Origin of the sequence: Pseudomonas sp. PDM28 (genome assembly GCF_019219115.1) — a bacterium.
In the GTDB taxonomy this organism is placed as follows: domain Bacteria; phylum Pseudomonadota; class Gammaproteobacteria; order Pseudomonadales; family Pseudomonadaceae; genus Aquipseudomonas; species Aquipseudomonas laurylsulfatiphila.
Genome location: NZ_JAHUWG010000012.1, coordinates 1 through 56,991, shown reverse-complemented (window position 1 = coordinate 56,991; position 56,991 = coordinate 1). Strand labels below are relative to the sequence as shown.

The following is a 56,991-nucleotide window of genomic DNA, read 5'->3' as shown; positions in this document are numbered from 1 at the left end:
GCGTAGTGGTAGGTGCCCCACAGTGGCGCGGCGCAATCGAGTTGCTTGAGCACTGAAATGATCACGCGGGCGGCATCGTCGACCGGTGTCGGATTGCCGCGCCGGTCGTCGGCCATCAGCAGTTCTTCGGGTTGTTCGGCACGGGCGAGGAAGCGGCCAAGGGCGCCATCCGGGCTGTCGTCCAGCAGCCAGCCAAAACGCAGCAGTACGTGTTGCGGGCAGGTGGCGCGAACGCTTTGCTCGATCCGCCACAAGGCCTGACCTCGCAGGCCAAGGGGCACGGGTTCGTCTTTTTCGCTGTAGGCCGTGGCGCGGGAACCGTCGAACACGCGATAGCTGGAAGGTTGCAGCAGAACGATGTTGTGATGCTGGCACAACTCAGCCAGACGCTCGATCGCGCGCTCCTGGCCGGCCAGACGCTGTTCGCTGACCGCTTCTGCCTGAAACCAGTCGAAGTAGTAGGCAAGGTTGATCAATGCATCGGGACGGGTGTCGTCGAGCAGTTGCGTCAGGCTCGCGGCATCCCAGCCGTCTTGCGGCGGGCGGGGGGCGAGGAAACCGATGTCTTCCTCCGCACCGAGGCGAATCAGCGCCTGCCCAAGGGCATTTCCGCCGCCCAGTAACATAAGGCGCATTCGCATAGAGTCAGCAGGCCCAGTCTGATTGGAACGATGGCTATATCGACATCGCCCCCAGGCGATGTCGTTGGTAATTGCCGGAATCGTTGCATTTTGCGGGTTTAGTGCGCAACCGTCATCCGTAAAGTGTAGATGTCCGGGATTTGTGGTGCTGCCACTGGCCTCATCGCGAGCAAGCTCGCTCCCACAATGGTTTTGTGAACACCGCCCCCCCCTGTGGGAGCGAGCTTGCTCGCGATGGGGCCCTGTCAGTCAACAGAGATCCCCGAGCGGTACTTGCATCTTGCGCCCCCCACCCGCATAACTTGCCGCATGAACCTGCCCATCCCCGCAGACAGTGCCCTGAGCGGCTTTCATCCTGCCGTCAGCGCCTGGTTCAGCCACACGTTCGCAGCGGTCACCGCCGCCCAGGCCCGGGCGTGGCCGTTGATCCGCCAGCGCCGCTCGACCCTGGTCGCCGCGCCCACCGGCTCCGGCAAGACCCTCACCGCGTTTCTCGCGGTCATCGACGACCTGGTGCACCGCGGTCTGGAAAGCCCCGAAGGCTTGCCCGACGCAACGCTGGTGGTCTACGTCTCGCCGCTCAAGGCGCTGTCCAACGACATCCGGATCAACCTGCAAAACCCGTTGGCCGGCATTACCGAGCAATTGCGTGTGATGGGCCTGCCCGAACTGCAGATCAGCACCGCCGTGCGCACCGGCGATACACCGCAAAAAGACCGCTCGGCGATGCGCAAGACGGCGCCGCACATTCTGGTGACCACACCGGAATCCCTGTACGTGCTGCTCGGTTCCGACTCCGGTCGGCAGATGCTCGGTACGACACAAACGGTGATCATCGACGAAATCCATGCCATGGCCGCCAGCAAACGTGGCAGTCATCTGGCCCTGAGCCTTGAACGCCTGCAGGCACTCTGCCCCGAGCCGCTGCTGCGCATCGGTCTGTCGGCCACGCAAAAACCCATCGAAGCCGTGTCGCGTTTCCTGGTCGGTCGCGACCGCCCGTGCGAGATCATCGACATCGGCCACGCCCGCCCCCGCGACCTGGACATCGAAGTGCCGCCCGTGCCGCTATCGGCCGTGATGGCCAACGATGTCTGGGAACTGGTCTACGACCGCCTCGCCGCCCTCGCCCGCGAGCACCGGACCACGCTGATTTTCGTCAACACCCGGCGTTTGGCCGAACGCCTGAGCCGTCACCTGAGCGAACGCCTGGGCAAGGACGCCGTAGCGGCCCACCACGGCAGCCTGGCCAAGGAGTTTCGCCTGGACGCCGAACAGCGGCTCAAGCGCGGCGAACTGCAAGTACTGATCGCCACGGCATCGCTGGAACTGGGGATCGACATCGGCGACGTCGACCTGGTGTGCCAGATCGCCTCGCCGCGTTCGATTGCCGGGTTTCTGCAACGGGTCGGCCGCTCCGGGCACCAGGTCGGCGGCACGCCCAAGGGCCGCTTGTTCGCCACCACCCGCGACGACCTGATCGAATGCGCGGCGCTGCTCGACTGCGTGCGCCGGGGCGAACTCGATACCTTGTTGATCCCGCAGGCGCCGCTGGACGTGCTGGCGCAGCAGATCATCGCCGAAGTCAGTTGCCAAGAGTGGCCTGAGCAAGCACTGCTGGAGATGCTGCGCCGCGCCTCGCCCTACGCCGGACTCGACGACAAACACTATCAGGCGCTGCTGCACATGCTCGCCGAGGGCTACAACGGGCGTCAGGGCCTGCGCAGCGCCTACCTGCACCGCGACGCCGTGAGCCGCACCCTGCGCGGTCGCCGTGGCGCAAAACTGACCGCAGTGACCAGTGGCGGGACCATTCCGGACAACGCCGACTACGCCGTGCTGCTGGAGCCTCAAGGGCTGAACATCGGCACCATCAACGAAGACTTCGCGGTGGAAAGCATCGCTGGCGATATCTTCCAGTTGGGCAATACCTCCTATCGAATCCTGCGCGTGGAAACCGGCAAGGTGCGGGTCGAGGATGCCCAGGGTCAGCCGCCGACCATTCCGTTCTGGCTCGGTGAAGCGCCGGGGCGCAGCGCCGAATTGTCCTCGGCGGTGGCGCGCTTGCAGGCACAACTCGACGACCTGCTGGGGACCGCGCCTGGTAACTTGCAGCCAGCGCTCGACTGGCTGACCGGGACCCTGGGCCTGAACCTCGCCAGCGCCGAACAACTGGTGGACTACCTGGCCCGCGCACGACAGACACTGGGTGCCCTGCCCTCGCAAGACACGCTGTTGATGGAGCGTTTTTTCGACGAGTCAGGCGGCACCCAACTGGTCATTCATACGCCGTTCGGCAGCCGCATCAACCGCGCCTGGGGCCTGGCCCTGCGCAAGCGTTTCTGTCGCACCTTCAACTTCGAACTGCAAGCCGCCGCCAGCGAAGACGCCATCGTGCTGTCGCTGTCCACCAGCCACAGTTTTGAACTGGACGATGTCTGGCGCTACCTGCACAGCAACAGCGCCGAACACATCCTGATCCAGGCCGTGCTCGACGCGCCGCTGTTCGGCGTGCGCTGGCGCTGGAATGCCGGCGTGGCCCTGGCGCTGCCGCGCTACAGCGGCGGGCGCAAAGTCCCGCCGCAGATCCAGCGGATGAAAAGCGAAGACCTGATCGCCAGCGTGTTTCCCGATCAGATTGCCTGCGTGGAAAACCTCGCCGGCGAACGGGAGATTCCCGACCATCCGCTGGTGGAACAGACCCTCGACGATTGCCTGCACGAAGCCATGGACACTGAAGGCTGGCTGGCCTTGTTACGGCGCATGGAACGCGGTGACATCCGCCTGATCAGCCGCGACTTGCCGGCGCCCTCGCCGCTGGCGGCGGAGATTCTCAGCGCCCGCCCCTACACCTTTCTCGACGATGCACCGCTGGAAGAACGCCGCACCCAAGCGGTACTTAATCGGCGCTGGAGCGATCCGCAATCCACCGACGACCTCGGTGCACTGGACGCCGAGGCGATTGTCGCCGTGCGCGACGAAGCCTGGCCGGCGCCCTCCAGTATCGATGAAATGCACGAGGCCTTGATGAGCCTGGCGTGCATCACCAATGCCGAGGCCGGCGCCAATCCGCAATGGCTCGACTGGCTCAAGACCCTGGCCGACAGCGGACGCGCGAGTCGTTTGCAGATCAATGCCGGGCAATCGCTGTGGCTGGCGCTGGAGCGCCTGACCTGCCTTCGGGCCATTTATCCACAGGCCGAATTGACGCCACCGCTGCAAGCGCTGCCGGACTTCGATGAAAACTGGGCACCCGACGAAGCCGTCCTCGAACTGATCCGCGCACGGCTCAGCGCCTTCGGCCCACTTGCGCTCGAGCGCATTGCCGAACCACTCGGCTTGCCTGCAGCACAAGTGACCCAGACCCTGGCGCAATTGGAACACGAAGGCTACGTGTTGCGCGGCCGCTTCACCCCGGGCATCGCTGAAGAAGAATGGTGCGAGCGGCATTTGCTGGCGCGGATTCACCGCTATACGGTCAAGCGCCTGCGACGGGAAATCGAACCGGTGGCGTTGCAGGATTTCATGCGATTCCTGTTCGACTGGCAGCATGTGTCGAGCGCCAGCCAAGGCCAGGGCGCGGCGGTGTTGCCAGCCATCGTCGGGCAATTCGAAGGCTACCCCGCCGCCGCTTCCGCCTGGGACAGCGACATCCTGCCCGCACGGATCAAGGACTACTCGGCGACCTGGCTGGATGAGTTGTGCCGCAGCGGCAAACTGGTGTGGACGCGCCTGACTGCGCACAACAAAAACGCCGGCACCGCGCTGCGCAGCACACCGATTGTGTTGCTGCCGCGCAACCGGGTCAGCCTCTGGAACGGCTTGACCGAACAGACACCGGTGAGCGAACTGTCGCCGAAAACGCAAAAGGTCCACGCCGCCCTCAGCCAACATGGCGCGCTGTTTCTCGACGAGCTGATCCATGAGGCCCACTTGCTGCGTTCCGAGCTGGAAATTGCCCTGCAGGAACTGGTGGGTGCGGGGCTGGTGAACGCCGACAGCTTTGCCGGTTTGCGCGCGCTGATCACACCGGCCAGCAAGCGCCAGCCGCGCAACAGTCGGCGTGGACGCGGCGCATTTATCGGCGGCATGGACGACGCCGGGCGCTGGGCCTTGTTGCGACGCGCGCCAACGGCCCCTGTGGTGGAAAACCAGCGTCCTATGCCGACGCCGGCCGATACCCTGGAACACATCGCCATGACCTTGCTGCGTCGTTACGGCGTGGTGTTCTGGCGCTTGCTGGAACGCGAGGCGGACTGGCTGCCGAGCTGGCGCGAACTGCTGCGCACCTTCCATCGCCTGGAGGCACGCGGCGAGATTCGTGGGGGCCGGTTTGTCAGCGGCCTGGCGGGCGAGCAATTCGCCCTGCCCGAGGCGATTCCATTGCTGCGGGAGGTGCGACGTCGGCCCCATGACGGGAGTTTGGTCGCGGTGTGCGGGGTCGATCCGCTGAACCTCGCCGGCACACTATTACCGGGTGCGAAAGTCCCGGCGCTGGCGAGCAATCGGCTGGTGTATCGCGATGGTTTGCCAGTTGCTGCCGAGATTGCCGGCAAGCCGCTTTTTTGGTTGGAGCTGGATCAGCAGGCGAGTGCCGAGGTGCGCAGCAAGCTGATCCGGCATTGAGGTTGTCTCTACCGGCCCCTTCGCGGGCAAGCCCGCTCCCACAGGGGGATTTGTGAACGACACAGTTCAACTGTGGGAGCGGGCTTGCTCGCGATGGGGCCAGACCAGCCACTGAAAGCCTCAAGTACAAAGCCGGCTATTGAGACCGCGGCCGATCCGGCATCAACACCGCAGCATGTTCCGGCTCAGCCTCTGGTGGCGCTTCGACCGGATGCCGCGGCACCAGCGCCTGCTGTGGATAAGTCTGCGCGAAGTTCACCCACGGGCAGTTATCCACAAGCTTTTTCAATCGCTGGTTAAAGGCCCGGCTCACCGCATATTGGCCACCGGACACCGTGCGAAATTGTGCGGTCAGCACCACCCCGTTGAGGTCCATCCTGTCGACGCCAAACACATCCAGCGGTCCTTGCAGGTTGTAGCGCAGGAACGGGTCGTTGCTGATGGAGTGCCCGGCCTCGCGGATCAGTTCGATGGCCTTGTCGACGTCGGTGTCGTAGGTGAATTGCACCGAGAAAAACGCATAGGCGAATTGCCGCGACTGGTTGGTCACGGCCTTGATCTGCCCGAACGGTACCGAGTGCACGAAACCCTTGCCGTCGCGCAGCCGCAAGGTGCGGATGGTCAGGCCTTCGACCGTGCCGGCATGTCCGGAATCAAGCACCACCCAATCACCGATGGACAGGGTGTCCTCGATGATGATGAACAGCCCGGTGATCACATCCTGCACCAGTTGCTGGGAGCCGAAACCGATTGCCAGGCCGATGACCCCGGCACCGGCCAGGAATGGCGCGACGTTGATCCCCAGGTTGGCCATGGTGGTGATCGCGCAGATCACCACCAGGATGATTTTGATCGCGTTGCGCAGCAACGGCAGGATGGTTTTCACCCGCGTACTCGGCTGGCGTGCCGAGCGCTTGTTGGTCGGCGGTTTCAGGGCTTCCTGAATCGCCGTGTCGAGCACCACCCAGACCATCCAGGTCACCAGCAGGATCAAACCGATGTGGCTCAGGGAGTCACTGATCGCCCGGCCCACGGCATTGCTCACCGCGAACTCGAACAGCGACACGCCCCAGATCCGCCCGAGGATATCGATGAACACGACGGCCATGCCGATGCGCAGCAAGGCGTGGGACAAGTTGAGAAACCGCTCCTTGTAGGCGCTGCTGCGGCGCAGGTCCGCTTCGCTGCGCGCCTTGAACAGATGGTGCAGCGTGGTGCTGAGAAACACCGTGGCAATCAGCAATACCGTGGTGAACAAAGCGCTGCGCAGCACCCTCTGGTTGTCCGCGCCAACGCCGATCAGGTTGATGATCGAGACCAGCACCATCAACAGGATCGGCCAATACCAGAGCCCGGAAAATATCCGCAGGGTTTCACGCAATGCCGGCTGACTTTGGCGCTGGGCCAGCGGCAGGATACGGATCACGTGAGCGACCGGGCGGCGCGTGCGGATCACCAGCAAGCCGAAGGAAATCGATGCCGCCATCCCGGTGAATACCGCAATGCTGCTGGTTAGATTGCTACCCAATTGATGGGAGATCTGCTGGCTGGTCAGGGCATCGCTCAAGGCCACCAGAAAGCCGATAACGAATAACGGCCGGGGGCTCTTCTCGCGGATGATCTGCACCGCCCGGCGCTTGTGGCCGGCATTGAACACCACCATCAGCGACATCACCAATGACGCGGCAAAGATCCCTGCGCTGGTGGCATAAGCCAGGCACAGCGCCAGCGCCCGGCCCGCCGAAACCGGCAAGAACTGGCTGGCATATATCGTCAGCGGCAGGCTGATCACCGCCGGAAGGGTATAGGGCAACATGTAACCGAGCAGGGCCTGGCCACGCTCGCGGCTGAGCAGCAGGCGATGCGCGCACAGGCGTTTGACCAACAATCGCCCAAGCAGCCAAAGACAGGCAAACACGACGGCCCACACGCCGGTCAGTATCAGGAAATCGACAACGACGCTCCAGGGCGAGCGGGCCGAAGGCTGATTGACCAACTGATCCACTTCATCCGCCGCGCGGTCCGCACGCAGGCGCCAGGCGTCGAGCAGGTTTTGATTGAGATCAAGCTTGGTCTGGACCTCGTCGATGCTTGAACTGATGGCCCCCAGTAAGCCGCCTTGCACCAGCGGTTCGGGGTGCGCCGGCGGCGTCACAGCCATCGCGGTGGCCGGCAGCCCCGGTATCGCGGCGGCTTCCAGTTGCTCGCTGCCCACAAACAGCAACGCCCCCAGCAGTATCGCGGTCTTGAGCCTGATCAAAACACCCGCTCCTTTGGCTGTGTCGGTAAGGAACTGATCGAAAAATGCCGGGCAAGTTCGGGCATTGCTAGTGGATAGCAGGACAGCGACGCCATTTGTGGCGAGGGGGCTCGCCCCCGTTGGGGTGCGAAGCGCCCCCAAAACCTACCGTTCGGATTCATCTGACACACCGCATTCCAGGGATTTACGACTGCTGCGCAGCCGAGCGGGGGCGAGCCCCCTCGCCACAAGTATGCACCCGCCTTCGCGATATTTGATCTGTACGCAAATATCAAATGCTCGTCCCTGTATTTTTCCGCACAACCCGAACCCCGACACTGCGCTCCATCGAATCATCTTCCGGAGTTGCAGCCATGCCCATTGCCTTGCTCGCGCTGACCCTCAGCGCCTTTGCCATCGGGACGACCGAGTTCGTCATCGTTGGCCTGTTACCCACCATTGGCGCCGACCTCGGTGTCAGTCTGCCATCCGCCGGCCTGCTGGTCAGCCTGTATGCCCTTGGCGTTGCCGTCGGCGCCCCGGTGCTGACCGCCCTCACCGGCAAGGTTCCGCGCAAGTTGCTGCTGTTGTCGCTGATGGTGCTGTTCACCCTCGGCAACCTGCTGGCGTGGCAAGCACCGGGCTACGAGTCGCTGATCCTCGCACGGATCGTCACCGGCCTGGCCCACGGGGTGTTTTTCTCGATCGGTTCGACCATCGCCACCAGTCTAGTGCCGAAGGAAAAAGCCGCCAGCGCGATTGCCATCATGTTCACCGGCCTCACCGTGGCGCTGGTTACCGGTGTGCCGCTGGGGACATTCATCGGCCAGCATTTCGGCTGGCGTGAAACCTTCCTCGCCGTTTCGGCACTGGGCGTCATCGCCTTCATCGGCAGCCTGATCTACGTGCCGAAACATATCGCCCACAGCAAACCCGCGTCGTTCTTGCAGCAATTGCAGGTGCTCAAGCAACCGCGCCTGTTGCTGGTGTATGCGATGACGGCCATCGGCTACGGCGGCACGTTCACCGCCTTTACTTTCCTCGCGCCAATACTTCAGGACCTCTCCGGCTTCAGCGCCAGCGCCGTCAGCCTGGTGTTGCTGGTCTACGGTATCTCCGTGGCCGTGGGCAACATCTGGGGCGGCAAACTGGCGGACAAACGCGGCCCGATCAGCGCCCTGAAAATCATTTTTGCCCTGCTCGCCGCCGTGTTGTTCGCGCTGACCTTCACGGCCGGCAATCCCTGGCTGGCGCTGGCTACCGTACTGGTCTGGGGTGCCGTGGCATTCGGCAATGTGCCGGGGTTGCAGGTGTACGTGGTGCGCCAGGCCGAACATCACACGCCTCATGCCGTGGACGTGGCATCCGGCCTGAACATCGCCGCGTTCAACCTCGGCATTGCCGGTGGCGCCTGGGGCGGTGGCCTGATCGTCGCCCACATGGGGTTGATCCACACCGCGTGGATCGGTGGCCTGGTGGTGCTGGTGGCGCTGGCATTGACGGCGTGGAGTGGACGTCTTGATCGCCTTGGCCCGGCCTATGCCGAGCCGGCCGACGGTTCTGCCCGCATAATCACGGGCCACTGATAAACCCTGTGGGAGCGAGCAGGCTCGCTCCCACATTGAATCTGTTGTGATCTGATAACTGTGTACCGTCCGTAGCCCCATCGAAACTTTCGCCGCCGCCCCAGAGTCATCCCAAAATACGAGCCGTCAGGCGGGAGGCGACATGACAGCGAATCACACCGATGTTCCCGCACACGCAAATGCAAACGACATGCGGGTACAGGGTCCGTCCGTGACTTGTCGCTTCAAGGTGCTGACGGTCAACACCCACAAAGGTTTCACCGCGCTCAACCGGCGTTTCATCCTGCCGGAACTGCGTGAAGCGGTGCGTAGCGTGTCTGCCGATGTGGTGTTTTTGCAGGAAGTCCACGGCACCCACGAGCACCACCCCAAGCGCTACACCAACTGGCCGGCGATGCCGCAATACGAGTTCCTCGCCGACACCCTGTGGCCGCAGTTCGCCTATGGCCGCAATGCGGTGTATCCGGCAGGTGATCACGGCAACGCGCTGTTGTCGAAATTCCAGATCATCCGCCACGCTAACCTCGACGTGTCCATCAGCGGTCACGAGAACCGCGGGATCCTGCATTGTGTGTTGCGCCTACCCGGCGACGTCCAGGAAGTGCATGCCATTTGCGTGCACCTGGGATTGCGCGAAAGTCACCGCACGGCGCAACTGAAGCTGCTCGCCCAGCATCTGGACGCCCTGCCCGCCGATGCCCCGGTGATCGTCGCCGGGGACTTCAACGACTGGCGTCAGCGCGCCGATGCGTTGCTCAAACCCTGCGGTTTGCGCGAAGCCTTCGCCGCGCACCACGGCAAACCGGCGCGCAGTTTTCCCGCGCGCCTGCCGGCACTGCGCCTGGACCGCATCTACCTGCGCAATCTCAAGGCCAGTCATCCGCAAGTGCTGACCACCCGCCCCTGGTCGCACCTTTCCGACCACGTCCCGCTGTCGGTGGAGATCGAGTTATGAGCAGCCAGCCGATGGAAAAAAACACGCTGGATCACATCCCCGCTCCGCCGATCCGGGAGCCGACAGCGGTCGATGTCGAATACGGCTGGCAAGGCAGTAATCGCGTCGAGTTGCTGGAAAACGGCGAAGCGTATTTTCCCCGGGTATTTGACGCCCTGCGCCGGGCGCAAAGTGAAATCCTGCTGGAAACCTTCATTGTGTTCGAGGACAAGGTTGGCAATGAGCTGCAACAGATCCTGATCGAAGCTGCCCAGCGCGGTGTACGCACCACCGTCAGCCTCGACGGCTTTGGCTGCGGCGAATTGAGTACCGGGTTCCTTACCGCACTTACCGCGGCCGGCGTGCACCTGCAAATGTTCGATCCGGCACCCAAACGCCTGGGCATCCGCACCAACTGGTTCCGGCGCCTGCACCGCAAGATAGTGGTGGTGGACGGCAGCATTGCCTTCATCGGCGGGATCAACTTTTCTGCCGATCACCTTGCCGACTTCGGGCCCGAGGCCAAGCAGGACTATTCCGTGGAGGTGCAAGGCCCGGTGGTGGCCGACATTCATCACTTCACTCTGCTGCAATGCGGTCGCCCGGCGCACGCCAAATACTGGTGGCAACGCCGTCGGCAGCGGCGTTCGGAGCTGGCCCTCAGCGATCACGATGGCCAGGTACGTCTGGTGTACCGCGACAACGTTGAACACCCGAGCGACATTGAAGAGGTTTACCGCCAGGTGTTGCGCCAGGCCAAGCGCCGGGTGGTGATCGCCAACGCCTACTTCTTTCCCGGTTTTCGCTTGCTGCGCGAGATCCGCAACGCGGCCCGCCGAGGCGTGGATGTGCGGCTGATCCTGCAGGGCCAGCCAGACATGCGGGTGGCCAAGCTTGCGGCGCGCATGACCTATGACTACCTGCTCAAATCCGGGGTGAAGATCTACGAATATTGCGACCGTCCGCTGCATGGCAAGGTCGCATTGGTGGATGAAGACTGGAGCACCGTCGGCTCCAGTAACCTCGACCCGTTGAGCCTGTCGATGAATCTGGAAGCCAACGTGCTGATCCGCGACCGTGGCTTCAATCGAATTCTGTTCGATCGCCTGGAAGACCTCAGCGACAACCATTGCAAGGCCATGCCTCACGACATCGCGCCGCGCGGGCGTGTCTGGCACATGACCATAGGTTTTCTGGTGTTTCACTTCCTGCGGCATTTCCCGGCTTGGGCCGGTTGGTTGCCGGCGCACAAGCCTCGCCTGAAACCCATCCCCCCTCCGACCGGGAGCGCTGACCATGAACCGCGCTGAACCCCACATGGCAACTGACGCCAAAAGCCCGGGCAAGTCGCACTGGAGCCGTTGGAAACGACCGCTGACGATGCTGTTTTTCCTGATGCTGATCGTGTTGTTCACGATGCTCGCCCAGCGCCTCGAGTGGAGCGAAGTGTTCGACAACCTGGCCGATTTCAAGGTACGCACGCTGATCATTGCGTCGGGGCTGACCCTGGTGAGTTTTCTGGTGTACGCCTGCTTCGACCTGATCGGCCGCACCTACATCCGCCAGAACCTGACCTGGAAGCAGATACTGCCCGTGGGGATCATCAGCTACGCCTTCAACCTGAACCTGAGCGCCTGGGTCGGCGGCATCGCCATGCGCTACCGGTTGTATTCGCGGCTCGGGGTCAGCAAGAGCAACATCGCGAAGATCCTTGGCCTGAGCCTGGCGACCAACTGGTTCGGCTACATGGTCATTGCCGGCGCCGTGTTCAGCAGCGGGCTGGTGCGCATGCCGCCGGGCTGGAAGCTCAGCAGCAGTGCGCTGCAAGGCGTGGGGGTCTTGTTGTTGCTGCTGAGCGCCGGCTACCTGGTGGCGTGCCAGTTTGCCAAACGTCGGGAGTGGGCGATTCGCGGCATCGAAATCGACCTCCCGTCCTTGCGCATGGCAGTGCTGCAACTAACCCTCGGTGCGCTGAACTGGTCGCTGATGGCCGCGGTGATCTTCACCTTGCTGCCGAGCAAACTGGACTATCCACTGGTACTGGGCGTGCTGTTGATCAGCGCCATCGCCGGGGTCATCACCCACATCCCGGCCGGGCTCGGCGTGCTCGAGGCGGTGTTCGTGGCGCTGCTGCAACACGAGGTGTCGCGGGGCAGTCTGGTGGCCGGGCTGCTGGCCTATCGAGCGATTTATTTCATCCTGCCGTTGTTGATTGCCCTGGTGATGTACTTGTTGGTGGAGGCCAAGGCCAAGGCGTTACGAATCTCAAGGAAACCCAAGTGATCTTTGGTGTCTGCTAGTCCGCCATCGCGGGCAAGCCCGCTCCCACAGGGTCTGCTGGTGGATGCAAATTCTATGTACACCCTCGATCCCTGTGGGAGCGGGCTTGCCCGCGATGAGGCCCGCAAGAACACCCCGATATCAGGATGATTGAATAATGCTCAACCGCTCCCCGACCACCATCTCGGTAATCCAGTCGACGAGGATCGAGGTGTAGGCCTGCTGGGAAACCGGATCGCTCAAGGCGTGGTCGGCACCGTCGATGATGCGGTGGGTCATGGAGTGCGTCTGCTGGCAGGCCGCCCGGTAGCTCATGATCGTCGCGTGGGGCACGTAGTCGTCGGTCTCGGACTGCACCAGCAGGACATCCCCGCGAAATTGCGAGCAGGCATGCAAGGCCCGGTTGCTGTCGGCCCGCACCAGGGTGCCTCGGTAATCACGCAGATCCAGCTTGTCCAGGTCGCGTTTCGGCGTGTGCCATTGTTCGTCGCGGTACAGCGCCGGCACCCGCAGCGCCAGCCAGCGCACTGGCCGCAGCGAAGTCAGAATCGAGGCCAGATATCCCCCATAACTGGTGCCGACCACGGCAATCGCCGAAGTATCGAGGGCCGGGTGCGCGAGCAAGCGGTCATAGGCTGCCAGCAGGTCGCGTAGATTGTCTTCGCGAGTCACCCGGGACAATTGAATGCCAGTGCCGCCGGTGTGCCCGCGCAGGTCGAAGGTCAGGCATACACACCCCAAACCGGCGATACCTTTGGCGCGCTCCAGGTCCCGCTCCTGACTGCCACCCCAACCGTGCACAAAAAGTACGCCGGGCACTTTCGATTTGGGGCTCAGAAAAGTCCCGCTCATCTGTTCGTTATCGATGTCGATCTGAATGGATTCGCTTCTAGCCGTCATAGGATTTAACCGTCACGTACTTGAGAAGAAAGTCACTGCTTTGCGCCGGCCCGCGATACACCTCGATGGCATCTGCCGGCAGCGGCTGATCGATGTAGGTTTCCACCGAAGACACACGAATCGCGCGCATCCCCGGATCGTTGACGAAACTCTGCAAAGCCGCCACCTCGGCACTGCTCGCACCGCCCATGCGCCAGGATTGTTCGAGCACGCCGCTGCGCTGTTTGCCGTCGCTATCGATGCCCTGAGCGATGTCGTAGTTGCGCCGTGATGCATAGAAACGCGGATAGGCTTCATCCGCGGCGCTGTCGAACACCTGCGCCTGCTGGATAGCCATGCGCACGTCATCGGCCAGGTCCAGCTTCAGTAAATCGTCATAGCTGCCCTGCACCACCAACAGGTTCGAGCCGCCATAGACTTCCTCGCCCTCGGCGTCTTTGGTCAAGTATTGATCACCGCAGTAACTCAGCACCTTGTCGCCGATGAAACTCTGGCCGACGCTGTGGGTAATCACCTGATCAAGATCCTGCTCCAGCACCACACCTTCGGTGAAGGTCGCGTCAGCCTCGGGCCTGGCCAGGATTTCATCGAACTCGTCGAGGTTCTGGATCACTTCCTGACCACGTCCGGCGCAGGCGTGTATCGGCTTCAGGCGGATCGGCCCGGTGTACAACAGGTGTTCCGCCGCCGGGCGAGCATCCTTCAGGCTGAACACGCTGAGACCGTCGAGTACTACGCTGCGTACCCGCTGGGAAAACAAAGGAGCCCAGCCTGGCGGAGCGTGGGCATGGTGGTTGAGCAGGCCATGACTGATGGCTTTGGTGCAGATGAAATCATGGTCGACATAACCACCCCACAAATCCTCCGGCCCCTTGACCCCCAATTGCCGGGCAGCCTCAGCGCCCACCAGCGTCTGGGTCGGCAACAGGTAGAGGGCGCGACCTTCGTGCAATTGCGGATCGTAACTGCCGCCGTACTTGAGCCCCAATATCCGCGCTAGCCAGCGCGCCAACGCACGGTTGGTCTCGACTTCGTGCAGCGGCGCGTCGGCGCGTAGCGAATGGGCAACCACCAGTTTCTTGCGGTTTGTTGGGGTCATGCATCCCCCTTCAATCGACGCTTGATGAATGTAGTTCAAGGGGTGCAGGGATCAGGCCAAGGCCCGTTACGCAAAGAGGGGTTTTAAATCAGCCCGTTGCGTAGAAAGTGATGGCATGGGGCCTGTTTTATTCTGCACGATGCTCTTTGATATGCCGGCATTTTGCACGACTCCAGCCCACACACCCGACCCTGTGGGAGCGAGCTTGCTCGCGATAGCAGTGTTCCAGACACATCAATGTTGAATGTCATGCCCTCATCGCGAGCAAGCTCGCTCCCACAGGAGATCGGGGGTGATGTGACTACCGTGCAACCGATCCAGGGCTCACCCCAAACCGCATCCGATAATCACTCGGCGCCAGCCCGGTGATTTTCTTGAATGTCGCGCGAAACGCGCCGGGGTCCTGATAACCCACGGTCCAGGCAATATGGTCGATGGTGCCGTTGGTGAATTCGAGCAGTTCCCGGGCCTTGCCGACTCGCAGATGCTGACAGTATTCGGTGGGTTTGAGCCCGGTGGCCGAACGGAAACGTCGCAGGAAGGTGCGCTCTTCCAGCCCTGCCCTTTCGGCCATCGCCGTCAGCGATACCTCGGTCGCCCCGGTGCTTTGCAACCAGTGCTGCACCTTGAGGATCGCCGCATCGCCATGACTGAGGATCGGCGCAAAATTGCTGCCGCACTCGCTGGCGCTGTCGCTGTGTTCCACCACCAGAAAACGCGCGGTACTGGTGGCAATGCTCGGTCCCAGCAACCGGTTGACCAGGCGAAGACCCAGTTCAGACCAGGCCATCAGCCCGGCGGTGGTGATCAGGTCGCCGTCATCGACAATCGGCGTATCGGCCTTGAGCCGTATCGCCGGATAACGTTCGGCAAAGCTCTTGGCCGAGGTCCAGTGGGTGGTGGCGCTGCGGCCGTCGAGCAGACCGCTTTCAGCCAACAGGATCGAGCCCACGCAAACCCCGCCCAGTGTCGCGCCGCTGGCATGTTGCTCGCGCAACCAGCGGATCAAGCCCTGTGGCGCCTGGCCCTCGGAAAAGCCGGCAATCGATGGCGGGATCAACACAGCCACCAGGGCACGCTCGGGGCCAGGACGGCTGTCGAAGACCCGGACTGGCGGCTGATCACCCTCGACCTGCCAATGGCTGACCCGCAGCAGGGGCAATTGCGCAGCCTGATGCTCGGCGGCGATCCGGTTCGCCACCCCGAACAAATCCGTCAAGCCATGCACCGCCGCCATCTGCGCGCCGGGATAGATCAGCACACCGAGCTCGGCGATTGCCCTTTCTGTGTCCATTGTCAGTTTTCCCCCTCTTATTGTCGGTGCGGCCAATCCCCGGACCGCCTGCCAGCGCCAATACTTCATTCCACACCAAACACACTTCGAGGAAACAGTCATGGCCAAGCAAGCGCTCATCGTAGTCGATATCCAGAACGACTACTTCCCCCAAGGCAAGTGGCCACTGGTCGGCGCCGATGCCGCCGCCGACAATGCCGTCCGACTGATCAAGGCATTCCGTGATGCCGGTGATCCGGTGGTACACATCCGCCACGAATTCACCTCCGCAGAGGCGCCGTTCTTCACCCCGAACTCCGAAGGCGCGAAGCTGCACCCCAAAGTGATCAACCGCGCTGACGAACCGGTGGTGCTCAAGCACTTCGTCAACTCGTTCCGCGAAACCGAGCTGAAATCGATCCTCGACGAGCAAGGCATCAAGGAACTGGTGGTTGTGGGCAGCATGAGCCACATGTGCGTCGACGGCATCACCCGTGCGGCGGCGGACTTCGGCTACACGGTGACCGTGATCCACGACGCCTGCGCCACCCGTGACCTGGAATTCAATGGCGTGTCAGTTCCGGCGGCGCAGGTTCATGCCGCGTTCATGGCGGCCCTGGCGTTTGCCTATGCCAGCGTGGTGTCGGCCAACGAGTTCCTCGCGGCCTGAGCCTGCGACCACATTTCACCGCCCATAAAAAACCCGCACTTCAGACCGAAGTGCGGGTTTTGTTTTGTCAGCTTGCTGCTTGTAGCTTGAGGCTTGCAGCTGCCTTAGAACGGAATATCGTCATCAAAGCTGTCGAAATCCGGAGCCGGTTGCGGTGCGGCCTGTTGAGGGGCCGGACGCTGTGGCTGCTGTTGCGGAGCAGGACGTTGAGCCTGCTGGCGCGGAGCGGATTGCTGGTAGTTGTTACCGCCGCCCTGGCCCTGCTGGTCACCCTGTGGACGGCCACCCAGCAGTTGCATGGTGCCTTGCATGTCGACCACGATTTCGGTGGTGTAACGCTTGATACCGTCTTTTTCCCACTCGCGGGTCTGCAGCTTGCCTTCGATGTAGACTTGTGAACCTTTACGCAGGTACTCGCCAGCGATTTCTGCAACCTTGCCGAACATCGACACACGGTGCCATTCGGTCTTTTCGACTTTCTGACCGGTTTGCTTGTCGGTCCACTGTTCGCTGGTCGCCAGACTCAGGTTGGTCACGGCGTTACCGTTAGGCAAGTAGCGAACTTCGGGATCCTGGCCGCAAGTGCCGACCAATATGACTTTGTTAACCCCACGGGCCATAACGTTCTCCTAGGCTACGCACGCTGCCCCGGCCGGGTTGTTCACCAGGCGCTCAAGGGTGGTGCGATCCAATAGTTCGGTGTCCAGTTTGATGTAAATCGCCGCCTCTTCCGCGACGATGACTGCATCTGTTACCCCTACGACCGCCTTCAGGCGCTCGACCAGACCCGCTTCGCGGATCGCCTCGGGCGACAACGGCAAGCGCAGGCTTGTGACGTAGGGAGGTTCGCGCATGGTAACAGCAAAGGCCAGCCAGAGGGCAGCGAGAGCGGCGCATCCGAGGAACACAACCGACAGACCGCCATGCTGGAACAGCCAGCCACCGAGGATTCCCCCCAGTGCCGAGCCGAGGAACTGGCTGGTGGAATAAACCCCCATCGCCGTGCCCTTGCCGCCTGCCGGTGAAACCTTGCTGATCAGCGACGGCAGTGAAGCCTCCAGAAGATTGAACGCAGTGAAGAACACCACCGTACCGATCACCAGAGACCGCAAGCTGTCGCCGAACTGCCAGAAGAATAGCTCAGTGAGCATCAACGTCACGACGGCGCCGAGTAAAACTCGTTTCATTTTGCGTTTCTTCTCGCCGTAGATAATGAACGGGATCATGGCGAAGAAAGAAATCAGCAGCGCGGTCAGGTACACCCACCAGTGCTGCTCTTTGGGCAGCCCGGCTTTCTCGACCAGCGCCAGGGGCAAGGCGACGAAGCTGGACATCAACATCGCGTGCAAGACAAAAATGCCCAGGTCCAGGCGCAGCAGGTCCGGATGCTTGAGGGTCGGGATCAACGCCTGGCGCGCGACACCGGACTCACGGTGCTGCAACGGGCCGGTGGAGCGCGGCACCATGAACATCACGATCACTATGCCAAACAGCGCCATGCCGCCGGTAGCAAGGAACAATCCGGACAACCCGAAGGCGCGGGTCAACAGCGGGCCGACGACCATGGCCACCGCAAACGACAGGCCGATGGTCATGCCGATCATGGCCATGGCCTTGGTCCGGTGCTGCTCGCGGGTCAGGTCGGACAGCAAGGCCATGACCGCAGCGGAAATCGCCCCGGCACCCTGCAGGATTCGCCCGGCGATCACGCCCCAGATCGAATCGGCATTGGCGGCCAGCAGACTGCCGAGGGCAAAGACGATCAAGCCCAGGTAAATCACCGGGCGACGGCCGATGCGGTCGGAAATGAAACCGAACGGAATCTGGAAGACCGCCTGGGTCAGGCCATAAGCGCCAATCGCCAGGCCGATCAGGGCCGGTGTGGCGCCGGCCAGATCCATCCCATAGGTCGCCAGCACCGGCAACACCATGAACATGCCAAGCATACGGAAGGCGAACACCAGGGCCAGACCGCTTGCCGCGCGGGTCTCGCTACCACTCATGCGCTCGCTGTGGGGATCGTGCATGGAAAAACCTCATGTGAACCGGCGGCGATTCTACCAGTCCGATCGATTGGCGGGGTATATCGCGACGCTTTGACGCGCATTGCTGACGCACTCTTCATGTATGACAGTAGCCCACCCGTTTGATAGTGTGCATCCATCCAGTATTTGGCCGTATACTCTTACGTTTTCGACGCCCGCCGAGCGAGGCCACCTTGGACAAGATCCTGATTCGTGGGGCTCGAACCCACAACCTGAAGAACATCGACCTGACCCTGCCACGGGACAAGCTGATCGTCATCACCGGCCTGTCCGGCTCCGGCAAGTCATCCCTGGCTTTCGACACCTTGTACGCCGAAGGCCAGCGCCGCTACGTCGAATCGCTGTCGGCTTATGCCCGGCAGTTCCTGTCGATGATGGAAAAGCCTGACGTCGACACCATCGAAGGCCTGTCGCCGGCGATCTCCATCGAACAGAAGTCGACCTCGCACAACCCGCGTTCGACGGTCGGCACCATTACCGAAATCTACGATTACCTGCGCCTGCTGTATGCACGCGTGGGTATTCCCCGTTGCCCGGACCACGACATTCCGCTGGAGGCGCAGACCGTCAGCCAGATGGTCGACCTGGTCCTCGCCGAACCGGAGGGCAGCAAACTGATGCTGTTGGCCCCGGTCATCCGCGAGCGCAAAGGCGAGCACCTGTCGGTTTTCGAAGAACTGCGCGCACAGGGTTTTGTCCGCGCCCGAATCAACGGCAAGCTTTACGAGCTGGACGAAGCCCCCAAGCTCGACAAGCAGAAAAAACACACCATCGATGTCGTGGTCGACCGTTTCAAGGTTCGCGCCGACCTGCAACAACGCCTGGCCGAATCCTTCGAAACCGCGCTGAAACTGGCGGACGGCATCGCCCTTGTAGCGCCGATGGACGACGAGCCGGGCGAGGAGATGATCTTCTCCGCACGCTTCGCCTGCCCGATCTGCGGCCATGCGATCAGTGAGCTGGAACCCAAGCTGTTCTCCTTCAACAACCCGGCCGGCGCCTGCCCGACCTGTGACGGTCTGGGGGTAAAGCAGTTCTTCGACATCAAGCGCCTGGTCAACGGCGAACTGACCCTGGCCGAAGGGGCGATTCGTGGCTGGGATCGGCGTAACGTCTATTACTTCCAGATGCTCGGCTCGCTGGCCGCGCACTACAAGTTCAGCCTGGAAGTGCCGTTCAACGAACTGCCCGCCGACCAGCAGAAATTCATCCTGCACGGCAGCGGTTCGCAAAACGTTGACTTCAAATACCTGAACGACCGTGGCGACATCGTCAAACGCTCGCACCCGTTCGAAGGCATCGTGCCGAACCTGGAGCGCCGTTACCGCGAAACCGAATCGGCATCGGTGCGCGAAGAACTGGCCAAGTTCCTCAGTACCCAGTCATGCCCGGATTGCCGTGGCACCCGTCTGCGCCGTGAAGCGCGGCACGTGTGGGTCGGCGAGAAAACCCTGCCGGCGGTGACCAACCTGCCGATCGGCGATGCGTCCGACTATTTTGGCGGGCTCAAGCTCACCGGTCGTCGTGGCGAAATTGCCGACAAGATCCTCAAGGAAATCCGCGAACGCCTGCAATTTCTGGTCAACGTCGGCCTCGACTATCTGTCGCTGGACCGCAGTGCCGACACCTTGTCCGGCGGCGAGGCCCAGCGCATTCGGCTGGCCAGCCAGATTGGCGCCGGCCTGGTGGGTGTCCTGTACATCCTTGACGAACCTTCCATCGGCTTGCATCAGCGCGATAACGACCGGCTGTTGGGCACCCTCAAGCACCTGCGCGATATCGGCAACACGGTGATCGTTGTCGAGCACGACGAAGACGCGATCCGCCTGGCCGACTACGTGGTGGACATCGGCCCGGGCGCCGGCGTGCACGGCGGACATATCGTCGCCGAAGGCACACCGGCCGAGGTCATGGCGCATCCGGACTCGCTGACGGGCAAATACCTGTCGGGCCGGGTGAAAATCGAAGTCCCGGCCAAACGTACGCCGCGCAACAAGAAGCTGACTCTGTCGCTCAAGGGCGCGCGTGGCAACAACCTGCGCAATGTCGACCTGGAGATTCCGATCGGCCTGCTGACCTGTGTCACCGGCGTATCCGGTTCGGGTAAATCGACGCTGATCAACAACACGCTGTTCCCGTTGAGCGCCACCGCGCTGAACGGTGCAACGACGCTTGAGGCGGCCGCCCACGACAGCATCAAGGGCCTGGAACACCTGGACAAGGTCGTGGACATCGACCAGAGCCCGATCGGCCGTACGCCACGCTCCAACCCGGCGACCTATACCGGCCTGTTCACGCCGATCCGCGAGTTGTTCGCCGGCGTGCCGGAATCCCGCTCCCGTGGCTACGGCCCGGGGCGCTTCTCCTTCAACGTCAAGGGCGGGCGTTGCGAAGCCTGCCAGGGCGACGGTCTGATCAAGGTGGAGATGCATTTCCTGCCGGACATCTACGTGCCGTGCGACGTGTGCAAGAGCAAGCGCTACAACCGTGAAACCCTGGAGATCAAATACAAGGGCAAGAGCATCCACGAAACCCTAGAGATGACCATTGAGGAAGCGCGAGAGTTCTTCGATGCCGTACCGGCCCTGGCGCGCAAGCTGCAAACGTTGATGGACGTCGGCCTGTCGTACATCAAGCTTGGACAATCGGCGACCACGCTCTCCGGAGGTGAAGCGCAGCGGGTGAAACTGTCCCGCGAATTGTCCAAGCGTGATACCGGCAAGACCTTGTACATCCTCGATGAACCGACCACCGGGCTGCACTTCGCGGATATCCAGCAACTGCTCGACGTGCTGCATCGCCTGCGCGACCACGGCAACACCGTGGTGGTGATCGAACACAACCTGGACGTGATCAAGACCGCCGACTGGCTGGTGGACCTTGGTCCGGAAGGTGGTTCCAAGGGCGGCCAGATCATCGCCGTCGGTACGCCGGAGGAAGTGTCAGAGATGAAGCAGTCTCACACCGGCTACTACCTCAAACCGCTGCTGGAGCGTGACCGGGCTTAACCGGGCGCCATGAAAAAGCCCCTGTCACTTCATCGGTGACAGGGGCTTTTTTGTATTCGCTGAATCAGGCGTGGGATTGCAGGTAGTTCTCAAGCCCGATCAACTTGATCAGACCCAGCTGCTTCTCAAGCCAGTAGGTATGATCTTCTTCGGTGTCATGCAGTTGAACCCGCAGCATTTCGCGGCTGACGTAGTCCTTGTGCTGCTCACAGAGCTTGATGCCCTTGCACAGCGCAGCCCGCACCTTGTATTCCAGGCGCAAATCCGCTTCGAGCATCTCGGTCACCGTGGTGCCGACATCGAGATCGTCCGGACGCATGCGCGGAGTGCCCTCGAGCATCAGAATCCGGCGCATCAAGGCATCAGCGTGCCCTGCTTCTTCTTCCATCTCGTGGTTGATTCGTTCGTAGAGCTTGGTGAAACCCCAGTCCTCATACATCCGCGAGTGGACGAAATATTGATCACGCGCGGCCAGTTCGCCGGTCAGCAACGTGTTGAGGTAATCGATCACATCTGGGTGGCCTTGCATTGCCCTACATCTCCCTGCTTGAAAGTTGTAGTTTGAACCAACATGCCCGTATCGTCACTCGCAAGACGCAATAAAAGCGAAGATATTCTGAGAAAACCAGCTGAAATAACGCAAAAACCGCCCAAACAAGGGCGGTTCTGCTTCTCATTTAGACTTCGTTAAGCTGTACGTTGAGCAGCTTTGCGATTGCTTCTCCATACGCCGGGTCAGCCTTGTAGAAATGTTGCAGCTGGCGATCAACCACATCACTCGACACCCCCGCCATCGCACCGGCGATGTTGCTGACCAGCAGCGATTTCTGCTGTTCAGACATCAAGCGGAACAACGCGCCGGCGTGACTGTAGTAATCAGTGTCTTCGCGGTGGTCGTAACGATCGGCCGCACCGCTGAGGGCCAACGCGGGCTCTGCGTAACGAGGTGCCTGCTTCGGCGACTCGACATAGCTGTTCGGCTCGTAGTTCGGCGCCGCACCGCCATTGCTGCCAAAGGCCATCGAGCCATCGCGCTGATAGGTGTTGACCGGACTGCGCGGAGCGTTGACTGGCAACTGTTGGTGGTTGGTGCCGACACGGTAACGGTGAGCGTCCGCGTAGGCGAACACCCGCCCTTGCAGCATGCGATCCGGCGACAGACCAACGCCTGGCACCATATTGCTGGGACCGAACGCCGCCTGTTCGACTTCCGCGAAGTAGTTCTGCGGATTGCGATTGAGCTCCAGCTCTCCGACCTCAATCAGTGGAAACTCTTTTTGCGACCAGGTTTTGGTCACATCAAACGGATTCTCGTAATGCGCCGCCGCCTGAGCCTCGCTCATGATCTGAATGCACACCCGCCATTTCGGGAAATCACCCTGCTCGATGGCGTTGAACAAATCGCGCTGGGCGTAATCCGGATCAGTACCCGCCAGACGCGCAGCCTCCGCTGGAGCAAGGTTCTTGATCCCCTGCTGGGTCTTGTAGTGCCACTTCACCCAGTGGCGCTCGCCTTGAGCATTGATGAGGCTGTAAGTGTGGCTGCCGAACCCGTGCATGTGACGGTATCCGTCAGGGATACCCCGGTCGGAAAACAGGATGGTGACCTGGTGCAACGCCTCGGGCGAATGCGACCAGAAGTCCCACATCGCCTGGGCACTTTTCAGGTTGCTTTGCGGCAAACGCTTCTGGGTGTGGATAAAGTCCGGAAACTTCAATGGATCACGAATGAAGAACACTGGCGTGTTATTGCCGACAATGTCCCAGTTGCCTTCCTCGGTGTAGAACTTCAAGGCAAACCCGCGTGGATCACGCTCGGTATCGGCCGAACCGCGCTCACCACCCACGGTGGAAAACCGCAGGAACGTCGGGGTCTGCTTGCCGACTGCCTCAAACAGCTTCGCACTGGTGTATTGAGTGATATCGCGCGTCACGGTGAACGTACCGTAGGCACCCGAGCCTTTGGCGTGCACACGGCGCTCAGGGATGTTTTCACGGTTGAAGTGGGCAAGCTTCTCGATCAGATGAAAGTCGTCGAGCAGCAGCGGGCCGCGAGGGCCGGCGGAACGGGAATTCTGGTTATCAGCAACAGGAGCGCCACTGGCGGTGGTAAGCGTTTTGTTTTGGCTCATGCGATCTTCCTTCTTCTGTCGGTCTTGAACTGCCGGCTATCGGCTGAGAAGGAGTATTGATCATCAATATGACAGCTACAAATTCATTAACTTGCAGACATCGATAGTTAAAAACTAATGATCATCCCCATCACATAATGACGATGTGGACGAAGGGGACGCTTGTACAAACGGCGCGTTTCTTACAGGCACAAAAAACCGGGCACTAGGCCCGGTTCCTTGTTTCAGACTGACGTCTTACTCGGCGGATACAGCTTCGCCAGCAGTAGCACGATCAACCAACTCGACGTACGCCATAGGCGCGTTGTCGCCAGCGCGGAAACCGCACTTGAGGATGCGCAGGTAGCCACCCTCACGGGTAGCGTAACGCTTGCCCAGGTCGTTGAAGAGCTTACCAACGATAGCTTTCGAACGAGTACGGTCGAAAGCCAGACGACGGTTAGCAACGCTGTCTGTCTTGGCCAGAGTGATCAGCGGCTCGGCAACGCGGCGCAGTTCTTTGGCTTTTGGCAGAGTCGTTTTGATCAGCTCGTGCTCGAACAGCGACACCGCCATGTTTTGGAACATGGCCTTGCGGTGCGAGCTGGTGCGGCTCAGGTGACGACCACTTTTACGATGACGCATGGTTCATTCCTTACCAAACACTACGTTCGGTGATTACGACGATCAGGCAGTCGCCTTGTCGTCCTTCTTAAGACTTGCAGGCGGCCAGTTGTCGAGGCGCATGCCGAGGGACAGACCGCGGGAGGCCAGAACGTCCTTGATTTCAGTCAAGGATTTCTTGCCCAGGTTCGGAGTCTTCAACAGTTCCACTTCGGTACGCTGAATCAGGTCACCGATGTAGTAAATGTTTTCCGCCTTAAGGCAGTTAGCCGAACGTACAGTCAGTTCCAGATCGTCAACCGGGCGAAGCAGGATCGGATCGATCTCGTCTTCCTGCTCGACAACCACTGGCTCACTGTCACCCTTGAGGTCGACGAACGCAGCCAACTGCTGTTGCAGGATGGTTGCAGCGCGGCGAATAGCCTCTTCAGGATCCAGAGTACCGTTGGTTTCCAGATCAATAACCAGCTTGTCCAGGTTAGTACGCTGCTCGACACGGGCGTTTTCCACCACGTATGCGATACGGCGAACCGGGCTGAACGAAGAGTCAAGCTGCAAGCGACCGATGCTGCGGCTTTCGTCTTCATCGCTCTGACGCGAGTCTGCCGGTTCATAACCACGACCACGAGCTACTACGAGCTTCATGTTCAGGGCGCCGTTAGACGCCAGGTTAGCGATTACGTGATCGGGATTAACGATCTCGACATCATGATCCAGCTGAATATCGGCAGCGGTAACCACCCCCGAACCCTTCTTCGACAAGGTCAGCGTAACTTCGTCACGACCGTGCAGCTTGATAGCCAGACCTTTAAGGTTCAACAGGATTTCAATTACGTCTTCCTGTACACCTTCGATGGCGCTGTACTCGTGGAGCACACCGTCAATCTCGGCCTCGACTACTGCACAGCCGGGCATTGAGGACAACAGGATGCGGCGCAGCGCGTTGCCCAGGGTATGGCCGAAACCACGCTCGAGAGGCTCGAGAGTGATCTTGGCGCGGGTTGGACTGACAACCTGCACATCAATGTGGCGGGGTGTCAGGAACTCATTTACCGAAATCTGCATGGATGCACCTATTTTCTAGCCCTTACTTGGAGTAGAGCTCGACAATCAGGCTTTCGTTGATGTCGGCGGACAGATCACTGCGAGCTGGAACGTTCTTGAAAACGCCCGACTTCTTCTCAGTGTCTACTTCTACCCATTCTACGCGGCCACGTTGGGCACACAGATCGAGAGCTTGGACAATGCGAAGTTGATTTTTTGCTTTCTCGCGAACAGCGACCACGTCACCAGCACGAACCTGGTAGGACGGAACGTTAACGGTCTGACCGTTTACGCTGATCGACTTGTGCGATACCAGCTGACGGGATTCGGCACGAGTCGAACCAAAGCCCATACGGTATACAACGTTGTCCAGACGGCATTCGAGCAGTTGCAGCAGGTTCTCACCGGTTGCACCTTTCTTGCCAGCAGCTTCTTTGTAGTAGCCGCTGAATTGACGCTCGAGAACGCCGTAGATACGACGGACCTTCTGCTTTTCACGCAGTTGGGTGCCGTAGTCGGACTGGCGACCGCGGCGTTGGCCGTGGATACCAGGTGCTGCTTCAATGTTGCACTTCGATTCGATCGCGCGCACGCCGCTCTTCAGGAAGAGATCGGTGCCTTCACGACGAGCGAGTTTGCATTTTGGACCAATGTAACGAGCCATTCTTTACAATCTCCTGGATTACACGCGGCGCTTCTTCGGCGGACGGCACCCGTTGTGCGGGATTGGCGTCACGTCGGTGATGCTGGCGATCTTGTAGCCACAGCCGTTCAAAGCGCGGACTGCGGATTCACGACCTGGACCTGGACCTTTGACGTTGACGTCGAGGTTTTTCAGGCCGTATTCCAGCGCAGCTTGACCAGCACGTTCAGCAGCTACCTGAGCAGCAAACGGGGTGGACTTGCGGGAACCGCGGAAACCCGAACCACCGGAGGTAGCCCAGGAAAGAGCGTTACCTTGACGGTCGGTGATGGTCACGATGGTGTTGTTAAAAGATGCATGGATGTGGGCGATGCCATCAACCACTGTCTTTTTAACTTTTTTACGAGGACGAGCAGCAGGTTTTGCCATGATTAAATTCCTGTCGATTCGCTGGGGCGATTACTTGCGGATCGGCTTACGCGGACCTTTACGGGTACGCGCGTTGGTCTTGGTACGCTGACCGCGCACTGGAAGACCGCGACGATGACGCAGACCGCGATAGCAACCGAGGTCCATCAAGCGCTTGATTTTCATGTTGATTTCGCGACGCAGGTCACCTTCAGTGGTGAACTTCGCCACTTCGCCACGCAGCTGTTCAATCTGCTCGTCGCTCAGATCTTTGATCTTTGCTGCTGGGTTTACCCCAGTCTCTGCACAAATTTTCTGTGCAGTAGTGCGACCAACACCATAGATGTAGGTCAGCGAGATAACAGTATGCTTGTTATCTGGAATGTTAACGCCTGCAATACGGGCCATTCAGTGGGACTCCAATTGACAGCTACCTACGCCCCGGAAGCCAAGAAATAGGGCGCGAGATAATATCGCTGTAATAACAAATAATCAACCCGGCAGCGCACTAGCTGCCGGGCTTGAAGCACAATCACACTCAGCCTTGGCGCTGTTTGTGACGCGGTTCCGCGCTGCAAATTACTCGAACAACACCTTCGCGGCGAATAATCTTGCAGTTACGGCACAGCTTTTTCACCGATGCACGAACTTTCATCACCAACTCCTCGAACCTTATGGGTCAGCGCAGCATGCCGCTGCCGTAACCCTTCAGGTTGGCTTTCTTCATCAGGGATTCGTACTGGTGCGAAACGAGGTGCGATTGTACTTGGGACATGAAGTCCATCACAACCACGACGACGATCAGCAACGAGGTCCCGCCAAGGTAGAACGGTACGTTGGCTGCAACCACCAGGAACTGGGGCAACAGGCAGACGGCCGTCATGTAAAGAGCACCGAACATGGTCAAGCGAGTCAGAACGCCATCAATGTAGCGCGCAGACTGCTCACCTGGACGGATGCCCGGAATAAAGGCACCGGACTTCTTCAGGTTTTCCGCTACGTCTTTCGGATTGAACATCAACGCCGTATAGAAGAAGCAGAAGAAAATAATCCCTGCACTAAACAGCAGAATATTCAACGGCTGACCAGGAGCGATCGACTGCGAGATGTCCTGCAACCAGCCCATACCTTCAGACTGACCGAACCAGGCACCCAACGAAGCCGGGAACAGCAAAATGCTGCTCGCGAAAATAGCCGGAATAACACCGGCCATGTTCACCTTCAGCGGCAAGTGGCTGGTCTGCGCAGCGAAGACCTTGCGGCCCTGCTGACGCTTGGCGTAGTGAACAGCAATACGACGCTGACCACGCTCAATGAACACCACGAAACCGATAATCGCTACTGCCAGCAAACCGATGGCAACCAGGGCGAAGATGTTGATATCACCCTGACGTGCAGACTCGAAAGACTGCCCGATCGCTCTCGGAAGACCGGCGACGATACCCGAAAAAATCAACATCGAGATACCGTTGCCAACACCACGCTCAGTAATCTGCTCACCCAGCCACATCATGAACATCGCACCAGCCACAAACGTGGATACCGCGACGAAATGGAAGCCAAAGTCACCAGTGAACGCAACGCCCTGCCCCGCCAGACCAATGGACATGCCAATGGCCTGGACGAGAGCGAGGACGACAGTGCCGTAGCGGGTGTACTGGCTGATCTTGCGACGGCCAGCTTCACCTTCCTTCTTCAACTGCTCCAGCTGCGGGCTGACGGCGGTCATCAGTTGCATGATGATCGATGCCGAGATGTACGGCATGATCCCCAGTGCAAAGATGCTCATCCGTTCCAGCGCGCCGCCGGAAAACATGTTGAACAAGCTAAGAATGGTCCCCTCATTCTGTCGAAACAGGTCCGCGAGTCGGTCCGGGTTGATACCTGGAACCGGGATGTGTGCGCCTATTCGGTAGACGATAATCGCCAGGAACAGAAAACGCAGACGAGCCCAGAGTTCAGACATACCGCCTTTGCCGAGCGCAGAGAGAGCACCTTGCTTAGCCATTTATTCCTCGAACTTGCCGCCAGCTGCTTCGATAGCCGCACGCGCACCTTTGGTGGCGCCGATTCCCTTGCCGATAGTGACAGCGCGAGTCACTTCACCGGACAGCATGATTTTCACACGCTGTACGTTGACGTTGATCACGTTGGCATCTTTCAGGGACTGCACGGTGACGATGTCGCCTTCCACTTTAGCCAGCTCGGACAGACGCACTTCTGCGCGGTCCATGGCTTTCAGGGAAACGAAACCGAACTTCGGCAGGCGACGATGCAGCGGCTGTTGACCGCCTTCAAAGCCTGGAGCAATGGTGCCACCGGAGCGAGAGGTCTGACCTTTGTGACCACGGCCACCAGTCTTACCCAAACCGCTACCGATACCACGGCCCGGACGATGCTTTTCGCGACGGGAACCCGGCGCTGGACTCAGATCATTGAGTTTCATCGATTAACCCTCGACACGCAGCATGTAGTAAGCCTTGTTGATCATCCCGCGATTCTCGGGAGTATCCTGGACTTCTACAGTGTGACCGATGCGACGCAGACCCAGACCCTTAACGCACAGTTTGTGGTTAGGGATGCGGCCGGTCATGCTTTTGATCAGCGTAACTTTAACGGTAGCCATGATCAGAAGATCTCCTTGACGCTTTTGCCACGCTTGGCGGCAATGGATTCAGGAGACTGCATTGCTTTCAAACCCTTGAAAGTGGCGTGAACCACGTTTACCGGGTTAGTCGAGCCGTAGCACTTGGCCAGAACGTTCTGAACGCCAGCAACTTCGAGGACAGCACGCATAGCGCCGCCAGCGATGATACCGGTACCTTCAGAAGCAGGCTGCATGTACACCTTCGAAGCGCCGTGAGCGGACTTCATGGCGTACTGCAGGGTGGTGCCGTTCAGATCAACCTGGATCATGTTGCGGCGAGCAGCTTCCATTGCCTTCTGGATCGCAGCAGGCACTTCACGCGACTTGCCACGGCCGAAGCCAACACGGCCCTTACCATCACCAACCACGGTCAACGCGGTGAAAGTGAAGATACGGCCGCCTTTAACGGTTTTGGCTACGCGGTTAACTTGAACCAGCTTCTCGATGTAGCCTTCGTCGCGCTTTTGGTCGTTATTTGACATAACTTAGAACTCCAGCCCAGCTTCACGAGCAGCATCAGCCAGCGCTTTAACGCGGCCGTGGTACTTGAAGCCAGAGCGGTCGAAAGCCACCTGCGAGACGCCAGCGGCCTTAGCACGCGTAGCGACCAGCTGGCCAACCTTAGTGGCCGCGTCGATGTTGCCGGTGGCACCATCACGCAGTTCTTTATCCAAAGTCGAGGCGCTTGCCAGGACTTTGTTGCCGTCGGCCGAAATGACCTGGGCGTAGATGTGCTGCGAAGAGCGGAACACGCAGAGACGCACGACTTCGAGTTCGTGCATTTTCAGGCGTGCTTTGCGAGCGCGACGCAGTCGAGTAACTTTTTTGTCGGTCATTTGCTATGCCCTACTTCTTCTTGGCTTCTTTACGACGGACGACTTCGTCCGCGTAGCGCACACCTTTGCCTTTGTACGGCTCTGGTGGACGGAAGTCGCGGATCTCGGCGGCCACTTGACCTACCAGCTGCTTGTCGATGCCCTTGATCAGGATATCGGTCTGGCTAGGAGTCTCAGCGGTGATGCCTTCCGGCAGTTCGTAATCCACTGGGTGCGAGAAGCCAAGAGCCAGGTTCAGCACTGTGCCTTTTGCTTGCGCTTTGTAACCAACACCGACCAGCTGGAGCTTACGCTCGAAGCCTTGGCTTACGCCTTGGACCATGTTGTTTACCAACGCACGAGTGGTACCAGCCATTGCGCGAGTCTGTTGATCGCCATTGCGAGCAGCGAAACGCAGCTCACCAGCTTCTTCAACGATCTCAACGGACGAATGGATGTTCAGTTCGAGAGTGCCCTTGGCACCCTTCACCGAAAGCTGTTGGCCTGCGAATTTTACTTCGACACCGGCTGGCAGCTTAACGGGGTTCTTAGCGACGCGAGACATGCTTATCCCCCCTTAGAACACAGTGCAAAGAACTTCGCCGCCGACACCGGCAGCGCGCGCAGCACGATCAGTCATCACACCCTTGTTGGTGGAGACGATAGACACACCGAGACCGCCACGAACTTTTGGCAGATCATCGACGGACTTGTACTGACGCAGGCCTGGACGGCTAACGCGCTTCACTTCTTCGATAACCGGACGGCCTTCGAAGTACTTCAGCTCGATGGACAGCAGTGGTTTGATTTCGCTGCTGATCTGATAACCCGCAATGTAACCTTCGTCCTTCAGGACTTTGGCAACAGCTACCTTCAACGTGGAAGATGGCATGCTTACGACGGACTTTTCAGCCATCTGGGCATTACGGATACGAGTTAGCATGTCCGCTAACGGGTCCTGCATACTCATGGGCTAGACGCTCCTAATACAAAAAAATTAGCCTTGCGGCTATTACGTGTCGCCGAGAATCTCCGGGCATGAAAAACACGGGCTCAGGCGAGCCGGGTATTCTAGACACACCCCAGAAATGAATCAAGCCCCAAAAGGGGCTTGATCCAGATTCAAGGCCACCGGTGGTCAGGATCTTGCGATCCTGGACACCGAGACTTTGACAGTACTTACCAGCTGGCTTTAACCAGACCCGGTACGTCACCACGCATGGCAGCTTCACGCAGCTTGTTACGGCCGAGGCCGAACTTGCGGTAAACACCGTGTGGACGACCGGTCAGGCGGCAGCGGTTACGCATGCGCGAAGCGCTTGCGTCACGTGGCTGCTTCTGCAGGGCTACTGTAGCTTCCCAACGCGCTTCTGGACTTGCGTTCAGATCAACGATGATAGCTTTCAGTGCTGCACGCTTCTTGGCGTACTTGGCAACCGTGAGCTGACGCTTCAGCTCGCGGTTTTTCATGCTCATCTTGGCCATGGTCCTACTCCAATCAGTTGCGGAACGGGAATTTGAACGCACGCAGCAGAGCGCGGCCTTCATCATCGTTCTTGGCAGTGGTGGTCAGGGTGATGTCCAGACCGCGGAGAGCATCGATCTTGTCGTAGTCGATTTCCGGGAAGATGATCTGCTCTTTCACGCCCATGCTGTAGTTGCCACGACCATCGAAGGACTTGGCATTCAGGCCGCGGAAGTCGCGAACCCGAGGCAGGGAGATCGACAGCAGACGATCCAGGAACTCGTACATACGCTCACGGCGCAGGGTCACTTTGACGCCGATCGGCCAACCTTCACGGACTTTAAAGCCAGCGATGGATTTACGAGCGTAGGTCACAACGACTTTCTGGCCGGTGATCTTTTCCAGGTCAGCAACAGCGTGCTCGATGACTTTTTTGTCGCCGATCGCTTCGCCCAGACCCATGTTCAGGGTGATTTTGGTAACGCGCGGAACTTCCATCACGTTCGAAAGCTTAAGTTCTTCCTTAAGTTTCGGAGCAATTTCCTTCCGGTAAATCTCTTTTAGTCGTGCCATGGTCTCATCTACCTAGCAGTGTTCAAGCATCAACCGCTTTTTGGGTCGACTTGAAGACACGAATTTTCTTGCCGTCTTCTACTTTGAAACCAACGCGGTCAGCCTTGTTGGTTTCGCTGTTGAAAATGGCGACGTTAGAAGCATCCAGTGGAGCTTCTTTTTCGACGATACCGCCCTGCACGCCCGACATCGGGTTAGGCTTGGTATGACGCTTGACCAGGTTCAGACCACCAATAACCAAACGGTTGTTAGCGAGAACCTTAAGCACCTTACCGCGCTTACCTTTGTCTTTGCCGGCGATCACGATGATCTCGTCGTCACGACGAATCTTTTGCATGTCGGATCTCCTTACAGCACTTCTGGGGCGAGCGAGACGATCTTCATGAACTTCTCAGTACGAAGTTCACGGGTCACTGGCCCAAAGATACGGGTGCCGATCGGCTCTTGCTTGTTGTTCAACAGAACAGCAGCGTTGCCATCAAAGCGGATAATGGAGCCATCAGCACGACGTACGCCGTGACGAGTGCGGACTACAACAGCAGTCATCACTTGGCCTTTTTTCACTTTACCGCGAGGAATTGCTTCCTTGACGGTAACTTTGATGATGTCACCGATACCAGCGTAACGACGATGGGAGCCACCCAGCACCTTGATGCACATAACGCGGCGAGCGCCGCTGTTATCGGCCACATCGAGCATGGATTGAGTCTGAATCATATAATTTCTCCGACCCCTAGTCCTTAGACTTCCACAGCGCGTTCGAGAACATCAACCAGCGCCCAAGACTTGGTCTTGGCCAAAGGACGAGTTTCACGAATAGTGACTTTGTCGCCGATGTGGCACTGATTGGTTTCGTCGTGCGCGTGCAGCTTAGTCGAACGCTTAACGTATTTACCGTAGATCGGGTGCTTAACGCGACGCTCGATCAGAACGGTGATGGTTTTGTCCATCTTGTCGCTGACAACACGGCCAGTCAGCGTACGGACAGTTTTTTCGGCTTCAGCCATGATTACTTACCTGCCTGCTGGTTGAGCACAGTCTTCACGCGAGCGATGTCACGCTTAACTTGCGAGAGCAGATGAGACTGCCCCAACTGGCCAGTTGCTTTCTGCATACGCAGATTGAACTGGTCGCGCAGCAGGCCGAGCAGTTGCTCGTTCAGCTGCTGTGCGGATTTTTCACGAAGTTCATTCGCTTTCATCACATCACCGTCCGTTTAACAAAGGAGGTGGCGAGCGGCAGCTTTGCAGCAGCCAGGGCGAAAGCCTCACGCGCCAGCTCTTCAGAAACACCCTCGATTTCATACAGGACTTTGCCTGGCTGAATCTGGGCAACCCAGTACTCCACGTTACCCTTACCTTTACCCATACGAACCTCGAGAGGCTTCTTGGAGATCGGCTTGTCCGGGAATACACGGATCCAGATCTTGCCGCCACGTTTTACGTGACGGGTCAGAGCACGACGCGCTGACTCGATCTGACGAGCGGTGAGACGACCACGAGCAACAGACTTCAGCGCGAACTCGCCGAAGCTGACTTTGCTACCGCGCAATGCCAGGCCACGGTTGTGACCAGTCATTTGCTTGCGGAACTTCGTACGCTTTGGTTGCAACATTTGGCGTACCCCTTACTTAGCAGCTTTTTTACGAGGCGCTGGTGCTTGTGGTTTCAGTTCTTCTTGGCGACCACCAATTACTTCGCCTTTGAAGATCCAAACCTTTACACCGATCACACCGTAAGTGGTGTGAGCTTCGTAGTTGGCATAGTCGATGTCGGCACGCAGGGTGTGCAATGGCACACGACCTTCGCGATACCATTCAGTACGTGCGATTTCAGCACCGCCGAGACGACCGCTCACTTGGATTTTGATGCCTTTGGCACCAATGCGCATGGCGTTCTGTACGGCGCGCTTCATAGCACGACGGAACATTACGCGACGCTCCAGCTGCTGAGCTACGCTCTGCGCAACCAGCATACCGTCGAGCTCCGGCTTGCGGATCTCTTCGATATTGATGTGCACAGGCACACCCATTTGCTTGGTCAGGTCCTGACGCAGTTTCTCAACATCTTCACCTTTCTTCCCGATAACGATACCTGGACGAGCGGTGTGGATGGTGATGCGTGCAGTTTGGGCCGGACGATGGATATCGATACGGCTTACGGACGCGCTTTTTAGTTTGTCTTGGAGGTACTCACGCACATTCAGATCTGCGAGCAAATAGTCCGCATAAGTCCGACCGTCTGCGTACCAGACGGAGGTGTGCTCCTTGACGATTCCCAGGCGAATGCCAATGGGATGTACTTTCTGACCCATCTCTTCGACTCCGTTACTTGTCAGCAACCTTGACAGTGATATGGCAAGACCGCTTGACGATGCGATCAGCACGGCCTTTGGCACGTGGCATGATGCGCTTCAGCGAACGCCCTTCGTTGACGAAAACGGTGCTGACCTTCAGGTCATCAACGTCTGCGCCTTCGTTATGCTCGGCGTTGGCTACGGCCGACTCCAGCACTTTCTTCATGATCTCGGCGGCTTTCTTACTGCTGAAAGCCAACAGGTTGAGCGCTTCGCCCACCTTCTTCCCGCGGATCTGGTCGGCGACCAAGCGGGCTTTCTGGGCGGAGATTCGAGCGCCCGACAACTTAGCGGCTACTTCCATTTCCTAACCCCTTAACGCTTGGCTTTCTTGTCTGCCACGTGCCCGCGATAAGTGCGGGTACCGGCGAACTCGCCCAGTTTGTGGCCGACCATGTCTTCGTTCACGAGAACTGGGACGTGCTGACGACCGTTGTGTACTGCGATGGTCAGACCGACCATTTGTGGCAGGATCATCGAACGACGCGACCAGGTTTTCACCGGTTTGCGATCGTTCTTTTCCGCCGCCACTTCGATCTTCTTCAGTAGGTGAAGATCGATAAAAGGACCTTTTTTCAGAGAACGTGGCACTGTCGTATCCCTCTATTTACTTGCGACGACGGACGATCATTTTGTCGGTACGCTTATTACCACGAGTCTTCGCGCCCTTAGTCGGGAAGCCCCATGGCGATACCGGATGACGACCACCAGAGGTACGACCTTCACCACCACCATGTGGGTGGTCAACCGGGTTCATGGCAACACCACGAACGGTTGGGCGAACGCCACGCCAGCGTTTGGCACCGGCTTTACCCAGCGAACGCAGGCTGTGCTCGGAGTTCGAGACTTCGCCCAGGGTCGCACGGCATTCAGCCAGGACTTTACGCATTTCACCGGAACGCAGACGCAGGGTAACGTACACGCCTTCACGAGCGATCAGCTGAGCCGAAGCACCAGCGGAACGAGCGATCTGTGCGCCTTTACCTGGCTTCAGTTCGATGCCGTGTACGGTAGAACCGACTGGAATGTTGCGCAGTTGCAGAGCGTTGCCTGGCTTGATTGGAGCCAGAGCGCCTGCGATCAGCTGGTCGCCAGCACTCACGCCTTTAGGGGCGATGATGTAGCGGCGCTCGCCGTCTGCGTAGCAGAGCAGTGCGATGTGAGCAGTACGGTTTGGATCGTATTCGATACGCTCGACAGTGGCGACGATGCCATCTTTGTCGTTGCGACGGAAATCGACCATACGGTAATGCTGCTTATGACCACCACCGATGTGACGAGTGGTAATACGGCCATTGTTGTTACGACCACCAGTCTTCGATTTCTTCTCGAGCAGCGGTGCGTGAGGAGCGCCTTTATGCAGCTCCTGGTTGACCACCTTGACCACAAAACGGCGGCCAGGGGAAGTCGGTTTGCATTTAACGATTGCCATGATGCACCCCTTCCTTACTCAGCACTGCTGCTGAAATCGAGATCTTGGCCTGGCTGAAGGGAGATAACTGCCTTCTTCCAGTCATTACGCTTGCCCAGACCGCGAGCAGTGCGCTTGCTCTTACCCAGAACATTCAGGGTAGTTACACGCTCTACTTTCACGCTGAACAGGCTTTCGACGGCCTTCTTGATTTCCAGCTTGGTTGCGTCAGTAGCAACCTTGAAAACGAACTGGCCTTTCTTGTCTGCCAGAACCGTAGCCTTCTCGGAAACGTGCGGGCCAAGCAGAACTTTAAATACGCGTTCCTGGTTCATCCCAGCAGCTCCTCGAATTTCTTCACGGCCGACACGGTGATCAACACCTTGTCGTATGCGATCAGACTAACTGGATCGGAACCTTGCACGTCACGTACATCTACGTGTGGCAGGTTACGAGCAGCCAGGTACAGGTTCTGATCAACAGCGTCCGACACGATCAGAACGTCGGTCAGGCTCATGTTGTTCAGCTTGCCCAGCAGGTCTTTGGTTTTCGGCGTTTCAACGGCGAAATCCTGAACCACGACCAGACGATCAGTACGCACCAGCTCAGCAAGGATGGAACGCATTGCTGCGCGATACATCTTCTTGTTCAGCTTCTGGGAGTGATCCTGAGGACGAGCTGCGAAAGTGGTACCGCCGCCACGCCAGATTGGGCTACGGATAGTACCGGCACGAGCACGGCCAGTACCTTTCTGACGCCATGGGCGCTTGCCGCCACCACGAACGTCGGAACGGGTCTTTTGCTGCTTGGAACCCTGACGGCCGCCGGCCATGTAGGCCACGACTGCTTGGTGAACCAGCGTCTCGTTGAATTCGCCGCCAAATGTCAGTTCGGAAACTTCGATCGCTTGAGCGTCATTTACATTTAATTGCATGTCAGCTTCCCCTTAACCGCGAGCCTTGGCTGCTGGACGTACAACCAAGTTGCCGCCAGTAGCGCCAGGAACAGCGCCCTTGACCAACAACAGATTGCGTTCAGCGTCCACGCGCACTACTTCGAGGGACTGCACGGTCACGCGCTCAGCGCCCATATGACCGGACATTTTTTTGCCCTTGAATACACGACCAGGAGTCTGGCACTGGCCGATAGAGCCTGGAACGCGGTGGGATACGGAGTTACCGTGGGTGTTATCTTGCCCGCGGAAATTCCAACGCTTGATCGTACCCTGGAAGCCTTTACCCTTGGACTGACCGGTTACATCAACCAGTTGACCAGCGGCGAAGATTTCAGCGTTGATCAGATCGCCGGCCTGGTACTCGCCTTCTTCAAGGCGGAATTCCATTACGGTACGACCAGCGGCAACGTTCGCTTTAGCGAAGTGGCCAGCCTGAGCTGCTGTTACACGCGAAGCACGACGCTCGCCGACAGTGACTTGCACTGCACGATAGCCATCGGTCTCTTCAGTTTTGAACTGGGTGACGCGATTCGGCTCGATCTCAATGACCGTGACCGGAATGGAGACACCTTCTTCGGTGAAAATACGGGTCATACCGCATTTACGACCGACTACACCAATAGTCATGTTGTAAACCTCATGAGTGTACGGGGCTTTCACCCGCTATGGCCGCCCATTTCAGAGCGTTACACGACTAAGACCGAGTCTTAGCCGAGGCTGATCTGCACTTCCACACCGGCCGCAAGATCAAGCTTCATAAGAGCATCAACGGTTTTATCCGTTGGCTGGACGATGTCCAGAACGCGCTTATGAGTACGGATCTCGTACTGGTCACGCGCGTCTTTGTTGACGTGCGGGGAGACCAGAACGGTGAACCGCTCTTTACGGGTAGGCAGTGGAATTGGACCACGCACTTGAGCACCAGTACGTTTCGCGGTTTCCACGATTTCCTGGGTTGATTGGTCGATCAGGCGATGGTCGAAAGCCTTCAACCTGATACGGATTTGCTGATTTTGCATTGGATTTCAGACTCCGGCTGCTATTCCCACCGGGCGCAATACGCCCGTTAAAAGGAGGCGCAATTCTATAGACGCCCCAGATAGGTGTCAACCCAATAAAAAAGCCCCCGCTGAGCGGGGGCTTTTCAAAGCATCGAAGCTATCTCAAAAGAGATGCTTACTCGATGATTTTGGCTACGACGCCGGCGCCGACGGTACGACCGCCTTCACGGATAGCGAAACGCAGACCGTCTTCCATCGCGATGGTTTTGATCAGGGTAACAGTCATCTGAATGTTGTCACCTGGCATTACCATTTCAACGCCTTCTGGCAGCTCGCAGTTACCAGTCACGTCAGTAGTACGGAAGTAGAACTGTGGACGGTAGCCCTTGAAGAACGGAGTGTGACGACCGCCTTCTTCCTTGCTCAGAACGTAAACTTCTGCGGTGAACTTGGTGTGCGGCTTAACCGAACCTGGCTTAACCAGAACCTGACCACGCTCAACGTCGTCACGCTTGGTGCCACGCAGCAGAACGCCGCAGTTCTCGCCAGCACGACCTTCGTCGAGCAGTTTACGGAACATTTCAACACCGGTGCAGGTGGTGACGGTGGTGTCACGCAGACCAACGATTTCCAGTGGATCCTGTACGCGAACGATACCGCGCTCGATACGACCAGTCACAACAGTACCGCGACCGGAGATCGAGAATACGTCTTCGATTGGCATCAGGAACGGCTTGTCGATAGCACGCTCTGGCTCTGGGATGTAGGTGTCCAGAGTTTCTACCAGCTTCTTGACGGCAGTGGTGCCCATCTCGTTGTCATCTTTGCCTTCCAGCGCCATACGGGCCGAACCAATGATGATTGGAGTGTCGTCGCCTGGGAAGTCATAAGTGCTCAGCAGATCGCGCACTTCCATCTCTACCAATTCCAGCAGCTCAGCGTCGTCTACCAGGTCAGCCTTGTTCAGGAAAACCACGATGTACGGAACGCCTACCTGACGGGACAGCAGGATGTGCTCACGGGTTTGTGGCATCGGACCATCAGCGGCCGAGCAAACCAGGATCGCGCCGTCCATCTGGGCAGCACCGGTGATCATGTTCTTCACGTAGTCAGCGTGACCTGGGCAGTCAACGTGAGCGTAGTGACGAATGTTCGAGTTGTACTCGACGTGCGCGGTGTTGATGGTGATACCACGAGCTTTTTCTTCTGGCGCGCTGTCGATCTTGTCGAATTCAACGATTGCAGAACCGAAAACTTCGGAGCAAACGCGAGTCAGAGCTGCGGTCAGAGTGGTTTTACCGTGGTCAACGTGACCGATGGTGCCAACGTTGACGTGCGGTAGGGAACGATCAAATTTTTCTTTAGCCACGACAATTAACTCCTTGCCTAAAGGACTGAATCAGCCTTGTTTTTTGGTAACGGTTTCGACGATGTGCGACGGAGCCGTATTGTATTTTTTGAATTCCATAGAGTAGCTTGCGCGACCCTGGGACATCGAACGAACGTCGGTCGCATAACCGAACATCTCGCCCAACGGAACTTCAGCACGGATCACCTTACCGGAAACCGTGTCTTCCATACCCAGAATCATGCCGCGACGACGATTGAGGTCGCCCATCACGTCACCCATATAGTCTTCAGGCGTAACAACCTCTACCGCCATGATCGGCTCGAGCAACTCACCACCGCCCTTCTGGGCCAGTTGCTTGGTCGCCATGGAAGCAGCCACCTTAAACGCCATCTCGTTGGAGTCGACGTCGTGGTAAGAACCATCAAACACGGTAGCCTTCAGGCCGATCAGCGGATAGCCGGCAACTACGCCGTTCTTCATCTGCTCTTCGATACCCTTCTGGATAGCCGGGATGTATTCCTTAGGAACCACACCACCCACTACTTCGTTCAAGAATTGCAGACCTTCCTGACCTTCGTCAGCAGGAGCAAAACGGATCCAGCAATGACCGAACTGGCCACGACCACCGGATTGACGAACGAACTTGCCTTCGATTTCGCAGTTCTTCGTGATGCGCTCACGATAGGAAACCTGAGGCTTACCGATGTTGGCTTCGACGTTGAACTCACGGCGCATCCGGTCAACCAGGATGTCCAGGTGCAGCTCGCCCATGCCAGAGATGATCGTTTGACCAGTCTCTTCATCAGTCTTGACGCGGAAAGACGGGTCTTCCTGAGCAAGCTTGCCCAGAGCGATACCCATTTTTTCCTGGTCATCCTTGGTCTTAGGCTCAACGGCAACCGAAATAACCGGCTCCGGGAAGTCCATGCGAACCAGGATGATTGGCTTGTCAGCGTTGCACAAGGTTTCACCAGTGGTGACGTCCTTCATGCCGATCAAGGCCGCGATGTCGCCAGCGCGTACTTCCTTGATCTCTTCACGGGCGTTTGCGTGCATCTGCACCATACGACCCACACGCTCTTTCTTGCCTTTGACCGAGTTGATCACGCCGTCGCCGGAGGCCAACACGCCCGAGTAAACGCGGACGAAGGTCAAGGTACCCACGAATGGGTCGGTAGCGATCTTGAACGCCAGAGCCGAGAACGGCTCGTTGTCGTCTGCATGACGCTCCATCTGCTTTTCCTCGTCATCCGGGTCAGTACCCTTGATGGCAGGAATGTCGGTTGGAGCCGGCAGGTAGTCGATAACGGCGTCGAGAACCAGGGGAACGCCCTTGTTCTTGAAGGAAGAACCGCAAACAGCCAGAACGATCTCACCAGCGATAGTACGCTGACGCAGAGCACCCTTGATTTCCTCGATGGAGAGCTCTTCCCCTTCGAGGTACTTGTTCATCAGCTCTTCGCTGGCTTCGGCCGCAGCCTCAACCATGTTGTTGCGCCACTCTTCAGCCAGTTCCTGCAGCTCAGCAGGGATGGCTTCACGACGAGGAGTCATACCCTTGTCGGCATCGTTCCAGTAAACGGCTTCCATGGTCATCAGATCGATCTGACCCTGGAAGTTGTCTTCGGAACCGATAGCCAACTGGATAGGCACCGGAGTGTGACCCAGACGCTGCTTGATCTGAGCGATCACGCGCAGGAAGTTCGCACCGGCACGGTCCATCTTGTTCACGTAAACAATACGTGGAACGCCGTACTTGTTGGCTTGACGCCATACGGTTTCGGACTGAGGCTCAACGCCGGAGGTGCCGCAGAACACAACGACCGCGCCGTCGAGTACACGCAGGGAACGCTCAACTTCAATGGTGAAGTCAACGTGGCCCGGGGTATCGATGACGTTGAAGCGGTATTGGTCTTTGTGCTGCTTGGCCGAACCCTGCCAGAAGGCGGTAATGGCAGCAGAAGTAATGGTAATACCACGCTCCTGCTCCTGAACCATCCAGTCAGTGGTCGCAGCGCCGTCATGCACTTCGCCCATCTTGTGGCTTTTGCCAGTGTAAAAAAGGACGCGCTCGGTGGTGGTGGTTTTACCAGCATCCACGTGAGCAACGATACCGATGTTACGGTAGCGATTAATCGGTGTAGTACGAGCCATAAAGCCCTCGCAAAATGAGTGACGCTAGAATTAGAAGCGGTAGTGCGAGAAAGCCTTGTTGGCTTCAGCCATACGGTGCACGTCTTCACGCTTCTTAACTGCAGCACCTTTACCTTCGGCGGCGTCCAACAGTTCGCCAGCCAAACGCAGAGCCATAGACTTCTCGCCGCGCTTGCGGGCGAAGTCTACCAACCAGCGCATTGCCAGAGCGTTACGACGGGAAGGACGAACCTCGACCGGAACCTGGTAAGTAGCACCACCAACGCGGCGCGACTTCACTTCGACCAGCGGAGCGATGGCGTCGAGTGCTTTTTCGAAGAGTTCCAGGGGATCGGTGCCGGCCTTACGAGCCTTCACGGTATCCAGGGCACCATAAACGATACGCTCGGCAACGGCTTTCTTGCCGCTTTCCATTACGTGGTTCATGAATTTGGCGAGGATTTGGCTTCCGTATTTCGGATCGTCCAGAATCTCACGCTTGGCTGCTACGCGACGTCTTGGCATTGATAAGCCCTCAAACGGTCTTCAGGTTAGCCCGGGACAGATCCAGTGGATACGTGCCCGACCTTACTCTTATCGACTCAATAAAATGAATAACTGCAAAACGGCCGATTACTTCGGACGCTTGGTACCGTACTTCGAACGACCCTGGTTACGACCTTTAACACCGGAAGTATCCAACGAACCGCGAACGGTGTGGTAACGAACACCTGGCAAGTCTTTTACACGACCGCCGCGGATCAGTACCACGCTGTGCTCTTGCAGGTTGTGGCCTTCACCACCAATGTACGAGGAAACCTCGAAACCGTTGGTCAGACGCACACGGCATACTTTACGCAGTGCCGAGTTAGGTTTTTTCGGCGTGGTGGTGTACACACGGGTGCACACGCCACGGCGTTGCGGGCAGTTCTGCAGCGCAGGCACGTCGGATTTCTCGACGATACGCTTACGCGGCTGACGTACCAGCTGGTTGATAGTTGCCATCTACTAGCTCCACTGTTGTCTTGCGACGCTATTGTCTTGCAAGAAAAGCAAAATGGCAGGAACGAGTTCCCGCCAAATTTAGGGGTACAAGAGTCTAAAGAGGATCTTGTCCCCAGTCAAGGCAAGGCCCCGCCCTCCCCGCTCATCCAATCTCGACAATTTGTCTCGATTCGATGAACGGAGTGACCAGGGCCTCACACTCATTTACCGCAGAACTCAGTTACCGCTCGAGTTCAGCGCTTCGGTCAGTGCAGCTTCCACTTCACTGGCGCTTACGCGCAACGGCTTGTCTGCATCACGGCGACGCTTACGCTCGCTGTGATAAGCCAGACCGGTACCGGCCGGGATCAGACGACCCACGACCACGTTTTCTTTCAGGCCGCGCAGGTAATCGCGCTTGCCGGTTACCGCCGCTTCGGTCAGTACGCGGGTGGTTTCCTGGAAGGAAGCCGCCGAGATGAACGATTCGGTGGACAACGACGCCTTGGTGATACCCAGCAGTACACGAGTGAACTTGGAGACAAACTTGTCTTCAGTCGCCAGGCGCTCGTTCTCTACCAGTACGTGAGTCAGTTCCATCTGGTCGCCCTTGATGAAACTGGAATCGCCGGATTCAGCGATTTCAACTTTACGCAGCATCTGACGCAGGATGGTCTCGATGTGCTTGTCGTTGATCTTCACGCCTTGCAGACGGTAAACGTCCTGGATCTCGTTAACGATGTACTTGGCCAGCGCACTCACACCCAGCAGACGCAGGATGTCGTGTGGATCGCTCGGACCGTCGGAGATAACTTCGCCGCGGTTTACCTGTTCGCCTTCGAACACGTTCAGGTGACGCCACTTCGGAATCAGCTCTTCGTACGGATCGCTACCGTCGTTCGGGGTAATGACCAGACGGCGCTTGCCCTTGGTCTCTTTACCGAACGCGATGGTGCCGCTGACTTCAGCCAGAATCGACGCTTCTTTCGGACGACGGGCTTCGAACAGGTCGGCAACACGCGGCAGACCACCGGTGATGTCACGGGTCTTCGAAGTTTCTTGCGGAATACGAGCGATAACATCACCGATCGCAATCTTCGCACCGTCCGCTACACCGACCAGGGCGTTGGCTGGCAGGAAGTACTGAGCGATAACGTCAGTGCCTGGCAGCAACAGATCCTTGCCGTTGTCGTCGACCATCTTAACGGCTGGACGGATGTCCTTACCGGCAGCTGGACGATCTTTGGCGTCGAGTACTTCAATGTTGGTCATACCGGTCAATTCGTCAGTCTGACGCTTGATCGTGATGCCTTCTTCCATGCCCACGTAGGTCACGGTACCTTTCATTTCGGTAACGATCGGGTGAGTGTGCGGATCCCACTTGGCCACGATGGCGCCAGCGTCGACCTTGTCACCTTCTTTAACCGAAATCACGGCACCGTACGGCAGCTTGTAACGCTCACGCTCACGACCGAAGTCATCAGCGATGGCCAGCTCACCGGAACGGGACACAGCTACCAGGTGACCATCCACTCGCTCAACGTGCTTCAGGTTATGCAGACGGACGGTACCGCCATTCTTCACCTGAACGCTGTCGGCTGCGGAGGTCCGGCTTGCCGCACCACCGATGTGGAACGTACGCATCGTCAGCTGGGTACCCGGCTCACCGATGGACTGGGCAGCGATAACGCCGACCGCTTCACCGATGTTCACCTGGTGACCACGAGCCAGGTCACGGCCGTAGCACTTGGCGCAAATGCCGTAGCGGGTTTCGCAGCTGATCGGCGAACGCACGATCACTTCGTCGATGCTGTTCAGCTCGATGAACTCGACCCACTTCTCGTCTACCAGGGTGCCAGCAGGAACGATGACGTCCTCGGTACCCGGCTTGAATACGTCACGGGCAATAACACGACCCAATACGCGCTCACCCAACGGCTCTACAACGTCACCGCCCTCAATGTGCGGAGTCATCAGCAGACCGTGCTCGGTGCCGCAATCGATCTCGGTTACAACCAGATCCTGCGCCACGTCTACCAGACGACGAGTCAGGTAACCCGAGTTCGCCGTTTTCAACGCGGTATCCGCCAGACCTTTACGAGCACCGTGAGTGGAGATGAAGTACTGAAGTACGCTCAAGCCTTCACGGAAGTTCGCAGTAATCGGCGTTTCAATGATGGAGCCGTCCGGCTTGGCCATCAGGCCACGCATACCGGCGAGCTGACGAATCTGTGCTGCGGAACCCCGCGCACCCGAGTCGGCCATCATGTACATCGAGTTGAACGATTCCTGGTCGACTTCGACGCCATGACGGTCGATGACTTTCTCTTTCGAGAGGTTGGCCATCATCGCCTTGGAAACTTCGTCGTTCGCCTTGGACCAAAGGTCGATCACTTTGTTGTACTTCTCGCCCTGGGTTACCAGGCCGGAGGCGTACTGGCTCTCGATCTCTTTCACTTCGTCGGTGGCTGCACCGATGATGCGGGCTTTTTCATCCGGGATAACGAAGTCGTTCACACCGATGGAAACGCCGGAGATGGTCGAGTAGGCAAAACCGGTATACATCAACTGGTCAGCGAAGATAACGGTCTCTTTCAGACCAACCACGCGGTAGCACTGGTTGATCAGCTTGGAGATCGCCTTTTTCTTCATCGGCAGGTTGACGACGTCGTACGACAGACCTTTTGGCACAACCTGGAACAACAGCGCACGGCCGACAGTGGTGTCGACGATACGGGTGTTGGTCACGCTGCCGCCGTCACGGTCGTTGACGGTTTCGTTGATCCGGACTTTGACCTTGGCATGCAGTGCGGCTTCGCCGGCACGGAACACACGGTCAACTTCCTGCAGATCCGCGAACACACGACCTTCGCCCTTGGCGTTGATCGCTTCACGCGTCATGTAGTACAGACCCAATACAACGTCCTGCGACGGAACGATGATTGGCTCACCGTTGGCTGGCGACAGAATGTTGTTGGTCGACATCATCAACGCACGCGCTTCCAGCTGGGCTTCCAGCGTCAGCGGTACGTGCACGGCCATTTGGTCGCCGTCGAAGTCGGCGTTGTACGCGGCGCAGACCAGCGGGTGCAGCTGGATAGCCTTACCTTCGATCAGTACCGGTTCAAACGCCTGGATACCCAGACGGTGAAGGGTCGGTGCACGGTTGAGAAGAACCGGGTGTTCGCGAATCACTTCAGCGAGAACGTCCCAAACTTCCGGCAGCTCGCGCTCGACCATCTTCTTGGCAGCCTTGATGGTGGTCGCGAGACCACGCATTTCCAGCTTGCCGAAAATGAACGGCTTGAACAGCTCGAGAGCCATCTTCTTCGGCAGACCGCACTGGTGCAGACGCAGGGTCGGACCTACGGTAATTACCGAACGGCCGGAGTAGTCAACACGCTTACCGAGCAAGTTCTGACGGAAACGACCCTGCTTACCCTTGATCATGTCAGCCAGGGATTTCAGAGGACGCTTGTTGGAACCTGTGATAGCGCGGCCACGACGACCGTTGTCGAGCAGTGCGTCGACAGCTTCCTGCAACATACGCTTTTCGTTGCGCACGATGATGTCCGGAGCGGACAGATCCAGCAGGCGCTTCAAACGGTTGTTACGGTTGATCACTCGACGATACAGATCGTTGAGGTCGGAAGTCGCGAAACGACCGCCATCCAGCGGGACCAGTGGACGCAGATCTGGCGGCAGAACCGGCAGAACGGTCAGCACCATCCACTCTGGCAGGTTGCCGGAACCCTGGAAGGCCTCCATCAACTTCAGACGCTTGGACAGCTTCTTGATCTTGGTTTCCGAGTTGGTTTGCGGAATTTCTTCGCGCAGACGGCCAATCTCGTGTTCCAAGTCGATAGCGTGCAGCAGTTCGCGGACAGCTTCGGCACCCATACGGGCATCGAAATCATCGCCGAACTCTTCCAGCGCTTCGAAGTACTGCTCGTCGTTCAGCAGCTGACCTTTTTCAAGGGTGGTCATGCCTGGATCGATAACGACGTAGCTCTCGAAGTAGAGAACGCGTTCGATATCACGCAGGGTCATGTCCATCAGCAAGCCGATACGGGACGGCAGCGATTTCAGGAACCAGATGTGGGCAACCGGCGAAGCCAGTTCGATGTGCGCCATGCGCTCACGACGAACTTTTGCCAGCGCGACTTCAACGCCGCACTTCTCGCAGATCACACCGCGGTGCTTCAAGCGCTTGTACTTACCGCACAGGCACTCGTAATCCTTTACCGGGCCAAAGATCTTGGCGCAGAACAGGCCGTCACGCTCAGGTTTGAACGTACGGTAGTTGATGGTTTCCGGCTTTTTAACTTCACCGAACGACCACGAACGGATCATCTCAGGCGATGCCAATCCGATACGGATGGCGTCGAACTCTTCGACTTGACCCTGGTTTTTCAGCAAATTCAGTAGGTCTTTCAAGGCCTTTCCTCCTGGCGGAGCAGAGAGCGGGCAATCCTGCCCCGCTCTCGATTCGCGTCACGTGTTATTCGGTTTCCAGATCGATATCGATGCCGAGGGAACGAATTTCCTTGATCAACACGTTGAAGGACTCGGGCATGCCCGGCTCCATACGGTGATCGCCATCCACGATGTTTTTGTACATCTTGGTACGGCCGTTCACATCGTCCGACTTCACTGTGAGCATTTCTTGCAGAGTGTAAGCGGCACCGTATGCTTCCAGTGCCCAGACCTCCATCTCCCCGAAACGCTGACCACCGAACTGCGCCTTACCACCCAGCGGCTGCTGGGTAACCAGGCTGTACGAACCGGTAGAACGCGCGTGCATCTTGTCGTCTACCAAGTGGTTCAGCTTCAGCATGTACATGTAGCCAACGGTAACCGGGCGCTCGAACTTGTTGCCGGTACGGCCGTCGGTCAGCTGCATCTGGCCGCTTTCCGGCAGGTCCGCCAGTTTCAGCATGGCCTTGATTTCGCTTTCCTTGGCGCCGTCGAACACTGGAGTGGCCATTGGAACGCCGCCACGCAGGTTTTGAGCCAGATCCAGGATTTCCTGGTCCGAGAAGTCATCGAGGCTTTCCTGACGACCGCCGATCTCGTTATAGATCTCGTGCAGGAACTTACGCAGCTCGGCAACCTTGCGCTGCTCTTCAATCATGCGGTTGATCTTCTCGCCCAGACCTTTGGCCGCGAGGCCCAGGTGGGTTTCAAGGATCTGACCAACGTTCATACGCGAAGGTACGCCCAACGGGTTGAGGACGACGTCGACCGGGGTGCCATTGGCATCGTGCGGCATGTCTTCAACCGGCATGATCACAGAGACCACACCCTTGTTACCGTGACGACCGGCCATCTTGTCGCCCGGCTGGATGCGACGACGGATTGCCAGGTAGACCTTGACGATTTTCAGCACGCCTGGAGCCAGGTCATCGCCTTGCTGCAGTTTGCGCTTCTTGTCTTCGAACTTGTCGTCCAGCAGACGGCGACGATCAACGATGTAGGCCTGAGCCTTCTCGAGCTGCTCGTTCAGAGCATCTTCAGCCATGCGCAGTTTGAACCACTGACCGTGCTCAAGACCGTCGAGAACTTCGTCGGTGATGTCCTGGCCTTTCTTCAGACCGGCGCCGCCTTCGGCTTTGTGGCCGACCAGAGCGGAACGCAGACGTTCGAAAGTAGCACCTTCAACGATACGGAACTCTTCGTTCAGGTCCTTGCGGATCTCGTCCAGCTGGGACTTCTCGATCGACAGGGCACGAGCATCACGCTCAACGCCGTCGCGGGTGAAGACCTGTACGTCGATGACAGTACCTTTGGTACCGGTAGGTACACGCAGGGAAGTATCTTTAACGTCGCTGGCTTTTTCACCGAAGATCGCACGCAGCAGTTTTTCTTCCGGAGTCAGTTGGGTCTCGCCTTTCGGAGTGACCTTACCGACCAGGATGTCGCCTGCGCCAACTTCAGCACCTACATAAACGATACCGGCTTCGTCCAGTTTGTTCAGAGCCGCTTCACCCACGTTCGGGATGTCGGCAGTGATTTCCTCTGGGCCAAGCTTGGTGTCACGGGCCACACAGGTCAGTTCCTGGATGTGGATCGTGGTGAAACGGTCTTCCTGAACAACACGCTCGGACAGGCAGATGGAGTCTTCGAAGTTGAAGCCGTTCCATGCCATGAACGCGATGCGCATGTTCTGACCCAGAGCCAGTTCACCCATGTCGGTGGACGGACCGTCGGCCATGATGTCGCTACGCTGAACCCGATCACCTTTACGCACCAGCGGACGCTGGTTGATGCAGGTGTTCTGGTTGGAGCGGGTGTACTTGGTCAGGTTGTAGATGTCGACACCGGCTTCACCGGTTTCAACTTCGTCATCGGCAACACGAACCACGATACGGCTGGCGTCGACGGAGTCGATCACGCCGCCACGACGAGCCACGACGCAAACGCCGGAGTCACGGGCTACGTTACGCTCCATGCCGGTACCTACCAGCGGCTTGTCAGCGCGCAGGGTCGGTACAGCTTGACGCTGCATGTTCGAACCCATCAACGCACGGTTGGCGTCGTCGTGCTCGAGGAACGGAATCAGCGACGCAGCAACCGAAACTACCTGCTTCGGCGATACGTCCATCAAGGTGACGTCTTCCGGCGCCTTGACGGTGAATTCGTTCAAGTGACGAACAGCTACCAGCTCGTCGATCAGGACTTTCTTGTCGTTCATCGTGGCCGAAGCCTGAGCGATCACGTGATCAGCTTCTTCGATGGCGGACAGGAATACGATCTCGTCGGTGACCAGAGCGTCTTTCACCACGCGGTACGGGCTCTCGAGGAAGCCGTACTGGTTGGTGCGCGCATAAGCGGCCAGGGAGTTGATCAGACCGATGTTCGGACCTTCCGGCGTTTCAATCGGGCATACACGACCGTAGTGAGTCGGGTGTACGTCACGCACTTCAAAGCCGGCACGCTCACGAGTCAGACCGCCAGGGCCGAGTGCAGAAACACGGCGCTTGTGGGTGATCTCGGACAGCGGGTTGTTCTGGTCCATGAACTGGGACAACTGGCTGGAACCGAAGAACTCTTTCACCGCCGCCGCCACTGGCTTGGCGTTGATCAGGTCTTGCGGCATCAGGCCTTCGCTTTCAGCCATCGACAGACGCTCTTTGACCGCACGCTCAACACGTACCAGGCCAACGCGGAACTGGTTCTCAGCCATTTCGCCTACGCAGCGAACACGACGGTTACCCAGGTGGTCGATGTCATCGACGATGCCTTTACCGTTACGGATGTCGACCAGGGTCTTCAGTACCGCGACGATGTCTTCCTTGCACAGCACGCCCGAACCTTCGATCTCGGTGCGACCGATACGACGGTTGAACTTCATCCGGCCGACCGCAGACAGGTCATAGCGCTCAGGGCTGAAGAACAGGTTGTTGAACAGGGTCTCGGCAGCGTCTTTGGTTGGCGGCTCGCCAGGACGCATCATGCGATAGATCTCGACCAGGGCTTCCAGTTGGTTGCTGGTGGAGTCGATCTTCAAGGTGTCGGAGACGAACGGACCGCAGTCGATATCGTTGGTGTACAGAGTTTCGATGCGAACAACGCCGGCCTTGGCGATTTTTGCCAGGATCTCGGTGTTCAGCTCGGTGTTGCACTCTGCCAGGATTTCGCCGGTAGCCGGATGCACGATGACCTTGGCGGTTGTGCGGCCCAGGACGTAGTCCAGAGGCACATCCAGCTCTTTGATCCCGGCTTTTTCCAGCTGGTTGATGTGGCGAGCGGTGATACGACGACCCTGCTCGACAATAACCTTGCCTTTGTCATCCTGAATATCGAGGACAGCGATTTCACCGCGCAGGCGCTGAGGCACCAGCTCCAGGCTCAGGGTCTCGCCCTTCACGTGGAATACGTTGGTGGTGTAGAACGCGTCCAGCACTTCTTCGGTGGTATAGCCGAGCGCGCGCAGCAGTACCGATGCAGGCAGCTTGCGACGACGGTCGATACGCACGAATACGCAGTCTTTCGGGTCGAACTCGAAGTCCAGCCACGAACCGCGGTAAGGAATGATGCGCGCGGAGTACAGCAGTTTACCGGAGCTGTGCGTCTTGCCACGGTCGTGGTCGAAGAACACGCCCGGGGAACGGTGCAGCTGGGAAACGATTACACGCTCGGTACCGTTGATTACGAAGGTACCGTTTTCAGTCATCAGGGGGATTTCACCCATGTAGACTTCTTGCTCTTTGATGTCCTTGATCGCTTTGTTCGACGATTCTTTGTCGAAAATGATCAGGCGCACTTTTACCCGCAAAGGTACGGCGTAAGTTACACCGCGCAATACGCATTCTTTGACATCAAATGCCGGTTCGCCCAGACGATATCCGACGTACTCCAGCGCAGCATTGCCGGAGTAGCTGATGATCGGGAAAACGGATTTGAAGGCCGCATGCAGGCCCACGTCGCGGAACTGATCTTTAGTCGCTCCCGCTTGCAAGAATTCACGATACGAATCCAGCTGGATGGCCAGGAGGTACGGCACATCCATGACGTCCGGCAACTTGCTAAAGTCCTTGCGGATACGTTTTTTCTCAGTATATGAGTAAGCCATCAGCGTTCCCCAGCTTGGTCACCTGCTTGTTTGGCCCCTCCCGACGGGAGCAGCCAGAAAATCGTGCAAACCCCATGGTTTGCGCCACCGCATCGGGTGGTTACAGCACGTTATCGGCACCGACCCAGTCGGCTGCCAATAACGGAAAAAGGCCGGTGGCAAGAGCCACCAGCCATCAGCCTGTCGCTTAACGCTCGGGCTGGAGGAGCAAAGTCGATGCTTACTTCAGCTCGACTTTAGCGCCTGCTTCTTCCAGAGCTGCTTTGGCTTTGTCAGCTGCGTCTTTGGCAACAGCTTCCAGAACCATGGCAGGTGCGCCGTCAACTACAGCCTTGGCTTCTTTCAAGCCCAGACCGGTCAGTTCACGTACAGCCTTGATCACGTTAACTTTCTTCTCGCCAGCTTCGGTCAGCATGACGTTGAATTCGGTTTGCTCTTCAGCAACGGCAGCAGCAACAGCTGGGCCAGCCGATGCAGCAGCAGCGGTAACACCGAATTTTTCTTCGAAAGCTTTGATCAGCTCAACAACTTCCATTACGGACATGTTGCCAACTGCTTCAAGGATATCGTTCTGAGAGATAGACATGAATCTAATTCCTGATATTGGGGACGGCCTACGCGACCATCGAAAAAAACAAAAAACGCGAGAAGTTGACGAGCCTTAGGCTGCAGCAGCTTCTTTCTGGTCGCGAATTGCCGCCAGAGTACGAGCCAATTTGCTGGTAGCGCCTTGAATCACGCTCATCAGCTGAGAAATTGCTTCGTCACGGGTCGGCAGAGTTGCCAGTACGTCGATTTGGTTAGCTGCGAGGAACTTGCCCTCGAACGCAGCTGCCTTGATCTCGAACTTGTCCTGACCCTTTGCGAATTCCTTGAAGATCCGGGCAGCAGCGCCTGGATGTTCCTTGGAGAACGCAATCAGGGTAGGGCCGGTGAACACGTCGTTGAGGACACTGAATTCAGTGTCAGCAACAGCGCGCTTGAGCAGGGTGTTACGTACAACACGTACGTAAACGCCAGCTTCACGAGCCTCTTTACGGAGTCCGGTCATCGCGCCTACTGTTACGCCACGGGCATCAGCCACGACAGCGGACAGAGCGACTTTGGCAGCCTCGTTGACTTCAGCGACGATGGCCTTCTTGTCTTCGAGTTTAATTGCCACGGGTTTAACTCCTGCTTGTTACCGTTTCATCTGGTCGAAACCGGATGTCGTTTTGGTGTCTGATTCGGTAAGGAACCGGGAGCACCATCTGCGTAGGCTTGTGGTTTAAGACTTGCGTCGCCTACGGTCTTGGATAGCCCCCGCCAGGCAGGGACCCCAATTTTTCAATTGGCGCTATCGCTTGCGCCAATCTGTGTCTTACGCGTCGAGCGAGCTCTGGTCGATAACCAGACCTGGGCCCATGGTGGTGCTCAGGGTAACGCGCTTGACGTAGATGCCTTTCGAGGAAGCTGGCTTGATACGCTTCAGATCAGCGATCAGGGCTTCAACGTTTTCCTTCAGCTTGACGGCGTCGAAGCCGATCTTGCCAACGGAAGTGTGGATGATGCCGTTTTTGTCGGTGCGATAACGAACCTGACCAGCCTTGGCGTTTTTAACCGCGGTAGCTACGTCTGGAGTCACAGTGCCGACTTTAGGGTTAGGCATCAGGCCACGTGGACCGAGGATCTGACCCAACTGACCTACAACGCGCATTGCATCCGGGGATGCGATCACTACGTCATAGTTCAGGTCGCCGCCTTTCATTTCGGCAGCCAGGTCGTCCATGCCTACACGGTCAGCGCCGGCAGCCAGAGCGGCTTCAGCAGCTGGACCCTGGGTGAACACAGCAACGCGAACGGTCTTGCCAGTGCCGTGTGGCAGCACGGTAGCGCTACGAACGACCTGGTCGGATTTACGCGGGTCAACACCCAGGTTTACAGCTACGTCGAACGACTCGCTGAACTTGACAGTCGACAGCTCGGCCAGCAGGGCAGCAGCGTCTACAAAGTTGTAGGCCTTGCCTGCTTCGATTTTGCCGGCGATAGCCTTTTGACGCTTGGTCAGCTTAGCCATTACACACCCTCCACGTTAAGGCCCATGCTACGAGCAGAACCGGCGATGGTACGCACGGCTGCTTCCATATCAGCTGCAGTCAGATCCGCGTTTTTGGTTTTCGCGATTTCTTCCAGCTGAGCACGAGTTACGGTGCCAACCTTAACGGTGTTCGGACGAGCGGAACCGCTGGTCAGACCGGCCGCCTTCTTCAGCAGAACCGAAGCAGGGGTGGATTTGGTTTCGAAAGTGAAGCTACGGTCGCTGTAGACAGTGATGATCACTGGAGTCGGCAGACCTGGCTCAAGACCCTGAGTACGGGCGTTGAAAGCCTTGCAGAATTCCATGATGTTCACGCCGTGCTGACCCAGAGCAGGACCAACAGGTGGGCTTGGGTTAGCCTGAGCGGCCTTCACTTGCAGCTTGATGTAAGCGGTAATCTTCTTGGCCATGAGGCACTCCAATTACGGGTTCGAACGCCTCGAGAGGCTCCCCGGTTACTTGCGCGTTTATCCCAGTGACGACAAAACCCCACAGCCTACGGCTGCGGGGTTGGGATTGTTGCTCAGCTAGACCTTTTCGACCTGGCTGAACTCGAGCTCCACCGGAGTAGAGCGACCGAAAATGAGCACCGCGACCTGAATCCGGCTCTTTTCGTAGTTAACTTCTTCAACAACACCGGTAAAGTCCGCGAATGGACCGTCATTGACGCGTACCGACTCGCCCGGCTCGAACAACGTCTTCGGCTTCGGCTTGTCGCTACCGTCAGCAACGCGGCGCAGAATCGCTTCTGCTTCCTTATCGGTGATCGGTGCAGGCTTGTCGGCGGTACCGCCGATGAAACCCATCACCCGAGGAGTATCCTTGACCAAGTGCCAGGTACCCTCGTTCATATCCATCTGTACCAGCACGTAGCCTGGGAAGAATTTGCGTTCGCTTTTGCGCTTCTGGCCATTGCGCATTTCAACCACTTCTTCAGTGGGAACCAGAATCTCGCCGAAGCCGTCTTCCATACCGGCCAGCTTTACGCGCTCGATCAGCGAGCGCATTACATGCTTCTCGTAACCGGAGTAAGCATGCACAACATACCAACGCTTAGCCACGGGACACCCTTAGCCGACAATCAAGGAAACAAGCCAGCCGAGCAGGGAATCAAGCCCCCACAACAGCAACGCCATAACCAGAACAACAGCCACCACAATCAGGGTGGTCTGCGTGGTTTCTTGGCGAGTTGGCCAAACGACTTTACGAATCTCGGTGCGAGCTTCCTTAACCAGTACAAAGAAAGACTTGCCCTTGACCGTCTGCAGGCCTACAAAGGCAGCTACGGCAGCAATAGCAAGCAATGCGAGTACGCGGTACAGGATCGGCGAAGCAGAAAAGTACTGATTGCCAACAACGCCAACAACCACCAGAGCGACTACTACAAGCCACTTGAGGAGGTCGAAACGAGAGCCTTGAGCTTCAGCTTTAGGAGTCATCTATGAAGATCCTGTGAAAAGAAAGCCAGACACACCAGGTGAATCTGGCAGGTCAGGAGGGAATCGAACCCCCAACCTACGGTTTTGGAGACCGTCGCTCTGCCAATTGAGCTACTGACCTAAAACAAAATCAGGCCGACCATTATGCCGACCCGAAAAAGACTTTACAACACTTACCAGGCAATCCCGACTGCAACACCAGCATCTGCGACACCGGCAACCCCAAAAACACGACGAGGCGCAACCACAACCACCTAAAACAAAGGCAGATATTTTCATATCTGCCTTGTTATATGGAGCTCTTGAGCGGATTTGAACCGCTGACCTCACCCTTACCAAGGGTGTGCTCTACCAACTGAGCTACAAGAGCGCAACACTGTGCAAAACCTGTAAACTTGGAGCGGGTAGCGGGAATCGAACCCGCATCATCAGCTTGGAAGGCTGAGGTTCTACCACTAAACTATACCCGCGAGCGCTTACAGCTCTCGCTAAAATGGTGGAGGGGGAAGGATTCGAACCTTCGAAGTCGTAGACGTCAGATTTACAGTCTGATCCCTTTGGCCGCTCGGGAACCCCTCCTAAGCGAGCCGGCATTCTACATCATGCCAGCCTTCTGTCAAGCATTTTCTCAATTAAATCTTGAGGTTAGCTGCGTTGACCTCGCTTCACTTCGTTAACCGTTTCCGGTGTTCGCTGTGGAGCGGGCGCCATTCTATGCAAACTACTCAGTGGGCGCAACCCCCTCGCACGGCATTATTTTATGTTTTAACTCATTGAATTCTTTAGAAAGGTTTTGCAGCTGCAGTTCGTCCAGCCAACGCCGGCTTTCCGGTGCAATACGCACCCAATACCCTGCGCTTTCCGAGACTCTGGGCAGAGACTGGTATTTGACCTCCATCCCGCTCAACCGCCGCTCAACCGCCTGCGCGGACTCTTGGCGCGTATACCCCCCCAGATAAAGGCAACCATTGTCTGGCGAGACAGCTTTAGCCTTGTCTTTGGAGGCGTCACCCGCCTCGCTCAGCAGGCGTATATCCTGCTGAGACCCGCGATACAGACTCAAAGGCGTGACATCCTTCGCGCGCAGCGGAGCCTCTTGTTGATGCCAGACGTAGTAAAAGCCATTGAGGACAAGCAGCAGTAGAAACAACCAACGCATAAAAACCTCAGGACAAGGGACAGGCCATGGCCAATCCGACAAACACCAAGTCCGGAACTACCCTGGCCCGAGGCACGACCTCAGAAACCAGGCTCGCATCCCCCCCGGTGAGGAATACGACAAAGTCCTCACCCCAGTAGCTTCGCGCCAACTCGAGCTGAGTCATTACGAAGCCGCGCAACATCAGCAAACAACCCCGCTCGACAGCCTCGACAGTCGCGCGCCCTGGAACAAGACTTTCCAGAGCCTGCTCCGCCGCCAGATCTCCGTAACGAATTTTGCGCGTATGGGTACGCAACTGGTTGCGCATCAACGGCATACCCGGACAGATGAAACCACCCAGGTGCTCTCCATCAGGAGCGATAAAGTCCGCAGTCACGGCCGTACCGAAGTCGAGCACCAGGCACGCGCCTGAAGCCAGATGAAAACCTCCAAGCATTGCAAGCCACCGATCCAGACCCAGCCGCTCAAACTCTTCATAACCGTTGCGCACGCCTGACATTTCGCGAGCAGGCGCTGCGCACACTATCGGCACATCAAAGGCATCCTTCAGCAATGACGTCAGCGCACCTGTCTCTTCCGCAGTCCTGACGCTCACCAACCGGCAAAACTTGAGGTTAAGCCCTTTGAGCTCCCCCAACCCCTCAAGCAATGCGAGATTGGAATCGACAACCCCCTCACCAAGCACCTGCCCGGCATTTGCCGCAAGCACGCGCCACTTGATGAAACTATTCCCACAATCGAGCTCAAGAATCATCACGCAACCTCAGGCTCAATTCACCGCCACTGAAGACTTTCTCCACACCATCCACCTTCAGGCGCAGGGCGCCCTGGCCATCAATACCAAGCACCTCACCATCAATTTGATTGACACCGGCAATCAACGACACGCTTCGCCCCTGCCACAGGTGATTTTGCTCCCACTCCGACTGGATGGCCAAAAAACCACCCGCCTGATGACGAGCCAGGTATCGCTGCAGCATCTCCCCTAACATGGCGACCAATTGGTTGCGATCAAACAATTTGCCTGATTCGAGCCGCATGGATGTCCATTGCTGATCCACCTCGTCAGCGGATTGCATGTTCACGTTGATTCCCACCCCCAGAACCACGTGGCACACATCAGCAGGATCACCGACCAGCTCGAGCAATATTCCAGCGATCTTCTTCTGACCCACCAGGACATCGTTGGGCCACTTCAATCCAGCGGCTGCAATACCCAGCTCACGCAACGTCTGCAAAACAGCGAGCCCAACGACAAGACTCAAGCCCTCCAACTGGCGCATCCCACCATCAATACGCAGCACCAGGCTGTAATAGACGTTTTCTGCGAAGGGACTGACCCATTTACGACCCCGCCGCCCGCGCCCGGCCGTCTGCCGCTCCGAAAGCACAAGAAAGGGCGCAGCCTGCCCCCGCTCTATAGCGCGCAGCGCCTCGGCGTTCGTGGAGTCGATTGAGTGGTAAACCTGGACGGGCCAGTCGCAGGAAATCGCCCGGGCACTGATCTCGGAAGGATCGAGCAGGGCTAATGGCGCGGACAATTGATAGCCGCGCCCACGAACTTTATGAATGGACAATCCCAGCTCAGCTTCTAAATGCTGAAGCTGCTTCCACACGGCGCTACGACTGACGCCCAGGGCAGCACCCAATGCTTGACCCGAATGGAATCGGCCATCTTTAAGAAGCTTTAACAACGTCAGCATGCAGGTCTCGCCTCACAATGAGGCCCGCATGATAGCCACGCGCCGAGCTATTGCATAGAAATCCAGTAGCCGTGACTTTCCTGCGGACAAAAACAAAACCCCAACTGCTTTCGCAATTGGGGTTTCGGAATTTAATCTTGACGATGACCTACTCTCACATGGGGAAACCCCACACTACCATCGGCGATGCATCGTTTCACTTCTGAGTTCGGGA

At 58.1% G+C, this 56,991-nt stretch carries 59 protein-coding genes and 4 tRNA genes (1 of these 63 only partly in view); 7 read left to right on the top strand and 56 right to left on the bottom strand.

Annotated features, from left to right (window positions below):
- Positions 1–641: the 5' portion of a sugar nucleotide-binding protein gene (locus KW841_RS25430; RefSeq protein ID WP_007970144.1), read on the bottom strand. The gene continues 244 nt to the left of window position 1, outside the view; the window shows 641 of its 885 coding nt (coding positions 1–641); the start codon lies at positions 639–641; its stop codon lies off the left edge, out of view.
- A gap of 309 nt (positions 642–950) precedes the next feature.
- Here KW841_RS25430 and KW841_RS25425 point away from each other — a divergent pair, with 309 nt between their 5' ends.
- A complete protein-coding gene (locus tag KW841_RS25425; RefSeq protein WP_218480208.1) occupies positions 951–5,267 on the top strand; it encodes a DEAD/DEAH box helicase in 4,317 nt (1,438 codons plus the stop codon).
- A 136-nt stretch (positions 5,268–5,403) separates the two neighbouring features.
- Here the strand turns inward: KW841_RS25425 and KW841_RS25420 are convergent, their stop codons facing one another.
- Positions 5,404–7,527 carry a mechanosensitive ion channel family protein gene (locus KW841_RS25420; RefSeq protein WP_218480207.1) on the bottom strand — a complete coding sequence of 708 codons (2,124 nt, stop codon included), beginning with the start codon at positions 7,525–7,527 and terminating at the stop codon, positions 5,404–5,406.
- Between the two features lie 353 nt (positions 7,528–7,880).
- Here KW841_RS25420 and KW841_RS25415 point away from each other — a divergent pair, with 353 nt between their 5' ends.
- The 4 genes from KW841_RS25415 (at position 7,881) to KW841_RS25400 (ending at position 12,309) form a co-directional block, all read left to right on the top strand.
- Positions 7,881–9,092, top strand: coding sequence for an MFS transporter (locus KW841_RS25415; RefSeq protein ID WP_218480206.1), 1,212 nt, complete (start codon positions 7,881–7,883; stop codon positions 9,090–9,092).
- Positions 9,093–9,282: 190 nt separating this feature from the next.
- The gene (locus KW841_RS25410; protein WP_256357962.1) at positions 9,283–10,047 is read left to right on the top strand and encodes an endonuclease/exonuclease/phosphatase family protein; all 765 of its coding nucleotides are present in this window, start codon (positions 9,283–9,285) and stop codon (positions 10,045–10,047) included.
- Complete coding sequence (gene clsB / locus KW841_RS25405) at positions 10,044–11,336, top strand: cardiolipin synthase ClsB (RefSeq protein ID WP_218480204.1); 1,293 nt, start codon at positions 10,044–10,046, stop codon at positions 11,334–11,336. The genes KW841_RS25410 and clsB overlap by 4 nt, the downstream gene beginning before the upstream one ends.
- Positions 11,323–12,309, top strand: a complete 987-nt coding sequence (locus KW841_RS25400) for a lysylphosphatidylglycerol synthase domain-containing protein (RefSeq protein WP_218480203.1) — start codon at positions 11,323–11,325, stop codon at positions 12,307–12,309. The genes clsB and KW841_RS25400 overlap by 14 nt, the downstream gene beginning before the upstream one ends.
- 138 nt (positions 12,310–12,447) lie before the next feature.
- Here KW841_RS25400 and KW841_RS25395 read toward each other — a convergent pair whose 3' ends face one another.
- The 3 genes from KW841_RS25395 to KW841_RS25385 all read right to left on the bottom strand — a co-directional run bounded on the left by KW841_RS25395 (position 12,448) and on the right by KW841_RS25385 (position 15,599).
- Entirely contained in the window at positions 12,448–13,206 is a 759-nt protein-coding gene (locus KW841_RS25395) for a S9 family peptidase (protein ID WP_218480202.1), read from the bottom strand.
- Positions 13,196–14,305, bottom strand: coding sequence for a DUF3182 family protein (locus tag KW841_RS25390; protein WP_218480201.1), 1,110 nt, complete (start codon positions 14,303–14,305; stop codon positions 13,196–13,198). Before KW841_RS25390 ends, KW841_RS25395 begins: the two co-directional genes overlap by 11 nt.
- Positions 14,306–14,606: 301 nt before the next feature.
- Positions 14,607–15,599 (bottom strand): GlxA family transcriptional regulator, encoded by a 993-nt coding sequence (locus tag KW841_RS25385; protein WP_218480200.1) that lies wholly within the window; start codon positions 15,597–15,599, stop codon positions 14,607–14,609.
- A gap of 100 nt (positions 15,600–15,699) precedes the next feature.
- On the opposite strand from KW841_RS25385, the gene KW841_RS25380 reads away from it, so the two are divergent.
- Positions 15,700–16,248 (top strand): cysteine hydrolase family protein, encoded by a 549-nt coding sequence (locus KW841_RS25380; protein ID WP_218480199.1) that lies wholly within the window; start codon positions 15,700–15,702, stop codon positions 16,246–16,248.
- A 104-nt stretch (positions 16,249–16,352) separates the two neighbouring features.
- Here the strand turns inward: KW841_RS25380 and KW841_RS25375 are convergent, their stop codons facing one another.
- Positions 16,353–16,868, bottom strand: a complete 516-nt coding sequence (locus tag KW841_RS25375; protein ID WP_057400623.1) for a single-stranded DNA-binding protein — start codon at positions 16,866–16,868, stop codon at positions 16,353–16,355.
- Between the two features lie 9 nt (positions 16,869–16,877).
- Positions 16,878–18,275, bottom strand: a complete 1,398-nt coding sequence (locus KW841_RS25370) for an MFS transporter (RefSeq protein ID WP_218480198.1) — start codon at positions 18,273–18,275, stop codon at positions 16,878–16,880.
- 191 nt (positions 18,276–18,466) lie between these two features.
- Here KW841_RS25370 and uvrA point away from each other — a divergent pair, with 191 nt between their 5' ends.
- Positions 18,467–21,301 (top strand): excinuclease ABC subunit UvrA, encoded by a 2,835-nt coding sequence (uvrA, locus tag KW841_RS25365; protein WP_218480197.1) that lies wholly within the window; start codon positions 18,467–18,469, stop codon positions 21,299–21,301.
- A 64-nt stretch (positions 21,302–21,365) separates the two neighbouring features.
- Here uvrA and bfr read toward each other — a convergent pair whose 3' ends face one another.
- From bfr to birA, 49 genes are all read right to left on the bottom strand, one after another.
- Positions 21,366–21,830, bottom strand: a complete 465-nt coding sequence (gene bfr / locus KW841_RS25360) for a bacterioferritin (protein ID WP_007970123.1) — start codon at positions 21,828–21,830, stop codon at positions 21,366–21,368.
- A 148-nt stretch (positions 21,831–21,978) separates the two neighbouring features.
- Positions 21,979–23,433, bottom strand: a complete 1,455-nt coding sequence (locus tag KW841_RS25355; RefSeq protein WP_104451274.1) for a catalase — start codon at positions 23,431–23,433, stop codon at positions 21,979–21,981.
- A gap of 237 nt (positions 23,434–23,670) precedes the next feature.
- Positions 23,671–24,057 (bottom strand): 50S ribosomal protein L17, encoded by a 387-nt coding sequence (gene rplQ / locus KW841_RS25350; RefSeq protein ID WP_007970429.1) that lies wholly within the window; start codon positions 24,055–24,057, stop codon positions 23,671–23,673.
- 42 nt (positions 24,058–24,099) lie between these two features.
- Positions 24,100–25,101 carry a DNA-directed RNA polymerase subunit alpha gene (gene rpoA, locus KW841_RS25345; RefSeq protein WP_007970428.1) on the bottom strand — a complete coding sequence of 334 codons (1,002 nt, stop codon included), beginning with the start codon at positions 25,099–25,101 and terminating at the stop codon, positions 24,100–24,102.
- Positions 25,102–25,123: 22 nt separating this feature from the next.
- The gene (rpsD, locus tag KW841_RS25340) at positions 25,124–25,744 is read right to left on the bottom strand and encodes a 30S ribosomal protein S4 (RefSeq protein WP_003176404.1); all 621 of its coding nucleotides are present in this window, start codon (positions 25,742–25,744) and stop codon (positions 25,124–25,126) included.
- Between the two features lie 18 nt (positions 25,745–25,762).
- Positions 25,763–26,152 (bottom strand): 30S ribosomal protein S11, encoded by a 390-nt coding sequence (gene rpsK, locus KW841_RS25335; protein WP_002555466.1) that lies wholly within the window; start codon positions 26,150–26,152, stop codon positions 25,763–25,765.
- 30 nt (positions 26,153–26,182) lie between these two features.
- Positions 26,183–26,539, bottom strand: coding sequence for a 30S ribosomal protein S13 (gene rpsM, locus KW841_RS25330; protein ID WP_009045849.1), 357 nt, complete (start codon positions 26,537–26,539; stop codon positions 26,183–26,185).
- Between the two features lie 130 nt (positions 26,540–26,669).
- The gene (gene rpmJ / locus KW841_RS25325; protein WP_002555468.1) at positions 26,670–26,786 is read right to left on the bottom strand and encodes a 50S ribosomal protein L36; all 117 of its coding nucleotides are present in this window, start codon (positions 26,784–26,786) and stop codon (positions 26,670–26,672) included.
- A gap of 24 nt (positions 26,787–26,810) precedes the next feature.
- On the bottom strand, positions 26,811–28,139 hold the full coding sequence (secY, locus tag KW841_RS25320; RefSeq protein WP_003228718.1) for a preprotein translocase subunit SecY: 1,329 nt from the start codon (positions 28,137–28,139) through the stop codon (positions 26,811–26,813).
- Positions 28,140–28,577, bottom strand: coding sequence for a 50S ribosomal protein L15 (gene rplO, locus KW841_RS25315; RefSeq protein WP_003228720.1), 438 nt, complete (start codon positions 28,575–28,577; stop codon positions 28,140–28,142).
- Between the two features lie 3 nt (positions 28,578–28,580).
- Positions 28,581–28,757 (bottom strand): 50S ribosomal protein L30, encoded by a 177-nt coding sequence (gene rpmD, locus KW841_RS25310; protein WP_003176408.1) that lies wholly within the window; start codon positions 28,755–28,757, stop codon positions 28,581–28,583.
- Between the two features lie 2 nt (positions 28,758–28,759).
- Positions 28,760–29,260: a 30S ribosomal protein S5 gene (gene rpsE, locus KW841_RS25305; RefSeq protein ID WP_003186035.1), complete on the bottom strand. Its 501-nt coding sequence runs from the start codon at positions 29,258–29,260 to the stop codon at positions 28,760–28,762.
- Positions 29,261–29,263: 3 nt separating this feature from the next.
- Positions 29,264–29,614, bottom strand: coding sequence for a 50S ribosomal protein L18 (rplR, locus tag KW841_RS25300; protein ID WP_003186037.1), 351 nt, complete (start codon positions 29,612–29,614; stop codon positions 29,264–29,266).
- Positions 29,615–29,624: 10 nt separating this feature from the next.
- A complete protein-coding gene (rplF, locus tag KW841_RS25295) occupies positions 29,625–30,158 on the bottom strand; it encodes a 50S ribosomal protein L6 (RefSeq protein ID WP_003176412.1) in 534 nt (177 codons plus the stop codon).
- Positions 30,159–30,170: 12 nt separating this feature from the next.
- The gene (gene rpsH / locus KW841_RS25290) at positions 30,171–30,563 is read right to left on the bottom strand and encodes a 30S ribosomal protein S8 (protein WP_003186040.1); all 393 of its coding nucleotides are present in this window, start codon (positions 30,561–30,563) and stop codon (positions 30,171–30,173) included.
- 209 nt (positions 30,564–30,772) lie between these two features.
- Entirely contained in the window at positions 30,773–31,078 is a 306-nt protein-coding gene (rpsN, locus tag KW841_RS25285) for a 30S ribosomal protein S14 (RefSeq protein ID WP_003176414.1), read from the bottom strand.
- A 13-nt stretch (positions 31,079–31,091) separates the two neighbouring features.
- Positions 31,092–31,631, bottom strand: a complete 540-nt coding sequence (rplE, locus tag KW841_RS25280) for a 50S ribosomal protein L5 (protein ID WP_003210069.1) — start codon at positions 31,629–31,631, stop codon at positions 31,092–31,094.
- A gap of 22 nt (positions 31,632–31,653) precedes the next feature.
- Positions 31,654–31,968 (bottom strand): 50S ribosomal protein L24, encoded by a 315-nt coding sequence (gene rplX, locus KW841_RS25275; RefSeq protein ID WP_095059509.1) that lies wholly within the window; start codon positions 31,966–31,968, stop codon positions 31,654–31,656.
- A gap of 11 nt (positions 31,969–31,979) precedes the next feature.
- A complete protein-coding gene (gene rplN / locus KW841_RS25270) occupies positions 31,980–32,348 on the bottom strand; it encodes a 50S ribosomal protein L14 (protein WP_002555479.1) in 369 nt (122 codons plus the stop codon).
- Positions 32,349–32,371: 23 nt separating this feature from the next.
- Positions 32,372–32,638: a 30S ribosomal protein S17 gene (rpsQ, locus tag KW841_RS25265; protein WP_003176419.1), complete on the bottom strand. Its 267-nt coding sequence runs from the start codon at positions 32,636–32,638 to the stop codon at positions 32,372–32,374.
- Between the two features lie 2 nt (positions 32,639–32,640).
- Entirely contained in the window at positions 32,641–32,832 is a 192-nt protein-coding gene (gene rpmC, locus KW841_RS25260; RefSeq protein WP_002555481.1) for a 50S ribosomal protein L29, read from the bottom strand.
- Positions 32,832–33,245, bottom strand: a complete 414-nt coding sequence (rplP, locus tag KW841_RS25255) for a 50S ribosomal protein L16 (RefSeq protein WP_003228729.1) — start codon at positions 33,243–33,245, stop codon at positions 32,832–32,834. The genes rpmC and rplP overlap by 1 nt, the downstream gene beginning before the upstream one ends.
- 12 nt (positions 33,246–33,257) lie before the next feature.
- Positions 33,258–33,944, bottom strand: a complete 687-nt coding sequence (rpsC, locus tag KW841_RS25250) for a 30S ribosomal protein S3 (RefSeq protein WP_007970424.1) — start codon at positions 33,942–33,944, stop codon at positions 33,258–33,260.
- A gap of 13 nt (positions 33,945–33,957) precedes the next feature.
- Positions 33,958–34,290, bottom strand: a complete 333-nt coding sequence (rplV, locus tag KW841_RS25245) for a 50S ribosomal protein L22 (RefSeq protein WP_003103908.1) — start codon at positions 34,288–34,290, stop codon at positions 33,958–33,960.
- Between the two features lie 11 nt (positions 34,291–34,301).
- Positions 34,302–34,577 carry a 30S ribosomal protein S19 gene (gene rpsS, locus KW841_RS25240; RefSeq protein ID WP_002555486.1) on the bottom strand — a complete coding sequence of 92 codons (276 nt, stop codon included), beginning with the start codon at positions 34,575–34,577 and terminating at the stop codon, positions 34,302–34,304.
- Positions 34,578–34,593: 16 nt separating this feature from the next.
- Positions 34,594–35,418: a 50S ribosomal protein L2 gene (gene rplB, locus KW841_RS25235; protein ID WP_003228734.1), complete on the bottom strand. Its 825-nt coding sequence runs from the start codon at positions 35,416–35,418 to the stop codon at positions 34,594–34,596.
- Positions 35,419–35,432: 14 nt separating this feature from the next.
- Entirely contained in the window at positions 35,433–35,732 is a 300-nt protein-coding gene (gene rplW / locus KW841_RS25230; RefSeq protein WP_002555488.1) for a 50S ribosomal protein L23, read from the bottom strand.
- Positions 35,729–36,331, bottom strand: coding sequence for a 50S ribosomal protein L4 (gene rplD / locus KW841_RS25225; protein WP_003228735.1), 603 nt, complete (start codon positions 36,329–36,331; stop codon positions 35,729–35,731). Before rplD ends, rplW begins: the two co-directional genes overlap by 4 nt.
- 12 nt (positions 36,332–36,343) lie before the next feature.
- Positions 36,344–36,979, bottom strand: coding sequence for a 50S ribosomal protein L3 (rplC, locus tag KW841_RS25220; RefSeq protein ID WP_003186059.1), 636 nt, complete (start codon positions 36,977–36,979; stop codon positions 36,344–36,346).
- 80 nt (positions 36,980–37,059) lie between these two features.
- Positions 37,060–37,371 carry a 30S ribosomal protein S10 gene (gene rpsJ / locus KW841_RS25215; RefSeq protein ID WP_003186070.1) on the bottom strand — a complete coding sequence of 104 codons (312 nt, stop codon included), beginning with the start codon at positions 37,369–37,371 and terminating at the stop codon, positions 37,060–37,062.
- Between the two features lie 157 nt (positions 37,372–37,528).
- Positions 37,529–38,722, bottom strand: a complete 1,194-nt coding sequence (gene tuf, locus KW841_RS25210) for an elongation factor Tu (RefSeq protein WP_007970421.1) — start codon at positions 38,720–38,722, stop codon at positions 37,529–37,531.
- Positions 38,723–38,752: 30 nt separating this feature from the next.
- Positions 38,753–40,858: an elongation factor G gene (fusA, locus tag KW841_RS25205; RefSeq protein WP_007970420.1), complete on the bottom strand. Its 2,106-nt coding sequence runs from the start codon at positions 40,856–40,858 to the stop codon at positions 38,753–38,755.
- Between the two features lie 30 nt (positions 40,859–40,888).
- Positions 40,889–41,362: a 30S ribosomal protein S7 gene (gene rpsG, locus KW841_RS25200; protein WP_007970418.1), complete on the bottom strand. Its 474-nt coding sequence runs from the start codon at positions 41,360–41,362 to the stop codon at positions 40,889–40,891.
- A gap of 108 nt (positions 41,363–41,470) precedes the next feature.
- Positions 41,471–41,842 (bottom strand): 30S ribosomal protein S12, encoded by a 372-nt coding sequence (gene rpsL, locus KW841_RS25195; RefSeq protein WP_003186084.1) that lies wholly within the window; start codon positions 41,840–41,842, stop codon positions 41,471–41,473.
- 216 nt (positions 41,843–42,058) lie between these two features.
- Complete coding sequence (rpoC, locus tag KW841_RS25190; protein WP_007970416.1) at positions 42,059–46,258, bottom strand: DNA-directed RNA polymerase subunit beta'; 4,200 nt, start codon at positions 46,256–46,258, stop codon at positions 42,059–42,061.
- A gap of 64 nt (positions 46,259–46,322) precedes the next feature.
- Positions 46,323–50,396 (bottom strand): DNA-directed RNA polymerase subunit beta, encoded by a 4,074-nt coding sequence (gene rpoB / locus KW841_RS25185; RefSeq protein ID WP_007970415.1) that lies wholly within the window; start codon positions 50,394–50,396, stop codon positions 46,323–46,325.
- 220 nt (positions 50,397–50,616) lie between these two features.
- Complete coding sequence (gene rplL / locus KW841_RS25180) at positions 50,617–50,982, bottom strand: 50S ribosomal protein L7/L12 (protein ID WP_007970414.1); 366 nt, start codon at positions 50,980–50,982, stop codon at positions 50,617–50,619.
- 75 nt (positions 50,983–51,057) lie between these two features.
- Positions 51,058–51,558: a 50S ribosomal protein L10 gene (gene rplJ / locus KW841_RS25175; RefSeq protein WP_007970413.1), complete on the bottom strand. Its 501-nt coding sequence runs from the start codon at positions 51,556–51,558 to the stop codon at positions 51,058–51,060.
- A 198-nt stretch (positions 51,559–51,756) separates the two neighbouring features.
- Positions 51,757–52,452 carry a 50S ribosomal protein L1 gene (gene rplA / locus KW841_RS25170; RefSeq protein ID WP_003186095.1) on the bottom strand — a complete coding sequence of 232 codons (696 nt, stop codon included), beginning with the start codon at positions 52,450–52,452 and terminating at the stop codon, positions 51,757–51,759.
- Positions 52,452–52,883, bottom strand: a complete 432-nt coding sequence (gene rplK / locus KW841_RS25165) for a 50S ribosomal protein L11 (protein ID WP_007933726.1) — start codon at positions 52,881–52,883, stop codon at positions 52,452–52,454. The genes rplA and rplK overlap by 1 nt, the downstream gene beginning before the upstream one ends.
- Before the next feature lie 117 nt (positions 52,884–53,000).
- Complete coding sequence (gene nusG / locus KW841_RS25160) at positions 53,001–53,534, bottom strand: transcription termination/antitermination protein NusG (protein WP_007984405.1); 534 nt, start codon at positions 53,532–53,534, stop codon at positions 53,001–53,003.
- A gap of 9 nt (positions 53,535–53,543) precedes the next feature.
- A complete protein-coding gene (gene secE / locus KW841_RS25155) occupies positions 53,544–53,912 on the bottom strand; it encodes a preprotein translocase subunit SecE (RefSeq protein WP_007984402.1) in 369 nt (122 codons plus the stop codon).
- A gap of 45 nt (positions 53,913–53,957) precedes the next feature.
- A tRNA-Trp gene (locus KW841_RS25150) sits at positions 53,958–54,033 on the bottom strand.
- A 173-nt stretch (positions 54,034–54,206) separates the two neighbouring features.
- Positions 54,207–54,282 (bottom strand) — tRNA-Thr (locus KW841_RS25145).
- A 26-nt stretch (positions 54,283–54,308) separates the two neighbouring features.
- Positions 54,309–54,382: transfer RNA gene (locus KW841_RS25140), tRNA-Gly, on the bottom strand.
- 24 nt (positions 54,383–54,406) lie between these two features.
- Positions 54,407–54,491, bottom strand: a tRNA-Tyr gene (locus KW841_RS25135).
- Positions 54,492–54,633: 142 nt separating this feature from the next.
- On the bottom strand, positions 54,634–55,071 hold the full coding sequence (locus KW841_RS25130; RefSeq protein ID WP_218480196.1) for a hypothetical protein: 438 nt from the start codon (positions 55,069–55,071) through the stop codon (positions 54,634–54,636).
- Between the two features lie 7 nt (positions 55,072–55,078).
- Entirely contained in the window at positions 55,079–55,828 is a 750-nt protein-coding gene (locus KW841_RS25125; RefSeq protein ID WP_218480195.1) for a pantothenate kinase, read from the bottom strand.
- On the bottom strand, positions 55,818–56,777 hold the full coding sequence (gene birA, locus KW841_RS25120; RefSeq protein ID WP_218480194.1) for a bifunctional biotin--[acetyl-CoA-carboxylase] ligase/biotin operon repressor BirA: 960 nt from the start codon (positions 56,775–56,777) through the stop codon (positions 55,818–55,820). Before birA ends, KW841_RS25125 begins: the two co-directional genes overlap by 11 nt.
- Between the last annotated feature and the right edge of the window lie 214 nt (positions 56,778–56,991).

Bases quoted from the DNA above. Each gene is read 5' to 3' on its own strand.
- rpsK (WP_002555466.1), bottom strand. From the start codon at position 26,152: ATGGCAAAACCTGCTGCTCGTCCTCGTAAAAAAGTTAAAAAGACAGTG.
- KW841_RS25130 (WP_218480196.1), bottom strand. From the start codon at position 55,071: ATGCGTTGGTTGTTTCTACTGCTGCTTGTCCTCAATGGCTTTTACTAC.
- rpmJ (WP_002555468.1), bottom strand. From the start codon at position 26,786: ATGAAAGTTCGTGCATCGGTGAAAAAGCTGTGCCGTAACTGCAAGATT.
- rpsL (WP_003186084.1), bottom strand. From the start codon at position 41,842: ATGGCAACTATCAACCAGCTGGTACGTCAGCCGCGTAAGCGTATCGTC.
- rpsN (WP_003176414.1), bottom strand. From the start codon at position 31,078: ATGGCCAAGATGAGCATGAAAAACCGCGAGCTGAAGCGTCAGCTCACG.
- rplB (WP_003228734.1), bottom strand. From the start codon at position 35,418: ATGGCAATCGTTAAATGCAAACCGACTTCCCCTGGCCGCCGTTTTGTG.
- rpoA (WP_007970428.1), bottom strand. From the start codon at position 25,101: ATGCAGATTTCGGTAAATGAGTTCCTGACACCCCGCCACATTGATGTG.
- birA (WP_218480194.1), bottom strand. From the start codon at position 56,777: ATGCTGACGTTGTTAAAGCTTCTTAAAGATGGCCGATTCCATTCGGGT.
- rplX (WP_095059509.1), bottom strand. From the start codon at position 31,968: ATGCAAAAGATTCGTCGTGACGACGAGATCATCGTGATCGCCGGCAAA.
- bfr (WP_007970123.1), bottom strand. From the start codon at position 21,830: ATGCAAGGCCACCCAGATGTGATCGATTACCTCAACACGTTGCTGACC.
- KW841_RS25370 (WP_218480198.1), bottom strand. From the start codon at position 18,275: ATGCACGATCCCCACAGCGAGCGCATGAGTGGTAGCGAGACCCGCGCG.
- rplE (WP_003210069.1), bottom strand. From the start codon at position 31,631: ATGGCACGACTAAAAGAGATTTACCGGAAGGAAATTGCTCCGAAACTT.
- rplK (WP_007933726.1), bottom strand. From the start codon at position 52,883: ATGGCCAAGAAGATTACCGCTTACATCAAGCTGCAAGTGAAGGCCGCT.
- KW841_RS25125 (WP_218480195.1), bottom strand. From the start codon at position 55,828: ATGATTCTTGAGCTCGATTGTGGGAATAGTTTCATCAAGTGGCGCGTG.
- rpsC (WP_007970424.1), bottom strand. From the start codon at position 33,944: ATGGGTCAGAAAGTACATCCCATTGGCATTCGCCTGGGAATCGTCAAG.
- rplP (WP_003228729.1), bottom strand. From the start codon at position 33,245: ATGTTGCAACCAAAGCGTACGAAGTTCCGCAAGCAAATGACTGGTCAC.
- rpsQ (WP_003176419.1), bottom strand. From the start codon at position 32,638: ATGGCTGAAGCCGAAAAAACTGTCCGTACGCTGACTGGCCGTGTTGTC.
- rplF (WP_003176412.1), bottom strand. From the start codon at position 30,158: ATGTCTCGCGTCGCTAAGAACCCCGTTAAGCTGCCAGCCGGTGTCGAA.
- rplC (WP_003186059.1), bottom strand. From the start codon at position 36,979: ATGACTATTGGTGTAGTCGGTCGTAAATGCGGTATGACCCGTATTTTC.
- rpsD (WP_003176404.1), bottom strand. From the start codon at position 25,744: ATGGCTCGTTACATTGGTCCAAAATGCAAACTCGCTCGTCGTGAAGGC.
- rpsH (WP_003186040.1), bottom strand. From the start codon at position 30,563: ATGAGTATGCAGGACCCGTTAGCGGACATGCTAACTCGTATCCGTAAT.
- rpsJ (WP_003186070.1), bottom strand. From the start codon at position 37,371: ATGCAAAATCAGCAAATCCGTATCAGGTTGAAGGCTTTCGACCATCGC.
- KW841_RS25355 (WP_104451274.1), bottom strand. From the start codon at position 23,433: ATGAGCCAAAACAAAACGCTTACCACCGCCAGTGGCGCTCCTGTTGCT.
- rpmD (WP_003176408.1), bottom strand. From the start codon at position 28,757: ATGGCTACCGTTAAAGTTACGCTGATCAAAAGCATGACCGGCCGCATC.
- KW841_RS25400 (WP_218480203.1), top strand. From the start codon at position 11,323: ATGAACCGCGCTGAACCCCACATGGCAACTGACGCCAAAAGCCCGGGC.
- rpmC (WP_002555481.1), bottom strand. From the start codon at position 32,832: ATGAAAGCGAATGAACTTCGTGAAAAATCCGCACAGCAGCTGAACGAG.
- KW841_RS25410 (WP_256357962.1), top strand. From the start codon at position 9,283: ATGCGGGTACAGGGTCCGTCCGTGACTTGTCGCTTCAAGGTGCTGACG.
- fusA (WP_007970420.1), bottom strand. From the start codon at position 40,858: ATGGCTCGTACTACACCGATTAATCGCTACCGTAACATCGGTATCGTT.
- rplA (WP_003186095.1), bottom strand. From the start codon at position 52,452: ATGGCTAAGCTGACCAAGCGTCAAAAGGCTATCGCCGGCAAAATCGAA.
- KW841_RS25390 (WP_218480201.1), bottom strand. From the start codon at position 14,305: ATGACCCCAACAAACCGCAAGAAACTGGTGGTTGCCCATTCGCTACGC.
- KW841_RS25425 (WP_218480208.1), top strand. From the start codon at position 951: ATGAACCTGCCCATCCCCGCAGACAGTGCCCTGAGCGGCTTTCATCCT.
- rplV (WP_003103908.1), bottom strand. From the start codon at position 34,290: ATGGAAGTAGCCGCTAAGTTGTCGGGCGCTCGAATCTCCGCCCAGAAA.
- KW841_RS25380 (WP_218480199.1), top strand. From the start codon at position 15,700: ATGGCCAAGCAAGCGCTCATCGTAGTCGATATCCAGAACGACTACTTC.
- KW841_RS25415 (WP_218480206.1), top strand. From the start codon at position 7,881: ATGCCCATTGCCTTGCTCGCGCTGACCCTCAGCGCCTTTGCCATCGGG.
- rpoB (WP_007970415.1), bottom strand. From the start codon at position 50,396: ATGGCTTACTCATATACTGAGAAAAAACGTATCCGCAAGGACTTTAGC.
- KW841_RS25395 (WP_218480202.1), bottom strand. From the start codon at position 13,206: ATGACGGCTAGAAGCGAATCCATTCAGATCGACATCGATAACGAACAG.
- KW841_RS25375 (WP_057400623.1), bottom strand. From the start codon at position 16,868: ATGGCCCGTGGGGTTAACAAAGTCATATTGGTCGGCACTTGCGGCCAG.
- rpsM (WP_009045849.1), bottom strand. From the start codon at position 26,539: ATGGCCCGTATTGCAGGCGTTAACATTCCAGATAACAAGCATACTGTT.
- secY (WP_003228718.1), bottom strand. From the start codon at position 28,139: ATGGCTAAGCAAGGTGCTCTCTCTGCGCTCGGCAAAGGCGGTATGTCT.
- rplO (WP_003228720.1), bottom strand. From the start codon at position 28,577: ATGAAACTCAATGATCTGAGTCCAGCGCCGGGTTCCCGTCGCGAAAAG.
- KW841_RS25385 (WP_218480200.1), bottom strand. From the start codon at position 15,599: ATGGACACAGAAAGGGCAATCGCCGAGCTCGGTGTGCTGATCTATCCC.
- rplD (WP_003228735.1), bottom strand. From the start codon at position 36,331: ATGCAATTAAATGTAAATGACGCTCAAGCGATCGAAGTTTCCGAACTG.
- rplL (WP_007970414.1), bottom strand. From the start codon at position 50,982: ATGTCTATCTCTCAGAACGATATCCTTGAAGCAGTTGGCAACATGTCC.
- rpsE (WP_003186035.1), bottom strand. From the start codon at position 29,260: ATGTCAAATAACGACCAAAAGCGCGACGAAGGCTACATCGAGAAGCTG.
- rplN (WP_002555479.1), bottom strand. From the start codon at position 32,348: ATGATTCAGACTCAATCCATGCTCGATGTGGCCGATAACAGCGGCGCT.
- secE (WP_007984402.1), bottom strand. From the start codon at position 53,912: ATGACTCCTAAAGCTGAAGCTCAAGGCTCTCGTTTCGACCTCCTCAAG.
- clsB (WP_218480204.1), top strand. From the start codon at position 10,044: ATGAGCAGCCAGCCGATGGAAAAAAACACGCTGGATCACATCCCCGCT.
- rplW (WP_002555488.1), bottom strand. From the start codon at position 35,732: ATGAACCAGGAACGCGTATTTAAAGTTCTGCTTGGCCCGCACGTTTCC.
- rplQ (WP_007970429.1), bottom strand. From the start codon at position 24,057: ATGCGTCATCGTAAAAGTGGTCGTCACCTGAGCCGCACCAGCTCGCAC.
- rplR (WP_003186037.1), bottom strand. From the start codon at position 29,614: ATGACCGACAAAAAAGTTACTCGACTGCGTCGCGCTCGCAAAGCACGC.
- rpsG (WP_007970418.1), bottom strand. From the start codon at position 41,362: ATGCCAAGACGTCGCGTAGCAGCCAAGCGTGAGATTCTGGACGATCCG.